56 protein-coding genes, 1 tRNA gene and 1 riboswitch (1 of these 58 cut by a window edge) are annotated in these 56,847 nt (G+C 72.1%); of the genes, 27 read left to right on the top strand and 30 right to left on the bottom strand.

What is annotated here, in order from left to right:
• The first annotated feature begins 330 nt into the window (after positions 1-330).
• Both ACFFIA_RS36975 and ACFFIA_RS36970 read left to right on the top strand, forming a co-directional pair.
• A complete protein-coding gene (locus tag ACFFIA_RS36975; protein ID WP_377260515.1) occupies positions 331-699 on the top strand; it encodes an STAS domain-containing protein in 369 nt (122 codons plus the stop codon).
• A gap of 124 nt (positions 700-823) precedes the next feature.
• On the top strand, positions 824-1,669 hold the full coding sequence (locus ACFFIA_RS36970; protein ID WP_377260513.1) for a serine/threonine-protein kinase: 846 nt from the start codon (positions 824-826) through the stop codon (positions 1,667-1,669).
• On the opposite strand, the gene surE is transcribed toward ACFFIA_RS36970, so the two are convergent.
• From surE to ACFFIA_RS36945, 5 genes are all read right to left on the bottom strand, one after another.
• A complete protein-coding gene (gene surE / locus ACFFIA_RS36965) occupies positions 1,666-2,475 on the bottom strand; it encodes a 5'/3'-nucleotidase SurE (protein ID WP_377260511.1) in 810 nt (269 codons plus the stop codon). The genes ACFFIA_RS36970 and surE overlap by 4 nt on opposite strands.
• The gene (locus tag ACFFIA_RS36960) at positions 2,472-3,401 is read right to left on the bottom strand and encodes a 1-phosphofructokinase family hexose kinase (protein ID WP_377260509.1); all 930 of its coding nucleotides are present in this window, start codon (positions 3,399-3,401) and stop codon (positions 2,472-2,474) included. Before ACFFIA_RS36960 ends, surE begins: the two co-directional genes overlap by 4 nt.
• Positions 3,398-3,904: a hypothetical protein gene (locus tag ACFFIA_RS36955; protein WP_377260508.1), complete on the bottom strand. Its 507-nt coding sequence runs from the start codon at positions 3,902-3,904 to the stop codon at positions 3,398-3,400. Before ACFFIA_RS36955 ends, ACFFIA_RS36960 begins: the two co-directional genes overlap by 4 nt.
• Positions 3,905-4,036: 132 nt before the next feature.
• Positions 4,037-5,779, bottom strand: coding sequence for a glycoside hydrolase family 3 protein (locus ACFFIA_RS36950; RefSeq protein WP_377260506.1), 1,743 nt, complete (start codon positions 5,777-5,779; stop codon positions 4,037-4,039).
• A 46-nt stretch (positions 5,780-5,825) separates the two neighbouring features.
• The gene (locus ACFFIA_RS36945) at positions 5,826-6,317 is read right to left on the bottom strand and encodes a DUF3145 domain-containing protein (protein WP_377260504.1); all 492 of its coding nucleotides are present in this window, start codon (positions 6,315-6,317) and stop codon (positions 5,826-5,828) included.
• A 255-nt stretch (positions 6,318-6,572) separates the two neighbouring features.
• On the opposite strand from ACFFIA_RS36945, the gene ACFFIA_RS36940 reads away from it, so the two are divergent.
• The 3 genes from ACFFIA_RS36940 (at position 6,573) to ACFFIA_RS36930 (ending at position 10,101) form a co-directional block, all read left to right on the top strand.
• Positions 6,573-6,899: a hypothetical protein gene (locus ACFFIA_RS36940; RefSeq protein WP_377260502.1), complete on the top strand. Its 327-nt coding sequence runs from the start codon at positions 6,573-6,575 to the stop codon at positions 6,897-6,899.
• Positions 6,900-7,016: 117 nt separating this feature from the next.
• Positions 7,017-7,907, top strand: a complete 891-nt coding sequence (locus tag ACFFIA_RS36935) for an alpha/beta fold hydrolase (protein WP_377260650.1) — start codon at positions 7,017-7,019, stop codon at positions 7,905-7,907.
• A gap of 94 nt (positions 7,908-8,001) precedes the next feature.
• Positions 8,002-10,101, top strand: a complete 2,100-nt coding sequence (locus ACFFIA_RS36930) for a HelD family protein (protein ID WP_377260500.1) — start codon at positions 8,002-8,004, stop codon at positions 10,099-10,101.
• Here ACFFIA_RS36930 and ACFFIA_RS36925 read toward each other — a convergent pair.
• Entirely contained in the window at positions 10,091-11,014 is a 924-nt protein-coding gene (locus tag ACFFIA_RS36925) for an SMP-30/gluconolactonase/LRE family protein (RefSeq protein ID WP_377260498.1), read from the bottom strand. The genes ACFFIA_RS36930 and ACFFIA_RS36925 overlap by 11 nt on opposite strands.
• A gap of 156 nt (positions 11,015-11,170) precedes the next feature.
• Between ACFFIA_RS36925 and ACFFIA_RS36920 the strand changes: the two genes are divergently transcribed.
• From ACFFIA_RS36920 to ACFFIA_RS36875, 10 genes are all read left to right on the top strand, one after another.
• Positions 11,171-12,079, top strand: coding sequence for a cation diffusion facilitator family transporter (locus ACFFIA_RS36920; RefSeq protein ID WP_377260496.1), 909 nt, complete (start codon positions 11,171-11,173; stop codon positions 12,077-12,079).
• 118 nt (positions 12,080-12,197) lie between these two features.
• A riboswitch (cyclic di-AMP (ydaO/yuaA leader) is annotated at positions 12,198-12,333 on the top strand.
• Positions 12,334-12,337: 4 nt separating this feature from the next.
• Positions 12,338-13,345 carry a coiled-coil domain-containing protein gene (locus ACFFIA_RS36915; protein WP_377260494.1) on the top strand — a complete coding sequence of 336 codons (1,008 nt, stop codon included), beginning with the start codon at positions 12,338-12,340 and terminating at the stop codon, positions 13,343-13,345.
• A 137-nt stretch (positions 13,346-13,482) separates the two neighbouring features.
• On the top strand, positions 13,483-14,592 hold the full coding sequence (locus tag ACFFIA_RS36910) for an MFS transporter (protein ID WP_377260492.1): 1,110 nt from the start codon (positions 13,483-13,485) through the stop codon (positions 14,590-14,592).
• Positions 14,593-14,604: 12 nt separating this feature from the next.
• Positions 14,605-15,570, top strand: coding sequence for a glycosyltransferase family 2 protein (locus ACFFIA_RS36905; protein ID WP_377260490.1), 966 nt, complete (start codon positions 14,605-14,607; stop codon positions 15,568-15,570).
• Positions 15,567-17,777 carry a hypothetical protein gene (locus tag ACFFIA_RS36900; protein WP_377260488.1) on the top strand — a complete coding sequence of 737 codons (2,211 nt, stop codon included), beginning with the start codon at positions 15,567-15,569 and terminating at the stop codon, positions 17,775-17,777. The genes ACFFIA_RS36905 and ACFFIA_RS36900 overlap by 4 nt, the downstream gene beginning before the upstream one ends.
• A 42-nt stretch (positions 17,778-17,819) precedes the next feature.
• The gene (locus tag ACFFIA_RS36895; RefSeq protein WP_377260486.1) at positions 17,820-20,957 is read left to right on the top strand and encodes an ATP-binding protein; all 3,138 of its coding nucleotides are present in this window, start codon (positions 17,820-17,822) and stop codon (positions 20,955-20,957) included.
• 165 nt (positions 20,958-21,122) lie between these two features.
• Positions 21,123-21,851, top strand: coding sequence for a class I SAM-dependent methyltransferase (locus ACFFIA_RS36890; protein ID WP_377260484.1), 729 nt, complete (start codon positions 21,123-21,125; stop codon positions 21,849-21,851).
• Between the two features lie 37 nt (positions 21,852-21,888).
• Positions 21,889-22,446, top strand: a complete 558-nt coding sequence (locus tag ACFFIA_RS36885) for an NADPH-dependent FMN reductase (RefSeq protein WP_377260647.1) — start codon at positions 21,889-21,891, stop codon at positions 22,444-22,446.
• Between the two features lie 137 nt (positions 22,447-22,583).
• The gene (locus ACFFIA_RS36880) at positions 22,584-23,591 is read left to right on the top strand and encodes an ATP-binding cassette domain-containing protein (protein ID WP_377260482.1); all 1,008 of its coding nucleotides are present in this window, start codon (positions 22,584-22,586) and stop codon (positions 23,589-23,591) included.
• Positions 23,588-24,445, top strand: coding sequence for an ABC transporter permease (locus tag ACFFIA_RS36875; RefSeq protein ID WP_377260480.1), 858 nt, complete (start codon positions 23,588-23,590; stop codon positions 24,443-24,445). The genes ACFFIA_RS36880 and ACFFIA_RS36875 overlap by 4 nt, the downstream gene beginning before the upstream one ends.
• A gap of 113 nt (positions 24,446-24,558) precedes the next feature.
• On the opposite strand, the gene ACFFIA_RS36870 is transcribed toward ACFFIA_RS36875, so the two are convergent.
• From ACFFIA_RS36870 to ACFFIA_RS36840, 7 genes are all read right to left on the bottom strand, one after another.
• Positions 24,559-25,986 (bottom strand): acyl-CoA carboxylase subunit beta, encoded by a 1,428-nt coding sequence (locus tag ACFFIA_RS36870; protein ID WP_377260478.1) that lies wholly within the window; start codon positions 25,984-25,986, stop codon positions 24,559-24,561.
• 14 nt (positions 25,987-26,000) lie between these two features.
• Complete coding sequence (gene fabF / locus ACFFIA_RS36865) at positions 26,001-27,224, bottom strand: beta-ketoacyl-ACP synthase II (protein WP_377260476.1); 1,224 nt, start codon at positions 27,222-27,224, stop codon at positions 26,001-26,003.
• Positions 27,225-27,226: 2 nt separating this feature from the next.
• Positions 27,227-27,466 (bottom strand): acyl carrier protein, encoded by a 240-nt coding sequence (locus ACFFIA_RS36860; protein WP_377260474.1) that lies wholly within the window; start codon positions 27,464-27,466, stop codon positions 27,227-27,229.
• A 152-nt stretch (positions 27,467-27,618) separates the two neighbouring features.
• Complete coding sequence (locus tag ACFFIA_RS36855; RefSeq protein ID WP_377260472.1) at positions 27,619-28,563, bottom strand: beta-ketoacyl-ACP synthase III; 945 nt, start codon at positions 28,561-28,563, stop codon at positions 27,619-27,621.
• A complete protein-coding gene (locus tag ACFFIA_RS36850) occupies positions 28,563-29,732 on the bottom strand; it encodes an acyltransferase domain-containing protein (protein WP_377260470.1) in 1,170 nt (389 codons plus the stop codon). Before ACFFIA_RS36850 ends, ACFFIA_RS36855 begins: the two co-directional genes overlap by 1 nt.
• Positions 29,733-29,845: 113 nt before the next feature.
• On the bottom strand, positions 29,846-31,045 hold the full coding sequence (locus ACFFIA_RS36845; protein ID WP_377260468.1) for a PucR family transcriptional regulator: 1,200 nt from the start codon (positions 31,043-31,045) through the stop codon (positions 29,846-29,848).
• A 143-nt stretch (positions 31,046-31,188) separates the two neighbouring features.
• Complete coding sequence (locus tag ACFFIA_RS36840) at positions 31,189-31,404, bottom strand: hypothetical protein (RefSeq protein ID WP_377260466.1); 216 nt, start codon at positions 31,402-31,404, stop codon at positions 31,189-31,191.
• A 50-nt stretch (positions 31,405-31,454) separates the two neighbouring features.
• Between ACFFIA_RS36840 and ACFFIA_RS36835 the strand changes: the two genes are divergently transcribed.
• Positions 31,455-31,781 carry a phosphatase PAP2 family protein gene (locus ACFFIA_RS36835; protein WP_377260464.1) on the top strand — a complete coding sequence of 109 codons (327 nt, stop codon included), beginning with the start codon at positions 31,455-31,457 and terminating at the stop codon, positions 31,779-31,781.
• 6 nt (positions 31,782-31,787) lie between these two features.
• On the opposite strand, the gene ACFFIA_RS36830 is transcribed toward ACFFIA_RS36835, so the two are convergent.
• The 4 genes from ACFFIA_RS36830 to ACFFIA_RS36815 form a co-directional block, all read right to left on the bottom strand.
• A complete protein-coding gene (locus ACFFIA_RS36830; RefSeq protein ID WP_377260462.1) occupies positions 31,788-32,285 on the bottom strand; it encodes a hypothetical protein in 498 nt (165 codons plus the stop codon).
• Positions 32,285-32,500, bottom strand: a complete 216-nt coding sequence (locus ACFFIA_RS36825) for a hypothetical protein (protein ID WP_377260460.1) — start codon at positions 32,498-32,500, stop codon at positions 32,285-32,287. The genes ACFFIA_RS36830 and ACFFIA_RS36825 overlap by 1 nt, the downstream gene beginning before the upstream one ends.
• Before the next feature lie 271 nt (positions 32,501-32,771).
• Entirely contained in the window at positions 32,772-33,419 is a 648-nt protein-coding gene (locus ACFFIA_RS36820) for a response regulator (protein WP_377260644.1), read from the bottom strand.
• Positions 33,420-33,424: 5 nt separating this feature from the next.
• A complete protein-coding gene (locus ACFFIA_RS36815) occupies positions 33,425-34,576 on the bottom strand; it encodes a sensor histidine kinase (RefSeq protein ID WP_377260458.1) in 1,152 nt (383 codons plus the stop codon).
• A gap of 345 nt (positions 34,577-34,921) precedes the next feature.
• On the opposite strand from ACFFIA_RS36815, the gene ACFFIA_RS36810 reads away from it, so the two are divergent.
• Both ACFFIA_RS36810 and ACFFIA_RS36805 read left to right on the top strand, forming a co-directional pair.
• Entirely contained in the window at positions 34,922-35,275 is a 354-nt protein-coding gene (locus tag ACFFIA_RS36810) for a hypothetical protein (RefSeq protein ID WP_377260456.1), read from the top strand.
• Between the two features lie 22 nt (positions 35,276-35,297).
• Complete coding sequence (locus tag ACFFIA_RS36805) at positions 35,298-35,933, top strand: TetR/AcrR family transcriptional regulator (RefSeq protein WP_377260454.1); 636 nt, start codon at positions 35,298-35,300, stop codon at positions 35,931-35,933.
• A gap of 82 nt (positions 35,934-36,015) precedes the next feature.
• Here ACFFIA_RS36805 and ACFFIA_RS36800 read toward each other — a convergent pair whose 3' ends face one another.
• Positions 36,016-36,666, bottom strand: a complete 651-nt coding sequence (locus ACFFIA_RS36800) for a hypothetical protein (protein WP_377260452.1) — start codon at positions 36,664-36,666, stop codon at positions 36,016-36,018.
• A 428-nt stretch (positions 36,667-37,094) separates the two neighbouring features.
• On the opposite strand from ACFFIA_RS36800, the gene ACFFIA_RS36795 reads away from it, so the two are divergent.
• Positions 37,095-37,418, top strand: coding sequence for a PIN domain-containing protein (locus ACFFIA_RS36795; RefSeq protein WP_377260450.1), 324 nt, complete (start codon positions 37,095-37,097; stop codon positions 37,416-37,418).
• Between the two features lie 89 nt (positions 37,419-37,507).
• Here the strand turns inward: ACFFIA_RS36795 and gltX are convergent, their stop codons facing one another.
• The 8 genes from gltX to ACFFIA_RS36755 all read right to left on the bottom strand — a co-directional run bounded on the left by gltX (position 37,508) and on the right by ACFFIA_RS36755 (position 45,955).
• Entirely contained in the window at positions 37,508-38,917 is a 1,410-nt protein-coding gene (gene gltX, locus ACFFIA_RS36790; protein WP_377260448.1) for a glutamate--tRNA ligase, read from the bottom strand.
• Entirely contained in the window at positions 38,914-40,173 is a 1,260-nt protein-coding gene (locus ACFFIA_RS36785) for an MFS transporter (protein ID WP_377260446.1), read from the bottom strand. The genes gltX and ACFFIA_RS36785 overlap by 4 nt, the downstream gene beginning before the upstream one ends.
• Positions 40,170-41,447 carry a GH1 family beta-glucosidase gene (locus ACFFIA_RS36780; RefSeq protein ID WP_377260444.1) on the bottom strand — a complete coding sequence of 426 codons (1,278 nt, stop codon included), beginning with the start codon at positions 41,445-41,447 and terminating at the stop codon, positions 40,170-40,172. Before ACFFIA_RS36780 ends, ACFFIA_RS36785 begins: the two co-directional genes overlap by 4 nt.
• Positions 41,448-41,482: 35 nt before the next feature.
• Positions 41,483-41,665, bottom strand: coding sequence for a hypothetical protein (locus tag ACFFIA_RS36775; protein WP_377260442.1), 183 nt, complete (start codon positions 41,663-41,665; stop codon positions 41,483-41,485).
• A complete protein-coding gene (locus ACFFIA_RS36770) occupies positions 41,662-42,066 on the bottom strand; it encodes a DNA glycosylase AlkZ-like family protein (protein WP_377260440.1) in 405 nt (134 codons plus the stop codon). Before ACFFIA_RS36770 ends, ACFFIA_RS36775 begins: the two co-directional genes overlap by 4 nt.
• A gap of 105 nt (positions 42,067-42,171) precedes the next feature.
• Entirely contained in the window at positions 42,172-42,642 is a 471-nt protein-coding gene (locus ACFFIA_RS36765) for a hypothetical protein (protein ID WP_377260438.1), read from the bottom strand.
• Positions 42,643-42,679: 37 nt separating this feature from the next.
• Entirely contained in the window at positions 42,680-45,424 is a 2,745-nt protein-coding gene (gene aceE, locus ACFFIA_RS36760; protein ID WP_377260436.1) for a pyruvate dehydrogenase (acetyl-transferring), homodimeric type, read from the bottom strand.
• Between the two features lie 126 nt (positions 45,425-45,550).
• The gene (locus ACFFIA_RS36755) at positions 45,551-45,955 is read right to left on the bottom strand and encodes a YjbQ family protein (RefSeq protein WP_377260434.1); all 405 of its coding nucleotides are present in this window, start codon (positions 45,953-45,955) and stop codon (positions 45,551-45,553) included.
• A gap of 33 nt (positions 45,956-45,988) precedes the next feature.
• Between ACFFIA_RS36755 and ACFFIA_RS36750 the strand changes: the two genes are divergently transcribed.
• From ACFFIA_RS36750 to ACFFIA_RS36715, 8 genes are all read left to right on the top strand, one after another.
• The gene (locus tag ACFFIA_RS36750; protein WP_377260432.1) at positions 45,989-47,572 is read left to right on the top strand and encodes a DUF4139 domain-containing protein; all 1,584 of its coding nucleotides are present in this window, start codon (positions 45,989-45,991) and stop codon (positions 47,570-47,572) included.
• A gap of 38 nt (positions 47,573-47,610) precedes the next feature.
• Entirely contained in the window at positions 47,611-48,270 is a 660-nt protein-coding gene (locus tag ACFFIA_RS36745) for a DUF6766 family protein (RefSeq protein ID WP_377260430.1), read from the top strand.
• A gap of 102 nt (positions 48,271-48,372) precedes the next feature.
• A complete protein-coding gene (locus ACFFIA_RS36740) occupies positions 48,373-50,721 on the top strand; it encodes a thiamine pyrophosphate-dependent enzyme (protein WP_377260641.1) in 2,349 nt (782 codons plus the stop codon).
• Between the two features lie 106 nt (positions 50,722-50,827).
• Entirely contained in the window at positions 50,828-51,262 is a 435-nt protein-coding gene (locus ACFFIA_RS36735) for a DUF3052 domain-containing protein (protein WP_377260428.1), read from the top strand.
• A gap of 74 nt (positions 51,263-51,336) precedes the next feature.
• Positions 51,337-51,801, top strand: a complete 465-nt coding sequence (locus ACFFIA_RS36730; protein WP_377260426.1) for a peroxiredoxin — start codon at positions 51,337-51,339, stop codon at positions 51,799-51,801.
• A gap of 72 nt (positions 51,802-51,873) precedes the next feature.
• Positions 51,874-51,945, top strand: a tRNA-Val gene (locus tag ACFFIA_RS36725).
• Positions 51,946-52,026: 81 nt separating this feature from the next.
• Entirely contained in the window at positions 52,027-52,302 is a 276-nt protein-coding gene (locus tag ACFFIA_RS36720) for a hypothetical protein (RefSeq protein ID WP_377260424.1), read from the top strand.
• Positions 52,303-52,468: 166 nt separating this feature from the next.
• Positions 52,469-53,014 (top strand): hypothetical protein, encoded by a 546-nt coding sequence (locus ACFFIA_RS36715; RefSeq protein ID WP_377260422.1) that lies wholly within the window; start codon positions 52,469-52,471, stop codon positions 53,012-53,014.
• Positions 53,015-53,065: 51 nt separating this feature from the next.
• Here the strand turns inward: ACFFIA_RS36715 and ACFFIA_RS36710 are convergent, their stop codons facing one another.
• The 4 genes from ACFFIA_RS36710 to ACFFIA_RS36695 form a co-directional block, all read right to left on the bottom strand.
• Positions 53,066-53,311, bottom strand: coding sequence for a hypothetical protein (locus tag ACFFIA_RS36710; RefSeq protein WP_377260420.1), 246 nt, complete (start codon positions 53,309-53,311; stop codon positions 53,066-53,068).
• Positions 53,312-53,517: 206 nt separating this feature from the next.
• Positions 53,518-54,762 (bottom strand): RNA polymerase sigma factor, encoded by a 1,245-nt coding sequence (locus tag ACFFIA_RS36705; protein WP_377260418.1) that lies wholly within the window; start codon positions 54,760-54,762, stop codon positions 53,518-53,520.
• Between the two features lie 8 nt (positions 54,763-54,770).
• The gene (locus tag ACFFIA_RS36700) at positions 54,771-55,187 is read right to left on the bottom strand and encodes a YciI family protein (RefSeq protein WP_377260639.1); all 417 of its coding nucleotides are present in this window, start codon (positions 55,185-55,187) and stop codon (positions 54,771-54,773) included.
• A gap of 535 nt (positions 55,188-55,722) precedes the next feature.
• Positions 55,723-56,847 carry the final stretch of an ATP-binding protein gene (locus ACFFIA_RS36695; protein ID WP_377260416.1) on the bottom strand. The gene runs 1,518 nt beyond the window's last position, so the window shows 1,125 of its 2,643 coding nt (coding positions 1,519-2,643); the start codon falls outside the window, past its right edge — the gene reads right to left on this strand; its stop codon occupies positions 55,723-55,725.

Raw genomic sequence — 56,847 nt, 5'->3', positions numbered from 1 at the left:
GATCAACACAATTCACTCCGCTCGCCCGGCGATTCCAGTGGCGTACCCCGGTACCCTGGTGGGTAGTTTCGTGCGTGGGGCCGTGGGTAAATATGATGTCGACTGTCCGGGTTGGGCGCTTTTGTCACCGGGAGACCGGAAACATTGCCGCCACCGGGGGCTGGCGGCAGGCGGAGCGGGGGAATACGCTCGGTCGCGGCCCGCGTACTGACGAGATGCCTGGGGGTTCCCCAGGTGAGTGGAGGTGCTCGGGGTGAGTGAGCGGAGCATGCGGAGCCTCTGGCTCGGCGGCTCGCGTGAGCGGCACCTTCGAGCCTGCGAGGAGGCGGCGTGAGCCTGTCCATCGTGACGTCGGTGTCACCCGATGGTGTAGTGGAGATTGCTCCGCGCGGAGAGATCGATGTCGACACGGCGCACGAGGTGCGTGAAGCGGTGGCGGCGGTGCTCACCAAGAGCCGGCCGGCCCGCATCGAGCTCAACATGAGGCTGGTCACCTTCATCGATTCGGTGGGCATCAGCGCGATGGTCGCCGGGTTCCAGACCGCCGAGGTGTCCGGGGTCAAGCTGCTGGTGACCGAGCCGAGCCGGTTCGTGCACCGCCAGTTGTGGGTCACCGGGCTGCTCGGCCTCTTCGGCGCGCCCGAGCCCTACTTCGCCGGTGCCGCGCCAGCGTCCGAGGTGCAGTCGCCAGGCGTCTGACCGGCGCCGTCGTCATCCCGCGCGTGACAGGCTAATCGCGCAGCGTACGAGACATCTGTCGATGTTATGCGACACGTAACTGGGCCTTGTAAATCATCCAGCCTGTACGGAATAGTCCGGTGGCGTGACGCTGCTGCGGATGGGCACCGCCATCGTCGGGCGGTACATCGTCTTGCGGCCGATCGGGCGCGGAGGTGTGTCGGTCGTCTACGCGGCAGTGGATGCGGTCTCCCCGCGCCCGCTCGCCGTCAAGGTGTTGTCGCCGGCTCTCGCCGACGACGCCCGCGCGCAAGACAACGTCCGGCGCGAGGCGTTGATCACGCAGCGGTTGCGGCATCCGAGCGTGCCGCGCATCTACGACTTCGGCGACACGCGACTGCCGGACGGGGCCGTCGCGCCGTACATGGTGATGGAGTTGCTCACCGGCGTCTCGCTCGCCGACCGGCTGGCCGAGGGCGCGCTGCCGTGGGACGAGGCCGTGCGCATCGCCGCGACCGTCGCCGACGTGCTGGCGGTGGCGCACCGCCGGGGTTTCGTACACCGCGACCTCACCGTCGACAACATCATGCTGACCCGTGACGGCGTGAAGATCATCGACTTCGGATTGGCGACCACTGTGGACCGCCCGCGCAACGACCGCCCTCGGGTGACCCGCACGACCGTGCCCCGCCGCCCCCAGGTGCCCACGCATCCGGTCACCAGCGCGGCTCAGCCCGGCGACGACGTGTACGCGCTGGGCGTGCTGCTCTACCAGATGCTGACCGGCCGCTCGCCGTATCCGGGGTCGCTGGAGTCGCCGCACGTGCGCCACCTGGCACCGACGCCGGTGCTGGCGGTCGCCGGGCTGCCCCGTGAGGTCGCCGACATGTGCCGGTCGTGCATGACCAAGCGCCCCGCCGACCGGCCGAGCAGCCGCGATGCCGCGTTCGCGCTGTGGGACCTGCTGCCGAGCCTGTCGTCGTCCAATTAGGCCGGTCCGGCGACGGGCAGGTCGACGTCCAACTCGCTGACCGCGCGTACGACGGTGACGGTGGCGTACCCCTCGGCGAGCAGTGCCAGGTCGGTGCCCTCCTCGCGCCGGGCGCCCGACTCCTCGATCGTGGTACGCACGTAGCCGTGGCCGACCTCGGCGACCGCCATCTGCACCTGGCCGAAGCGGGCCAGCCGCGCGCGGCGTACCCCCTTGATCTTGTCGCGGGGGAGGTCCGGCACGTTGAGGTTGAGGACGGCGCCCTCCGGGAGGTCGGCGAGCGCGGGCAGCAGGTCGGCGGCGATGGCCGCGGCGCTCCACCAGTGCCGCTGCTCGTCGGCGGCGAGGTGCAGCGCGGCCGCCCCGCCGCTCGCTGCCGAGGCCGAGCCGGCGGTCAGTACGTCCAGCGATACCGCCAGCGCCCGGGAGCCGTTGTCCGAGGCGGTGAACGCGGCGCCGACCGTACCCGAGTGCAGCACCGCCAGGCCCGCGTTGGCGCCCCGGTTGATGCCGGAGAAGACCAGGTCGGGGGCGGGTCCGAAGGCGCCCCTCGCGGAGATCAGCGCGATGAACGCGGGGGAGCCGGCCACGCCGTACGCCTCCACGCCGTCCAGCCCGTCGAGCGTGTGCGCGACCACGACGATGCGCCCGTCCTCCTCGACCGCGGTCATCGCGGCGCTCATGCCGCTCGCCTCCTGGCTGGGCGCGGCCACCACCACATCAGCGCCGGTGTCGGCCAGCGCCCGCGCCAGCGCGCGGAGGCCGGGCGCGTCGATACCGTCGTCGTTGGTGACCAGGACCCTCATCGCGAATCCTCCAGCTTCGTGAGCCGCACCCGGTCGACCAGGCTGCGTACGGCGTCCGCGCGCCCGCTGCCCAGCCCGTGGCGGGTCACGTTGAGCGCGCCGGCGGCGGCGCCGGTCCGCACGGCGGTGGCCGTGTCGCCGCCCTGGGCCAGTACGGCCGCAACGCCCGCGGTCATCGAGTCGCCGGCGCCGCGCGGGTCGGCCGCCTCCAGGCGGGGCGGCTCCACCTGGTACGCCTCCCCGTCCAGCAGCGCCAGCGCGCCCTTGTCGGCCCGGCTCACGAGCACCGCCTCGGCGCCGTCGTCGTGCAGGCCGTACAGCGCGGTGACCAGCTCGGCCTCGCTGTCGTCCTTGGCCCTCCCGTCGGCGATCAGCTCCTCGTGGCTGACCTTGACGAGGTAGGGGCGCCCTCTCAGCACCGCTTCCAGGTGGTCGCCGGAGAGGTCCGCCACGACCTTGACGCCGTTGCCGCCGAGGTCGACGGCGAGCCGCCGGTACGTGTCCGCGGACAGCACCGAGGGGTCGGCAGGCCCGCTCAGCACCGCCACGGGCGCCTGCATGGCGGCGGCGAGCGTGAGGCTGTAGAGCTCGTCCAGCTCGTGCCGGTTGAGCGGCTCGCCGGCCACCTCGGCGATCTCGCTGCGCGAGCCGTCCCGCCGGTCGTGCACGTATCCGCCGCTGGTCGCCTCGCGCGTGACCGCCCGCAGCTCGATGCCCTCGGCGGCGATCAGGGCCTGGAGCACCTTCCCGATCTCGCCGCCGACGGCCGCGCACATCACCACCGACGGCCCCAGCTCGGTGATCATCCGGGCCTGCCAGACGCCCTGGCCCCCGGGGTGCACGTGGATCTCCGCCGCGTCGCCGGCATGCTCGACGGTCACGGTGAGCTGCGGGGCGGGCGCGAACACCAGGACGTGGCTCGTCATGCCCCCTTGTTCCCCACCGGGGCGCTGGCTACGCCCGTGCGGCGCCGCGACGTGCGCCCCCAGGGTTTGTACGCGGAGATGGCGGTCAGCGCGGTCAGCGCCACGAAGGACACGCTGGGCGCGACCAGCAGCTGGTCCCGGGTCTCCTGGGGGAGGGCGGCGCCGAGCGCGGTCGCCTCGCGCAGCCCCGGCCACAGCGCGAAGAGCACCAGCGTGGTCAGGATCGTGGTGACCGCCAGCTTGACCACGACCCACCAGTGGCGCACCAGGCCCCACCGGGTGAGCAGCGCGCTGGCCACGCCGACCAGCCAGGAGAGCACGCTGATCGGCACCAGCAGCGTCGAGCCCACGAGCCCGATCGCCGGGTACACGACCGCCGGGTCGGCGCCGGTCCGCCCGGCGATGCTCAGGGTCAGCAGCACCATGTCGGCGCCGAGCCACCCCACCGCGGAGACCACGTGCAGCGTGAGCAGCGCCTTGCGCCAGGACGGGGTGATAGTCATGCCCCCGATGCTCGCTGGACGGCGGGCGCCGGTCGTCGGTCCGGCGGCGGTGATCGGGGTACGTCGTGGAGCGTACGCGGATCGCCGCGTGCCCCCGTGCCACCACAGTGGACACCGGGCGCCGGCCCGGGCTCAGCCGGCCCGCGCGGCGCAGGAGCTGCGGGGCAGGCCGCTCACCTCGACCGGTGACCGTCCCGCGGGCGAAGCCTTGCCGGCCAGTACCGCCGCCAGGCCCGCCATCGAGGGCTGGCTGGAAGAGTAGGTGGCGAGCAGCACCGGTGAGTCCGATCGGGCCAGCAGGTACGGCGTGTCCATCGCCACGGTGACGGTCGCGCCGGCTCGGAGGTCTGCGGGCTCGTCGCCGTACCCGATCAGATGGACGACCGTGCCGCCGCTCTCGACGACCTGGACCCCGGCGGCGCGGAGGGCATCGACCAGCCATCCGCGGGCGGTGTCGCGGCCGCTGGCGGCGGTGACCTGGATCGGGCCGCGGACCGCCCTGCCGCAGGCGCCGCGGAGCTGGGTGACCGCGGCGGAGGCGAGCCGGTCGGCCGCCTCGCGGTGCGCCGCACTGCCCACAGTGGACATGCCTGGCGCGGGCTTGCCGGCCAGCTCGAACTTCAGCGTCAGCACGCGGGTGACCGCCTCGACCAGACGCTCCTTCGTGAGGGCGCCGCCGCGCAGGCCGGAGAGGAGCCCGTCGTACGCCTGCGGCAGGCTGTCGGGCATCAGGATGAGGTCGTTGCCGGCGTTGAGCGCGCGCACCGCGGCCTCGCCGGCGGGCCAGCGCTTGGCCGGGGCCATGTTCATGCCGTCGGTGACGACCACGCCCTCGAAGCCGAGCTGGCCGCGGAGCACGTCGGTGAGCACCTTGCGGGAGAACGTGGCGGCCGTGCCCGGATCGAGCGCCCGCACGTCGAGGTGGCCGGACATGACCAGCTTGGCGCCGGCGTCGATGCCCGCGGTGAACGGGGGCAGGTCACCACGGTCGAGGCCGGCGCGGCTCTGCGTGAGCAGGGGCAGCGCGTCGTGCGAGTCGCCCGAGGTGTGGCCGTGCCCCGGGAAGTGCTTGAGCGTGGCCGCGACGCCGCCGGCCTGGAGCCCGCGTACGGCGCCGGCCACCTGTGCGGAGACCTTGGCCGGGTCGGAGCCGTACGAGCGGGAGCCGATGACGGTACTGCCCGCGTCGCCGAGCACGTCGGCGACGGGGGCGAAGTCGACGTTGACGCCGAGCGCGGCCAGTTCGGTGCCGGCCGCCCGCCAGGCCGCCTCGGTCAGGCGGGGATCGTCTGCCGCGCCCGCGCTCATCGCGCTGGGCAGCGCGGTCACGCCGCTCTTGATCCGGGTCACCACGCCGTACTCCTGGTCGGTGCCGACGAGCATCGGCGCGGAGCCGGCCCCGAGCTTGGCGTGCGCGGCCTGGAGACCGGTGGTCAGCTCGCGCACCTGCCGCGCACTGTCCACATTGGTGGTTACCTGGTTCTGCGAGGTGGGGTCGTCCGCGCTGAAGCCGACCAGGATCAGCCCGCCGAGGCGGTACCGGGCGACCATCTCCGCGGGCGTGTCCACGCCGGCGAGCCGCTGGTTGCCCGCCCTGTTGCCGGGCGTGACCTCGGTGGCCGAGGCGCCGTACGCGTACGGCATCAGCACCTGCCCCACGAGGTCTTCGTCGGAGAGCGAGGCGGCGAGGGAGGCGGCCCGCTCGGCCGGCGTGTCACCGGCGGGCTGCTGGGGCGCGGTCGTGGCGGGCGGTGCCGCCGGAGGGTCGCCACCGTGGCAGCCGGCGATGCCGGCCGCGAGCATGAGCACAATCAACAGTGCGCGGATAGGGGGACGCACGTCCGCTATCCCAGCAGTTCCTCCCGGGACGGGCAAATCGACCGCAGTGCAATCGACGGCATGAGGTGGAGCGCGAGGGAGGTCAGCCCACGCGGGTCAGCAGGGTGACGGGCGCGCCGTCGCCGGCGTAGCGGTACGGCTCCAGCTCGGCGTCCCAGGCGGTGCCGAGCGCGCGGTCGAGGGCGTGCGCGAGGGCCTCCGGCGCGCGGGCGGCCTCCATGATGCTGCGCAGCCGGTCCTCACCGAGCTGGATGTCACCGGCGGCGCCCATGGGCGCGCGGAAGAGGCCGCGGCCGGGCACGTACATGAAGCGTTCACCGTCGAGGCCCGGGCTGGGATCTTCGGTGACCTCGAAACGGATCATCGGCCACTGCCTGAGGGCAGCAGCCAGCTCCGCGCCGGTCCCCGGGCGTCCGGTCCAGCTGCACTCCGCCCGGCGGGCGCCGGACTCGACCGGCTGGGCGGTCCAGTGCAGATTGACCGGCGCGGTGAGGACGCGCGCGATCGCCCACTCGACGTGTGCACACACGGCGAGCGGGGTCGAGTGGACGTATACGACGCCACGCGTTGGCACGGTGACCTCCCGGAGAAGCGAGGTGCGTCTTCCCCTACGACCTCGATCAACGGGCGGTTGTTGTCCAACATGATGACTCGTGTGACTGATGGTGCGCCAGAGAATCGGAAAATCGACACGACATTTCCCACGCTGGTAACCGAGCGCACGTGACCCTGTGACGCAGAGCGCTGACCAGCGCGTGGGCGGTCGCCCGGAGGCATCGGGTAAAGTTCTCTGGTCTGTCTTCGTTCTGGCCTTCCAAGGAGTACCTCCGTGGCGAGCAACACCTCCAAGACCGCGCGCGCATCCGTCCGCGCCGGGCAGGGCGCGGGTGGCGCCCTGAGCGTGCTCGGCGAGTTCAAGTACCTGATCCCGCTCAACAACGGCAAGCACGCCTACGTGCGCAACCTGACCAACGGCAAGACCGCTCACCTGCGCACCGACTCCGAGGCGTTCGTCGAGGAGATCCGGACCCTGGCCGGTGCCGGCCACGCCGTCAAGATCCGTGCCGAGCTGAGCGCTCTGGCCGCGGCCTACCCGAGCGACGGCTGGGACACCACCGAGAAGCGCCTGGTCGACGCCGGCGTCTTCGAGGGCTGAGCCCGAGTTTCGACAAGAGGCCCCGCCGTGCTCGGCGGGGCCTCTTGCTATGCGCGGGGCTACTTTCCGAGGCATGATTGTTACCCGTGGGTACGACGGAGGTGCCGCCCCATGACGCTGGTCGAGCAGGCCGAGATCCGGCTCGCAGACGGCCCTCGGCTGCACACGCGCACCGCGGGGTCGCCCGACGCGCCGATCACCGTCGTGCTGCTGCACGGCTGGGTCCTCGACGGCCGCACGTGGCATCGCCAGGTGCGGCCGCTCGCTGAGATCGCCCGCGTCGTCACGTACGACGCCCGTGGGCACGGCCGCTCCGGCGGCATCGACCGCGGCGCCGCCACGCTCGCCCACCTGGGCGACGACCTCGCCGAGGTGCTGCACGCGGTCGCGCCCACCGGCCCGGTCGTGCTCGCCGGTCACTCGCTCGGTGGGATGACGATCATGGAGTACGCCCACCGCCACCCCGCCGACTTCGCCGCCCGCGTGGCCGGGCTCTTCTTCTTGGGCACCACCGCCGAGGGGCACACGCACACGGTGTACGGGCTGCCGCCGCGGGTCGCCCACCTGATCCGGATGGCGGAGATGACCAGCGCCCAGGTACTCGCCCGGATGGGTGACTGGCGGCCGCACCGGGCGTTCGCGCTGGCGCTGCGCCCGAGCCTGCGGTGGCTGCTCTTCGGGCATCCGTGCGACCCGGCGGACGTGACGCTCACGACCCGGGCGGTCGCCCGCGCCTCGCTCGGCTCGATCGGCGGTTTCCGTCCCTCGGTCGGGACCCAGGCGCGGCTGGAGACGCTGGCCGAGCTGCCGACCGTACCGACCGCGGTGCTGGTCGGGGAGCGTGACCGGCTCACCCCGCCGGTCTGCTCGCACTCCATCGCCAAGGCGCTGCCCGGCGCGGCGCTCACGATTTGTCCGGCCGCGGGCCACATGCTGATGCTGGAGCGCCCGGATGTGGTCACCGAGGCGTTGCTCGGCGTGGTCCGGGCCGCACTCGACGGGCGCTAGCGCTGGCGGGGAGGGCAGTGGGCACGGCGGGCGCGTACCCTTGTCTGGCCTCGTCACACAGGCGCCGCACCTTCTCCTGGGAGCCCCGAACACTTTGACCGACGCCGCCACCACCCTCCAGCAGGAGATCGCCGCCGAGCAGCGCCACGTCGATCGGGTCTACGCCCGGCTGGCCGAGTTGCGCCAGGCGGCCGCCCGGGCCGAGAAGGAGGGCTACAGCCTCGCCCGGGTGGGAAACTTCGGCGCGCTGGTCGAGCGGGACGCGATGGTCTTCCACGCGGCGCGGCGGCGGCACGCCCTGGACGCCGAGCACGAGGGGCTGGTCTTCGGCCGCCTCGACCTGCGTGAGGGCCAGGTGCTGCACGTGGGGCGCCTGGGCGTGCGCGCGGAAGACGCCGAGCCGCTCGTCGTCGACTGGCGGGCGCCCGCCGCGGCGGCGTTCTACCAGGCCACGGCCGCCGACCCGCGGGGCGTGGTGCGCCGTCGCATGATCCAGTCGAGCGGCGAAAAGGTCACCAACATCGAGGACGACCTGCTCGACCCGGCCGCCGCGCCGGAGGGCATGCGGGTCGTCGGTGACGGCGCGCTGCTGGCCACGCTCGCCCGGGCCACCGGCCGGGGCATGCGCGACATCGTCGCCACCATCCAGCGCGAGCAGGATCAGGCGATCCGCTCGCCCGCGTCGGGCGTCACGATCGTCTCCGGCGGCCCCGGCACCGGCAAGACGGCGGTGGCGCTGCACCGCGCGGCCTACCTGCTCTACTCCGACCGCTCCCGGTTTGCCGGCGGCGGCATCCTTGTGGTCGGCCCGTCGTCGGTGTTCGTGGAGTACATCGCCTCGGTGCTCCCCTCGCTCGGCGAAGAGGCCGCGACGCTGCACTCGCTCGGCTCGATCGTCGAGGGCACCACCGCGACCCGCACCGACCCCACCGCGGTCGCCGCCGTCAAGGGCTCGCTGCGGATGCGGCGCGTGCTCGAGCGGGCGCTCCGCGACGCGGTGCCGGGCGCCCCCACCGAGCTGCGCCTGCTCTACCGGGGCGACCTGCTCCGCCTCGACCGCCCCGAGCTGGACGCGATCCGGGCCCGCGCGCTGCCCCGTGGCGCCCGCCGCAACGAGGTGCGCCGGGCCGGCATCGACGGGCTCTTCGACGCGCTGTGGGCGCAGGCCCAGCGGCACCGCATCGGGGGCCTGCCGGCGCAGGCCGACTTCGAAGACGAGCTGGCCGAGCGTCCCGACTTCCGCGAGTTCCTGAAGGCTTGGTGGCCCCGGCTGCTGCCCCGGCACGTGCTCGCCTGGCTGGCCGATCCGGCGCGGCTCCGCTCGTACGCGCAAGGGCTCCTCAGCACCGCGGAGATCGAGCTGCTGCGCGACGCCTTCACGCCGGGCGACCCGACCGTGGCCGACGTGGCGCTCCTCGACGAGCTGGACGAGATGCTCGGCCGCCCGCCGCAGCCGGCCAAGCGCCAGCGTGACCCGTTTCAGGTGGCCGCCGGCGTGCGCGAGGTGAGCACGTACGCCGACCGGCAGCGGGCCGCCCGCGCGGCCGCGGTGCGCCGCCCCGACGACTACCGGGAGTACGCGCACGTGGTGGTCGACGAGTCGCAGGACGTCTCGCCGATGCAGTGGCGCATGCTGGGCCGGCGGGGGCGACTCGCCTCGTGGACGGTGGTCGGCGACCCCGCGCAGAGCGCCTGGACCGGTGACCCGGCCGAGCTGTCCCGCGCCCGCGACAAGGCGCTGGGCGGCCGGCGGCGGCACGACTTCACGCTCACCACCAACTACCGCAACTCGGCGGAGATCTTCGCGGTGGCGGCGAAGGTGATCCGCGAGGTGTCGCCGGGCATCGCGCTGCCGCGGGCGGTGCGCTCGACCGGCGTACCCCCGGAGGAGCTGACCGTGCCCGCGGCGGCCCTGCCAGAGGCGACCCGCGACGCGGCGCGGCGGCTGCTCGCCGACGTGGAGGGGACGGTCGGTGTGATCACACCGGTGCCCCGCCGCGACGAGGTCGCCGAGTGGGTCGCCGGCCTGCCCATCGACCGCCTCCAGGTGGTGACGAGCCTCCAGGCCAAGGGCATGGAGTACGACGGCGTGGTCCTCATCTCGCCCCAGGAGATCAGGACCGACGCCGGTGCGCGCACGCTCTACGTCGCCCTCTCCCGGGCCACGCAGCGCCTGGTGACCCTCAGCGCTTGACGGCGACCGCCGAGAAGGGGGTCTCCGGGGTCACCGTGATGCCGAAGCGGGCGTTGGGCAGGTAGAGCCGGTTGCCGTACGCCGCGACGGTGGTGGGCACGTCGAAGTCAGGGCTGGTGCGCGTGCCGGTCAGCCGGCCGCTCCGCCCCGACTTGTCGAGCGCGAAGACGGCGACCTGGTTGAGCCGGTTCTGCACCACGTACAGCGTGCGGTCGATGGTCAGCAGCCCGTCGCCGTTGGTGAGCACGTAGCCGCCGAGGTCGACCGCCTCGGTCACGCCCGTGTCCGGGGCGACCCGGAAGAGGCCGCCGGTGTTGGACTGCACCACGAGCAGGCCGCGGCCGTCCGGCGTGCGGGCGATCCCGTTGACGTTGAAGCCGGTGCCGTAGACGAGGTCGCCGGTGAGCGGGATCCGGACCGGCTCGCCGCGCAGGCTCAGCGGCACTTTGTAGAGGAACGGCTGCTGCGAGTCGGTGAAGAACGCGCCCTCCGGGGTAAGCACCACGTCGTTGACGAACGTGGGCGCGCTGGCGAACTGCCACGAGGCCAGCACGTCCCCGGTGTGCGTGTCGACGACGCGGCCGTTGCCGGCGGCACCGCCGGAGACGAAGAGGCGGCCGCGGTCGTCGACCTTCAGGCCCACGGAGGGGGTGCCGGGTCCCGTGGAGATGACCGAGCCGCGCCCGGTGGCGAGGTTGGCGCGGTAGATGTCGCCGTTGGCGAGGGAGCCGAAGTACGCGAAGGGCGCCTTGCCGATCGCGATCCCCTCCGGCTGGAAGCCGTCCGGCAGGGGGACGACCTCGGGAAAGGCGCGGTGGCTGCCGTGCGCGCTGGCGGCAGCGGGTACGGAGAGCGTGGCCGCGGTGAGGGCCGCGGCGGCGGATGAGGTGATCAGGGCTCGTCTTGTCAGCACGATGGGTACTCCCTGTGATCGGTCCACATCAGGATTCACGCACATCTTTCCCCAGCGGTTCGAAGACGACTCGCGAACCTCAGAAGTCCCACGTACGACATTGATTGCCAGTACCAAGTTTGCATACATAGCAATGTCCGCATATATTCTGGACCCATGGGTGCGGGGCACGATCACGGCGCGGATCTAGCGCGCGCGGGGGAGCGACACCGCGGTCGACTGTGGGCCGCGTTCGCCCTGATTGCCGTCTTCATGGTGATCGAGGCGGTGGCCGCCCTGGCCACCGGCTCGCTGGCGCTGCTGTCCGACGCCGGGCACATGTTCACCGACGTGCTCGGCATCGGCATGGCGCTCGCCGCCATCCACGCGGCGAGCCGGGCCGCGCGGGATCCGCAGCGGACCTTCGGGCTGTACCGGCTGGAGGTCCTCGCCGCGCTCGGCAACGCGATCCTGCTCTTTGGCGTCGCGATCTACGTCCTGATCGAGGCGGCCCGCCGCTTCGGCCATCCGCCCGAGGTGCCCGCCGGCCCGATGCTGGTGGTGGCGATCGCCGGTCTGATCGCCAACATCGTCGCGTTCGGGCTGCTGCGCGCCGGCGCCCAGGAGAGTCTCAACGTGCGCGGCGCCTACCTTGAGGTCCTCGGCGACCTGCTCGGCTCGGTCGGCGTGATCGTCGCCGCGGTCGTCATCGCGCTGACCGGCTGGGCGTACGCCGACCCGATCGTCGCGGTCGCCGTCGGCCTGTTCATCCTGCCGCGCACCTGGCGGCTGGCCCGGGCGGCGGTGCGCATCCTGGTGCAGGCCGCGCCGGAGCACCTCGACGTGACCGCCGTGCGCACGCGGCTCGCCGCCGTACCGGGGGTCTGCGACGTGCACGACCTGCACGTGTGGACGCTGACCTCGGGCATGGACGTCGCCTCCGCGCACCTCACGCTCGACCCGTCCGCGCAGCTCGGGCCGGTGCTGGTGGCCGCCCGCGAGGCGCTGCACGACGACTTCGACATCGGGCACGCGACCCTCCAGGTGGAGCCCATGGCCGGCGACTGCCGCCACGTCGGCTGGTGACACCGCCGCTGAGCAGGTCGTAAGTGATTCGTCACCATCGGTACAACACTGGGCGCATTGATGGGAAAGCCGCTATCCTCGGCTCCGGTCAATGCCCGGCGGCGCCCCCCGGCGCCGGTGTTGACTGCCGCCGAGCCGCCCACGCGGGCGGACCGGGGAACCACCGATCCACTGGGGTGAATCCGCGCGAGCGGTAGGGATACTTCCGTCCCGAACCCGTCAGCTAACTCGGTAGGCGGCTGACTGGAAGGATGGTTGATGGCTCATGCCCGCAGCCGGGTCAGTCTCGTCGCGGTGCTGTTCGCCGCGGCGTTCGCGCTGATCGGCTTACCAGCGGAGCCCGCCGCCGCCGCGCCCACCGACGACGAGGGCGGCACCGCGACCCTGCGGCAGCAGCTCGACGCGGCCAGCAAGGGCTTCATCGCGGCGCAGGACACCTTGAACAAGTCCAAGAAACGTCAGCAGGAGCTGACCACTCAGCTGGCCCAACTGGAGCGCGACCTGGTCGCCAAGAGCGAGGTGCTCGGCGAGGTGGCCAACGTGGCCTACCGCCGAGGGCGGCTCGGCCCCATCTCCGCGATGCTCAACAGCACCTCCCCGGAGGGCTTCATCGACCGGGCCGCGGCGCTCGACGCCGTGGCGGCGACCGAGGACAAGAAGCTGCGCGACCTGCTCGACACCAAGGATCAGGCGTCCAAGGCCAAGCTCGCGATCGACGGTGAGATCCGCGAGCAGCAGAAGCAGGTCGAGGTCATGGCCGCCCGCAAGAAGCAGGCCGAGAACGCGCTGAAGGCGGCCGGAGGCGGCCAGGACGCCAGCGGCCCGCCCGTCGGCAGCGGCGCCACCGCGGTGGCCGCGCGCTTCACCGGGGGCTCCGGCTGCACGATCCGCCCCGACCCGACCTCCAAGCAGGGCTGCATCACGCCGCGTACGTCCCATGCGTACAAGCAGGCCCAGGCGGCGGGCTTCGGCATCTTCGTCTCCTGCTACCGCCCCGGCTCGTCCGGTGAGCATCCGCTAGGCCAGGCCTGCGACTTCGCCGTCGACAAAGATGACATCTTCGGCGGTGCGGCATCCGGCGCGGCCCGGACGTATGGCAACAACCTCGCGAGGTTCTACGTCAACAACGCGAGCCGGCTGGGCGTGATGTACGTGATCTGGTTCCGCCAGATCTGGCTGCCCAGTAGCGGCTGGAAGTCGTACGGCGGCTGCTGCGGCCCGAGCGAGCACCACACCAACCACGTGCACCTGTCTGTCATCGACTAACCGCGTTGACGGGCTCGATCATGGGGTGGCACTGTGGCCCCATGGTCGAGCCCACACGTCACCCCGCTTGACGTAGCGCGAGCACGGCCAGGGGCGTCACCGCGCGCCTCTGCCTCCTGCGCGCCTGCACCGAGGGCGTGCTCTTCTACCCGGTCTACGCGCTGCTCTTCGCCGACTTCGGGCTCAGCACCGGGCAGATCTCGTCGCTGTTCGTGATCTGGTCGGTCGTCAGCTTCACACTGGAGATCCCCTCCGGGGCGTGGGCGGACGCGTACTCGCGCCGCCGGCTGGTCGCGATCGGCGCCCTGCTCCGGGCGGTCGCCTTCGCGCTCTGGACCTTCTTCCCCTCGTACCTCGCCTTCGCGGCCGGCTTCGTGCTGTGGGGCGCCTCCACCGCGATGACCTCCGGCAGCGTGGAGGCCCTTGTCTACGACGAGCTGGCCTCGGCCGGCGCCACCGACCGGTACGTGCACACGGTCGGGCTGGCCCAGACCACCGCGCTCGTGGCGGAGCTTGTCGCGATGGGGCTGGCCGCGCCGGCGTACGCGCTCGGCGGGTACACGCTGGTCGGCCTGGCCAGCATCGCGATCAGCCTGGCGGTCGTGCCGGTCGCGCTCTCGTTCCCCGAGGCGCCGCGGGTCGAGCGGACCGGGGGCGGCAGCTACCTGCGGACGCTCCGCGCCGGCCTCGCCGAGGTGCGCGTCAACCGGCTGGTGAGCCGGGCGGTCCTGCTCTACGCGGTGGTCACCGGAATGGGGGCGATCGATGAGTACGTGCCGATCCTGGCCCGGGACATGGGCGCGCCGACCGCGCTCGTACCGCTGCTCTTCGTGCTGCCGGTCGCCGCGATGGCGGTCGCGAGCGCGCTGGCCGACCGTTGGGCGGAGATCTCGGCGGCCCGGCTGGCGGCGGCGGTCGCGGTCGGCGGGGTGCTGCTCGCCGCCAGCGCCAACACGGGTCACCCGGCCGGCATGGTCGCGGTGGCGCTCTGCTTCGCCGCGCTGGAACTCTTCGACATCCTCACCGAGGCGCGGATCCAGGAGGCGATCGCCGGCCCGGCTCGGGCGACCGTGCTGTCGGTGGCCGGCTTCGGCCAGGAGGTGGCGGCGCTCGCCGTGTACGCCGGTTTCGGGCTCGGATCGGCCGCCCTGCCGGTGCCGGTACTGCTCGCACTGGTGGGAGTACCGCTGGTGCTTTCGGGTGGTTTGACCCGTCGATGGCTGCCGCCTGCCGGCAGTTCGTCCTGATAACGTGCGGACGTGGTCGCCTCCGAGCCGGCACTCTCCGTGGTCGTCCCGATGTACAACGAGGAGTCCGTGCTGCCGCTGCTCGTGGCCCGGCTGCGCGGGGTGCTCGACGCGCTCGGCGAGCCCTACGAGGTGGTGGCCGTCGACGACGGCAGCACCGACCGGACCTCCGTCGCACTGCTCGCCGCCCGCCGGCAGTGGCCGCAACTGCGCGTGCTGCGGCTGCGCCGCAACAGCGGACACCAGCCGGCGCTGCTCGCCGGCCTCATGCGGGCCCGCGGCCAGCACGTCGCGAGCATCGACGCCGACCTACAGGACCCGCCGGAGACCATCGTCGAGATGTTGCGGCTCGCGCGGGAGAAAAACCTCGACATCGTGTACGGGGTACGCGCCGACCGCCGCGCAGACAGTGCCTTCAAGCGGTGGACCGCGAGCGTGTACTACCGCCTGATGCGCCGCATCGCCGGAAACGACGTGCCCGCCCACGCCGGCGACTTCCGGCTGCTCAGCCGCGCCGCGGTGGAGGCGCTGCGCGAGCTGCCCGAGCGCCGGCCGGTGCTGCGGCTGGTGGTGCCGTGGCTGGGCTTCCCGAGCGGTGAGGTGAGCTACGAGCGGGAGGGGCGGGCCGCCGGGCGCACGAAGTACCCGCTCTCGCGCATGATCGCGCTCGCCGCGGACAGCGTCACCAGCTTCTCCGCCGCGCCGCTGCGCGTGGCCACCTGGCTGGGGCTGGCCGGCGTGGCGATCTGCGGGGTGCTGGTGGTGCTGGCCGTGGTCGCGTACTTCCTGGGCGCGACCGTCAGCGGCTGGCCCTCCCTCTACGTGGCGATCCTCTTCCTCGGCGCGGTGCAGCTGCTCTGCCTGGGCCTGCTCGGCGAGTACGTGGCCCGCATCTACACCGCGGTGCAGGCGCGCCCGGCGTACTACGTGGCCGAGGACACCGACGCCGCGGCCTCCATGGTGGACAGTCTCAAGTGACGGCGACGGCGAGTCGCTCGGCGGCCACGGTCGGCGGGGCGGGACGGGGCCCGCTCGTACCAGAGATGGCGCGGCGCTCGGCCCCGGCGGCGGTGGCCTTCGCGGTCGTGGCCGGCGCGCTGCTGGTGACCGGGACTCCGGTCCTGGATGTGGCGCGTTACGCCGCGTATGCGGCGCTGGCGGTCGTGCTGCCCGGCACGCTGGTCTACCGGGCGCTCCGCCGCACGCCGCACACGCTGGTCGAAGACCTCGCGGTGGGCGCGGCGGTCGGGCTGGTGCTGGAGCTGGCGGCGTGGTTCGCCTTCGTGTCGCTCGGCGCCGAGCGGTGGCTGTGGGTCTGGCCGGCGGCGGTGGTGGCGGTGTTCCTCGCGGTGCCGGGGCTGCGGCGGCACTGGGTCGTGCGCGGCTACACGCCGGTGCCGGTGGGCTGGGCGTGGGCGGTGACCGGCGTGATCGCCGGCTTCACCGTGTACCTGTGGGACTCGTTCCTGCGCCGCAACCCGATCCTGCCGACGACCGAGGGGCAGGCACAGTACATCGACCTGTCGTTCCAGATGTCGATCGCGGGCGCGGCGACCCATCAGGCGCCGCTGGACGTGCCGCAGGTGGCCGGGGAGCCGCTGCACTACCACTGGTTCGGCTTCGCGCACATGGGCGCCGCCTCGCTGGTCAGCGGCGTCGACCTGCCCACCGTCTTCCTGCGGCTCGCGGTGCCGGCGCTGTGCGCGCTCGCGGTGGTGCTGCTCGCGGTGGTGGGCTGGCGGGTCAGCCGGCGGCCGTACGTGGGCGTGGGTGCCGCGGTGCTGATGTTCACGATCGGCGAGTTCGGCTACGAAAACGGCATCCGGCAGCTTTTCGGCACGCAGGCGACGTTCATCGTGTGGGGCAGCCCGTCGATGACGTACAGCTGGGTCCTGCTCCTGCCGCTGATCGGCGTGCTCGTCTCGATCGTGCGCGGCTCGGCCACCGCCGGTACGTGGATCCTCGCGGGCCTCTTCCTGGCCGGCTCGACCGGGGCGAAGGCCAGCTCGATCCCGGTGGCGGCGGGCGCGCTCGGCGTGGCCGCGCTGGCGCTGCTGGTGAGCCGGCGGCGGATGCCGTGGGCGGTGGTCGGCGCGCTCGGCATGGCGGTGGCGGCGCAGCTCTTCGCGATGGCGATCCTGTTCGCGTTCGAGAGCCACGGCGTGACCGTGGAGCCCTTCTCGGGCCTCTCGCCGTACGCCACCTCGGCGGTCACCTGGGCGCTGGTGATCGTGGCCTTCCTGCTCAACATGCAACTGCGGCTCGCCGGCACCGTGGCCCTGCTGTGGCAGCGGCGGCTGCGGCTGCTGCCCGAGCAGTGGTTCCTGCTCGGCGGCGCGGTGGCCGGCCCGCTCTTCTACCTGGCGACGGCGCATCCGGGCAGCAGCAACCAGTACTTCGTGCGGGCCGCCTTCGCCTTCGGCGTGATCCTGTCGGCGTGGGGCTGGGCGTCGGTGGTCGGTTCGCGGATGTCGTGGCCGCTGATCGGGTTCGCGGCCGGCTTCGCGGCGCTGCTGTGCGCGGTGCAGCTGATCGGCGGCCCAGCGACCGTGACCTGGGAGCCGCGCCACGACCCGCTGCTGCCGCTGCTCTACTGGGCGCTCGCGCTCGCGCTGGTGCTCGCGCTGCTGGCGTTGCTGTGGCGCGGCCGGTTCGCGCCCTACCTGCTCACCGCCGTCCTGGTCGCGGGCGCGCCAGGGCTGGTGATGGACGCGGCGGCGGCACACCGGTACCCCAACGGCGGCGCGTACGCGGTGACCGCGCTGCCCGCCTCGCGGATCGAGGCCGCCCGCTGGGTACACGACCACAGCGACCCGGACGACGTGGTCGCCACCAACGCGCACTGCCAGCTTCCCGAGGAGCCCGGCAGGTGTGACGCCCGCTCGTTCTGGCTCAGCGCGTACACCGAGCGGTCGGTACTCGTCGAGGGCTGGTCGTTCGCGCCGCGGATGGTGGGCCTGCCGCTCGGCCCGTGGGAGCCGTTCTGGGACCCGGCCCTGCTGGCGGCCAACGACGCGGCGTTCTACGAGCCGACACCGGAAGGGCTCGAGGCGCTGCGGGCGCGCGGGGTCAGGTGGCTGGTGGTCGACCGGGACGTACGGCTGGAGTCGCCGGACCTGGCGGCCCTGGCTCCCCTGCGCTTCGAGAACGCGCGGATGGCGGTGTACGCGCTGCCCCCGCGCTGACCCGCACGTTTTGTCGGTGCGAGTGGGTACCGTCGGGGGGTCATGGGTCGGGAGATCATCGGGCGGGATCATCCCGCGGGGCTGCTGCGCGCCGAGGTCGCGCGGGCGGCCGGCAGCCACGGTGGCCTCGTGCTGGTCACGGGCGAGGCGGGCATCGGCAAGACCACGCTGGTCACCGGCACCGCCGACGAGGCCCGGGCGCGCGGCGCGCTGGTGCTCGGCGGCGCCTGCTGGGATTCCGACAGCACGCCCGGCTACTGGCCGTGGACGCAGGTGGTCCGGGCGCTGCGCCGGGGCGCCACCGGCGAGGAGTGGGCCGCCGCCGACGAGGCCGGTGGCGCCGGGCTGTCGGTGCTGCTCGGCGATCGGGCCGGCGGCGACCCGATGGAGGGCTTCGAGCTATACGACGCGGTCACCAGCGCGCTGGTCGCGGTCTCCCACCACCGCCCGGTCATGGTGGTCCTCGACGATCTGCACTGGGCCGACACCGCATCGCTGCGGCTGCTGGAGTTCGCCGCGCAGCACACCTGGTTCGAGCGGCTGCTGATCGTGGCCACCTACCGCGACGTGGAGGTGGAGGCGGCCGACCATCCGCTCCGGCCGCTGATGGCACCGCTGGTCGCCAAGGGCACGACGATCACGCTGACCGGGCTGGAGCGCGACGAGGTGGGCGCGCTGATCGCCCGCACCGTGGGGCACGAGCCCGACGCCGACCTGGTGACCGAGGTGCACCTGCGCACCGGCGGAAACCCCTTCTTCGTGGAGCAGACCGCCCGGCTGTGGCGCAGTGGCGGCGGGGCCAGCGCGATCGCCCCGGGCGTGCGTGACGCCGTCAGCCGCCGCATGTCCATGCTGCCCGAGGCGGTCGTCAAGCTGCTGACCGCCGCGGCGGTGCTCGGCCGCGAGTTCCACCGCCGAGTGGTCGCCGCCACGCTGTCCGCGCCGGTGCCCGAGGTCGACCGCCTGCTCGACCACGCCATGGTGGCGCGGCTGGTGGTCGCGCTCGGCGAGGGCCGGTTCGCGTTCGCCCACGACCTGGTCCGCGAGACCCGGTACGAAGCACTCGACGACGCCGAGCGGCAGCTACTGCACGCCACGGTGGTCCGCGTGCTCGACCGCGACCTGCTCCTCCCCGCCGACCTGGCCCGCCACGCCTGGCTGGCCGGCGACGAGCTGGAGCCCGAGCACGTGGTCGGGGTGCTGCTGCGCGCGGCCCGCGACGCCGGGAGCCGGCTGGCGTTGGAGGAGTGCCTCGGGCACAACCGCCGGGCGTACGAGCGGACCGGCACGCTGCCGCGCCGCCGCGTGACGGTCGGGCTCGACCTCGCCCGCGAGCTGCGGCACGCCGGCGAGCGCGAGGAGGCGGGGCGGATCCACGCCGAGGTGATCGCCCTCGTCCGGGAGATCGGCGACCCCGAGCTGCTGGTCCGGGCGGCGCTGACCGGCTACTGGCACGAGTTGCCCGGCGACCGGGTCGCGCTGCTGCGCGAGGCGTACCAGTCGCTGGCCGGCGCGCCGTGGGAGGGCGGCGACGACGACCTGCTCCGCGACCTGGCCGCCCGCGCTGTCGAGCTGGCCCGGGAGCGGGGCGACGAGGAGGCGCTACAGGCGGCGATCTGGGCCCGCCACGACGCGATCTGGGGCCCGGGCAGCGCCGACGAGCGGGTCGAGCTCACCGCCGAGCTGATGCGGCTGGCCCGCCGCGACGACGACATGGGCGGTGTGTACTTCGCGGCCTCGTTTCGCTGGGTCGCGCTGCTGGAGCGGGGCGACCCGGCCTACCTCGACCAGTACGAGCAGTTCGTGGCGATCGCGAGCAGCGAGGGCAAGCCACGCTCGACCTTCTCGGCGTCGATCGACCAGACCATCATCGCCACCGTCAGCGGGCGCTTCCGTGACGCGGAGGCGACGCTCGAGCGGTCGGTCATCGGCGTCAGTGAGCACCACGAGCGGCCGGCGCACTTCGCGTACATGAACGATCACCTGCGCTGGTCGCTTCACCTGCTCCAGGGGCGATATGAGGAGCTGCCCGACCAGCAGACCGTGCTCGACGAGCGCCATCCGCACGGCCCGCTGCTGGCCGCGATCGCGGCGGCGGTGACCGGCGACCACGAGGCTGCGCTGCGCCTGCTGCCGCCGGCCGCGCCGCCCATGTGCGAGGCACTCTGGCTGCGCGCGCAGGCGCAGGTGGCGATCACCGCGGGCGACTCGCGGCTGCGCGAGAAGGCCCGGGCCGCGCTCGTGCCGTTCGCCGGTCGGTGGCTCGTCTCGCTCTTCGGCTGCGACATCAGCGGCCCGGTCGACCTGTGGCTCGGCGCGCTGGACGCGGCCGACGGGCGCTGGGACGACGCGGTCCACCGGCTCACCGCCGCGGCCGACTCGGCCGACCGGCTTCGGTCCCGTCCGTGGGCGATCGAGGCCCGCAGCCGGCTGGCGGGGGCGCTGGCCGGCCGGGGCTCGGGCACCGACGCCGCGGCGGCCGACGCGCTTCGGCGGCGCGCCTTGGCCGAGGCCGCCGAGATCGGGATGCGGCTGGCTGGTGCCGGCGGTGACGCCTCACCCCGGCCGCCTGGTGCAGGAGGTGACGCCTCACCCCGGCTGGCCGGTGCCGAGGGCGACGGCGCGGCCCGAGCGGGCAACGAGTTTCGCGTCGAGGGCGTGGTGTGGGTCCTCGGTTTCGCCGGTCGCACCGTGCACATGCCCGACGCCAAGGGGCTGCGCGATCTGCACCTGCTGCTCGGGCGGCCGGGAGGTGACGTCCCCGCCGTCGAGCTGCTCAGCCCCGAGGGCGGCGCGGTCGTGGTCGCGGCCCGGCGGATGGGCGGCGACCCGGTGCTCGACGAGGAGGCCAAGGCCCGGTACAAACAGCGGCTCGTCTGGCTCGACGACGAGATCGACCACGCCGCCTCCCGAGGTGACGACCGGCGGGCCGCCACGCTCGACCACGAGCGCAAGGCGCTGATCGACGAGTTGCGGGCGGCGGCCGGGCTGGGCGGCCGTACGCGCCGGCTGGGCGACGAGGCCGAGCGGGCCCGCAAGACGGTCACCGCCCGCATCCGCGACACGCTGCGCCGCCTGGACGAGAGCCATCCGGAGCTGGCCGCCCACCTGCGCGCCACCGTCTCCACGGGCGCCATGTGCCGGTACGACCCCGAGCCCGGGGTGAGCTGGCGCCTCTGAGGCTGTCGTGCCGTGCGGTTGTGAGACCGCGGAGGGCGGGGCCGCGGGAGCGGCGGTCTGGAGCACGACGGACATCGCGGTAGCCCGAATCTGCCTCGGACAGCCCTCAAGCGGAAAGGGCCCGGTGTGGTCCGGGACGCCTGAGGAGCGCCTAGGGTGTACGGCGTGGAGGCCACCGAGATCCGCAAGCTGGCCGCGCTCGAAGACGCCCACTGGTGGTACCGCGAGCGCCGGGCGCTGCTCGACCGGGCGCTGCGCCGGCTGGCCGCGGCCGACCCAGGGCCGAGCGGTGCGGGAGCCGCCGGCCGCCGGGCGCTGGACATCGGCGCCGCCGGCGGTGGCAACACACGCGTGCTGAAGCGACGCGGCTGGGCGCCGGTCGCGCTGGAGTACAGCGCCGAGGGCGCGGAGGTGGCCGCCGAGCGAGGGCTCGACGTGATCCGGGCGGACGCCCGCGCGCTGCCGCTGCCCAACGCGAGCCTCGACCTCGTCGTCGCGTTCGACATCCTGGAGCACATCGACGAAGATCACGCGGCGGCCGGGGAGATCCACCGTACGCTGCGGCCGGGCGGCACCGCGCTGATCGCCGTGCCGTGCGACATGCGGCTGTGGTCGGCGCACGACGTGGCGGTGGGGCACGTGCGGCGCTACACGCGGGAGTCGCTCACCACGGTCGTGGAGAAGGCCGGGCTGGTCATCGACGAGATCTGGAGCTGGAACGTGCTGCTCCGCCCGATCGCCGCCTGGCGCCGCCGCCGCTCCACCGGCAGTGACCTCGACGACCTGCCGGCGGTGGTCAACCTGGGCCTGACCGCGATCATCACCGCCGAGCGGTACCTGCCGGTCAAGTCGCTGCCCGGCGTCTCGCTCATGCTCCGCGCCCACCGCCCGTAGTGACCTGCCCGCCCCGCTAGATCGGATCTAGCGGGGGATCTCGCGCCTACCGGACGTGGAGCCGCTGCACGTTGCCGTGATCATCGGGAGCACTCGGGAGGGCCGGGTAGGCGACCGCATCGCCGGTTGGTTCGTGTCCCGGGCCGAGCGGCGCGACGGCATCGCGCTGCGCGTGCTCGACCTGCTCGACTACGACCTGCCCGACCGGTACCCGAGGACACCGACGCCGCCGGTCGCCGCGTTCGCCGCCGAGATCGGGCGGGCCGAGGCGTTCGTCGTGGTCACGCCCGAGTACAACCGCAGCTTCCCGGCCTCGCTCAAGCAGGCGATCGACTTCGCGTACGACGAGTGGCGGGCCAAGCCGGTCGGCTTCGTGTCGTACGGCTACCGCTCCGACGGCGTGTACGCGGTCGAGCAACTGCGCCCCGTCTTCACCGAGCTGCACGCCGTCACCATGCGTGACAGCGTGCGGTTCGACCTGATGCACGATCAGCTCGACGAGGAGGGGGACCACGCGGTCGGCACCATGCTCGACCAGCTCACCTGGTGGGGCCTGGCCCTGCGGGAGGGGCGCGCCGCCCGCCCGTACGTGTGACGAGAACCGGTACGTGTGACGAGAACCGGTACGTGTGACGAGAACCGGTACGTGTGACGAGAACCCGTACGTGTGACGAGAACCGGTATGTGTGACGAGAAACCCCGTACGTGTGACGAGAAACGGAGAAAGACAACATGAGTGGACTGGCGATCGAGACCAGGGGACTGGTCAAGGTGTTCGGCAAGACCCGCGCGGTGGACGGCATCGACCTGGCCGTCCCCGCCGGCGCGGTGTACGGCGTGCTCGGCCCGAACGGCGCCGGCAAGACCACCGCCGTACGCATGCTCGCCACGCTGCTGCGGCCGGACGGGGGTGATGCCCGCGTCTTCGGCCACGACGTGCTGCGAGAACCGGACGAGGTACGCCGAAAGGTGAGTCTCACCGGCCAGTACGCGTCGGTCGACGAGGACCTGACCGGCGCGGAGAACCTGATACTGCTGGCCCGGCTGCTCGGGCACCACAAGCGGGCCGCGCGGCGGCGTGCGGAGCAGTTGCTGGAGGCGTTCGGGCTGACCGAGGCGGCCGGCAAGCAGGTCAAGAACTACTCCGGCGGTATGCGGCGGCGGATCGACATCGCGGCCAGCATCCTCAACACGCCCAAGCTGCTCTTCCTGGACGAGCCCACCACCGGGCTCGACCCGCGCAGCCGCAACCAGGTGTGGGACATCGTGCGGGCCGTGGTCTCGCACGGTACGACGGTGCTGCTCACCACGCAGTACCTGGACGAGGCGGACCGCCTGGCCAGCCGGATCGCGGTGATCGACATGGGCCGCGTGATCGCCGAGGGCACGCCGGGCGAGCTGAAGTCGTCGGTGGGCGCGGGGGCGGTGCACGTACGGCTGCGCGACCCGGAGCAGCGGACCGAGGCGGAGTGGCTCCTGACCCGCACGCTCGGCGGGCAGGTGGTGCGCGAGCCCGACCCGGTCGCGCTCACCGCCCGCGTCTCGGCCGACGGCGACGGCAGCAGCGACCGGCGTACAGCCGAGCAGGCCGCCGCCGCGCTCACGGCGCTCGCCGAGGCGGGCATCACCGTGGACGACTTCTCCCTCGGCCAGCCGAGTCTGGACGAGGTGTTCCTGGCCCTGACCGACCGCACCGCCCGGGAAGCGGAGACCACTGTGGACAAGGAGGCGACGGCATGACCGCCGCGACGACGACGGTTGAGTCCGGGGAGAGCAGCGGCCGCGCGTTCTCGCCGGAGACGCTCCAGGCGGTTCTGGCACCGGGGGAGGCGCCGCCGAGGCCGAGTTGGTTCTCCGCCTCGGTCACGTTCGGCTGGCGGGCGATGCTGAAGATCAAGCATGTGCCCGAGCAGCTCTTCGACGTGACGGCCTTCCCGATCATCATGACGCTGATGTTCACGTACTTGTTCGGGGGCGCGCTGGCCGGCTCGACCACCGAGTACCTTCAGTTCCTGCTCCCCGGCATCATGGTGATGAGCGTCGTGATGACCACGATGTACACCGGCGTCGCGGTCAACACCGACATCGCCAAGGGGGTCTTCGACCGGTTCCGCACGCTGCCGATCTGGCGACCCTCCGCGATGATCGGCTACCTGCTCGGCGACGCGTTGCGGTACACGCTGGCGTCCCTGGTCATCCTCGGCGTCGGCCTCGTCCTCGGCTTCCGGCCGGAGGGCGGTGTGGTCGGTGTGACCGCGGGCATGGGCGTGCTGGTCGCGTTCTCGTTCGGGTTCTCGTGGATCTGGACGATGTTCGGCCTGCTGCTGCGCAGCGAGAAGTCGGTGATGGGGATCAGCATGATGGTGCTGTTTCCGCTGACGTTCCTCAGCAACGTCTTCGTCGACCCGAGCACGATGCCGGGATGGCTGCAGGCGTTCGTCGATGTCAACCCGATCTCGCACCTGGTCGGCGCGGTGCGCACGCTGATGGAGGGCGGCTGGGACACCACCGGCATGGCCTGGGTCGTCGTCTCCGGCGTGCTCTTCACGGTGGTCTTCGGCACGCTGACGATGCGCCTCTACAACCGGCGCTGAGCCGCCTGTACGGGGCCCTCCCTCGGGAGGGCCCCGTCACGCTACAGCGGGATGTTCGACTACAGCGGGATGTTCGACTACAGCGGGATGTTCGACTACAGCGGGATGTTCGACTACAGCGGGATGTTGCCGTGCGCGCCCCGCGCCGCCGGCGCGGCGGCCAGCGCCTCGGCGATCCGCCGCCGGGTCTCTTCCGGTTTGATCACGCCGTCGACCACGCCGATCTCCAGCGCCCGGCCGACGCCGCCGGCGACCCGGGTCTGCTCCTCGACGAGCCGCACGCGCAGTGCCTCGCGTTCCTCGATCGGGGCGGCGGCGAGCTTCTTGCGGTGCAGGATGTTGACCGCCGCCGAGGCGCCCATGACCGCGAGTTCCGCGTTGGGCCAGGCGAAGACCGCGGTCGCCCCGAGCGAGCGGGAGTTCATCGCGATGTAGGCGCCGCCGTACGCCTTGCGGGTCACCAGCGTCACCCGTGGCACGACCGCCTCGGCGAACGCGTGCAGCAGCTTCGCGCCGCGCCGCACCACGCCGTCCCACTCCTGGCCCAGACCCGGCAGGTAGCCGGGCACGTCGACCAGCACGATCAGCGGTACGCCGAGCGCGTCGCACATCCGCACGAAGCGGGCCGCCTTCTCGGCGCTGGCCGAGTCGAGGCAGCCGCCCAGGCGCAGCGGGTTGTTGGCGATGACCCCGACCGTACGGCCGGCGAAGCGGCCCAGCGTGGTTACGATGTTGGGCGCCCAGCGGGCGTGCAGCTCGACCGATTCGCCGTCGAGCAGCGCCCTCACCACCGGCTTGACGTCGTACGCCCGGTTTGCCTCGGGCGGCATCGCGGCGGCCATGTCGTGCCCGCCGTCGGTGCCGACCGGGACGTCGGCGGGGGAGAGGCGACCCTGGTGGCCGAGCAGGTGGGCCAGCTTGCGCGCCTCGGCCAGCGCCGACGCGTCGTCCTTGGTGGTCACGTGCACCACGCCCGAGCGGCGCCCGTGCGGCTCGGGGCCGCCGAGGCGCTCCATGTCGACCTGCTCGCCGGTGACCGAGCGGACCACCTCCGGGCCGGTCACGAAGATCCGGCCGGCGCCGGCCATAACCACGATGTCGGTCAGCGCCGGCCCGTACGCCGCGCCGCCCGCCGCCGGGCCGAGCACCACCGAGATCTGCGGTACGCGCCCCGAGGCCCGCACCATCGCCGCGAAGACCTGACCGACCGCGTCGAGGGCGAGCACGCCCTCGGCCAGCCGGGCGCCACCGGAGTGCCAGAGCCCGAGCACCGGAACGCGCTCGCGTACCGCCGCGTCGATCGCGTCGGCGATGTGGCGGCAGCCCTCGCCGCCCATCGCGCCTCCCATCCTGGTGCCGTCGGTGGCGTACGCGACCGCGGGCGTGCCGTCGATCTCGCCCCGGGCCCACAGGACGCCGGAGTCGTCACGCGGGATCATCAGCCGCAACGACCCGGTGTCGAAGAGGGCGCGCAGCCGTACCTCCGGGTCGCGGTGGTCGACCGCGGCCGCGTCGGCGGTGACAGGCGTGGTGGTGGTCACGGCGGCTCCTCTGGTCAGGGACGCGCGAAGAGCAGCGCGACGTTGTGACCGCCGAAGCCGAACGAGTTGTTCAGCGCGACGGGGATGTCGAGGTGCCGGGCCTTGTGCGCGGCAACGTCGAGCAGTCCGTCTTCGGGGTCTTCGAGGTTGATCGTGGGCGGGATGACCCCGTCACGGATGGCCAGGATCGTGGCGATGGTCTCCACCGCGCCGGCCGCGCCGAGCAGGTGACCGGTCATCGACTTGGTCGAGGTGAGCACCAGGTGGTCGCCGAGCGCGGCCCGCAGGCCGGCGACCTCGACCATGTCACCGGTCGGCGTGGACGTGGCGTGCGCGTTGACGTGCACGATGTCCTTGCCGCTCAGATCGGCGTCGGCGAGCGCCTTGCGGACGGCCCGGATGAAGCCGGCCCCCTGCGGGTCGGGCTGCACGATGTCGAACCCGTCCGAGGTGACGCCGGCGCCGGCCAGGCGCGCGTACACCTTGGCGCCGCGGGCCTTGGCGTGGTCGGCCCGCTCCAGGACGATGACGCCGGCTCCCTCGCCCAGGACGAAGCCGTCGCGCCCCTTGTCCCACGGGCGGGAGGCCCGCTCGGGATCGTCGTTGCGCACCGACATGGCCCGCATGGAGGCGAAGCCGGCGATCGGCAGCGGGTGCACGACCGCCTCGGTGCCGCCGGCCACGACCACGTCGGCGCGGCCCGAACGGATGATGTCGAGGCCGAGCGAGATCGCCTCGGCGCCGGTGGCGCAGGCGCTGGCGACCGAGTGCACGCCGGCCTTGGCGCCCAGTTCGAGGCCGACCCAGGCGGCCGGGCCGTTGGGCATCAGCATCGGCACGGTGTGCGGCGAGACCTTGCGGGGCCCGGAGGTCTCCAGGATGTCGTCCTGGGCCAGCAGCGTCATCGCGCCGCCGATGCCGCTGCCGACGCTGACCCCGAGCCGCTCGGTGTCGAGCCCAGCGTCGGCGAGGCCGGAGTCGGCCCACGCCTCGTGCGCGGCGATCAGGGCGACCGCCTCGGAACGGTCGAGCCGGCGCATCTTGACCCGCTCGATCTTCTCGGACGGCTCGACCGCGAGCTGCGCGGCGATCCGTACCGGGAGGGACTGCGCCCACTCCTGGGTGAGCGGACCCACCCCGGAGCGGCCGGCAAGCATTGCGTCCCAGGTGGACGCGACGTCCCCGCCCAACGGGGTGGTCGCGCCGAGCCCGGTGACGACGACGTCGGTGGAAGGCATGATCAGGCGTTGCTCTCGATGTAGGAGACAGCGTCACCGACAGTCTTGAGGTTCTGCACCTCGTTGTCTGGGATTTTGACGCCAAACTTCTCCTCGGCCGCGACTACGACCTCGACCATCGAGAGCGAGTCCACGTCGAGATCGTCGGTGAACGACTTCTCCTCGGCCACGTCGTCCGGGTTTACACCGGCGACCTCTTCGAGGATCTCGGCGAGGCCGGCGATGATCTCGTCACGGGTCATGGGGATTGTTTCCTCTCCTGCAATGGGATCGTCTGGTAGTTGTTGCCCGCGCGCCGCGAGGGCGGCTCGCGCGCCTTTGCTGCCGCCTGTGGACCTCAGTCGCTTTGGTCGCTTCGCTCCCGCTGCTCGGTGTCCGCGGACGGCGGCAAAGCTCACGGACAGCGGATCACCTGTCCGGCGTATGTGAGGCCGCCGCCGAAGCCGAACAGCAGCACCGGGGCGCCGGAAGGCACCTCGCGCCGCTCGATCATCTTCGACAGGGCCAGCGGCACGCTGGCCGCGGAGGTGTTGCCCGACTCGACGATGTCCTTCGCGATCACCGCGTTGGGGACGCCGAGTCGCTTGACGATACCGTCGATGATTCGGGCGTTCGCCTGGTGCGGCACGAAGGCCGCGAGCTCTTCCGGCTCGATGCCCGCCCGCTCGCACGCCTGCCGGGCGAGCGGGGCCAGCATCGTGGTGGCCCAGCGGAAGACCGTCTGACCCTCCTGCTGGATGTACGGCTGCCAGCCCTCGATCCTGAGCACGTCGCCCTTCTCCGGCGCCGAGCCCCACACGACCGGCCCGATGCCCGGCGGCTCGCCCTCGGACGACGCGGTGACTACCGCCGCGCCAGCCGCGTCACCGAAGAGCACGCAGGTGGAACGGTCGCTCCAGTCGGTGATGTCGGAGAGCTTCTCCGAGCCGATCACGATGACGTTGCTGGCGGCGCCGGCCCGGATGGCGTGGTCGGCGGTGCCCAGCGCGTACGAGAAGCCGGAGCAGGCGGTGTTGACGTCCATCGCGGCGGGCGCGGCGATGCCCAGCTTGTTGGCGACCCGGCTGGCCACGTTGGGGCAGCGGTCGATCGAGGAGCAGGTGGCCACGACCACCATGTCGATGTCGGCCGCGGTGAGGCCGGAGGCGGCAAGTGCCTTGCCGGCGGCGGCGCTGGCCATGTCGGCGACGGTCTCGCTCTCCGCGATCCGGCGGGTCGCGATGCCGACGCGGTCGCGGATCCACTCGTCGTTGGTGTCCACGATCGCGGCGAGGTCGTCGTTGGTGACGAGGCGGGACGGCTGGTAGTGACCCATCGACAGGATGCGCGAACCGGCCATTAGAGATGTCCTCCGATGCGGGCGAGGGGCTGGCCCGGGGCGACCGGGTCATCGTGGTGCGCGAGCCACTCGGTCAGGACACCGGCGTCGTGCGCGGCGACCTCGACCGGCCCCTGGCGGGTGGCGACATGGCCGATCACCTGGCCGGAGGCGATGTCGTCGCCCTCGGCCAGGCCGGCTGCGGGCTCGAAGGTGCCGGCGCTCGCCGAGACCACGACCCGAAACTGGGGGGTCGGCTCGTGGTCGGGCGCGACGCCGTGGCGGGCGATCAGGTCGCGGGCCGCGGCCAGGTCGGCGGGAGTGTTGAGGGAGACCATCTCGGGTACGCCGGTGGCGGCCAGCTCTCGCTTGATCAGCCCGGTCAGCGTGCCGGCGGGGGCCAGCTCGATCACGGCGGTGACGCCGAGGTCGGCGAGCGTACGCATGCACAGGTCCCACCGCACCGGGGCGGTGACCTGGCGGACCAGCCGCTGGAGCAGCTCGCGACCGTGGTTGACGGCGGAACCGTCCAGGTTGGACAGCACGATCTTGCTCGGGTCGGCGGGCGTGATCCCGGCCGCAACGGCGGCGAGCGCCCGCTCGGCGGGCGCCATGAACGGTGTGTGGAACGCGCCGGCCACCTGAAGCGTGCGGACCCGCGCGCCGGCGGGGCGCTCGGCGGCCAGCTTTTCCAGCTTGTCGATCGCGCCGGCCGCGACGATCTGGCCGGCGCCGTTGCGGTTGGCGGGGTAGAGCCCGTACTGCTCGATCGCGGCCACCACCTCTTCGGGCTCGCCGCCGAGCAGCGCGGCCATGCTGGTGGGCTCGAGAGCGCAGGCGGCGGCCATCTCACGGCCGCGCACGCCGGCGAAGGTGATCGCCGCCTCCGGCGAGAGCACCCCGCCCAGCGCGGCCGCGCCCACCTCGCCGACGCTGTGGCCGGCGACGACGGAGACGTCGTACATGGGGAGGTGCTCGGCGGCCAGGAGCGCGGCGGCGACCAGGAGCGGCTGCGTGCGCGCGGTGTCCCTGATCTCGTCGGCGCCGGCCTCGGTGCCCAGGTGCACCAGGTCGACCCCGGCCAGGGCCGACCACCACCGCAGGCGCGCCTCGGTGCCGGGCAGCTCCAGCCATGGGGCGAGGAATCCGGGCTTCTGGGAGCCCTGTCCGGGCGAGAGTACGGCGAGCACGACTAAGACTTTCCTTGATACTCACGGGTCAGGTGGTTGCTGGCATACACCAAACCACACTACGGACTTTGTGGAGACCCTACAAAGATCGCAGATTACGCCCTAAGGAGCGTTCAGGCTGTGGTCTGCGTCATAGGCGCAGGCGGATCGAGCCGTCCGATCGTGAGCGCCACCCGCAGGGCAAACCCGTCCCGCGGGGTCAGCGGCGACAGGCCGGTGACGTCGGCGACCCGGCGGAGCCGGTAACGCACCGTGTTCGGGTGGACGAAGAGTGCCCGGGCCGCGCCCTCCAAAACCCCGCCGGCGGCGAAGAACGCGTCGAGGGTGTCCAGCAGCTCGCCGCCGACCCGCAGCAGGCTGCCGTACACATCCTGCCGGAGGCGGCGACGGGCCTCGACGTCACCGGCGAGCGCGCGCTCCGGGAGCAGGTCGCTGGCGGCCACCGGGCGCGGGGCGGCGGGCCATCCGGGCGCCGCGCGGAAGCCGGCCAGCGCCGCCCGCGCCGACTCGGTCGCCTCGTCGAGCGTGGTCACGGCCGGACCCACCACGACCGGACCCGCGCCGAAGCCGGCCAGCAGCTTCGCGGTCGCGTCGAGGGGGTCGGTGGCGCCGCCCAGCACGAGCACGAGCCGGTCGCCGTGGACGCCACCGATGATCTCCACGCCGATCCGCCGCGCCGCCCGGTAGACCGTGTGCAGCACCGCGGCCGCCTCGCCGCCCGGGGAGCGCCCCACCGCGACCGCCACCGGCGGGGCGTCCGCCCAGCCCAGCGCGGCCGCCCGGCTGGCCAGTACGTCCGAGGAGTCGCCACGCAGCAGCGCGTCGACCAGCAGGGCCTGGAGCCGCGCGTCCCAGGTGCCACGCGACTCGGCGGCCCGCGCGTAGACCCGGGCGGCCGAGAAGGCCACCTCCCGGGAGAAGCGCAGCACCGCCTCGCGCAGGGCGGCCTCCTCGCCGGAGGCGGCCAGGTGCCCCACCTGCTCCTCGGCCACGTCGATGGTGACCTTGACCAGCGCCACCGTCTGCTGGAGTGAGATCGAGCGGGCCAGCGCGGTCGGCGCCGCCTCGAAGATCTCGTCGGCGAGATCCTGCGTGGGCCGCCGGCCGTCCCGCCGCAGCCACTCCACCAGGGAACGCACGCCCGCCTGGGCCACCAGCATGACCCAAGCCCGCTGGTCGGCCGGGAGCTCGCGGAACCAGGGGAGGGTCTCGTCCATGCGGGCCACGCTCGCGGTCGCGAGGGCGCCGGCGGACCGCTCGATCCGCCGCACGGTCTCGCTCAGCGCGGCGCCGTCGTCACTTCCCGGTGGCACCGAACCATTTTCAACTGGAGAGCGCGGCGCCTGCACGCCAGGTCCTCACTCGGCCGTGGTTCATTGATCCAGACTGTCATGCCGGCGTCCGTGCCACTATGGCCAAGATGATCGCCCGCCCTCCGCCGGTCGTGCCGCTCGTGTCACTGGCCGCGTTTCTCGCGCTGATGGCGGTCGTGCTCGGCGACTGGGCCCCGATCGAACGGCTGGACATCGCGCTGAGCGAAGACCTGCGGCGGTACGGCACCGACCACCCCGGCCTGATCGACGTACTGCGCGTGGCCACCGACGTCGCGGCGACCCTCCCCTTCGTGGCGGCCGGCGTCATCGCCACCGTGGCCCTGCTGCTGCGCCGGCACCGCCCGGAGGGGTACCTCGTCGCCTGGGTCACCGCGCTCGTGCCGGTGCTGTGGGGCCTCATGCACTGGACGCTGCACCGCCCCCGCCCACCGTACGGCTTCGTCTTCGTCGGCAGCAACGGCTTCCCCAGCGGCCACACCTCGCAGGCCGCGTCGGCCGCGCTGGTGGCGGTGCTGCTGCTCTGGCCACACCTGGCGCGCTGGGCCGGGCGGCACTGGTGGCGGGCGCGGCGGCGTTCGCGCTCTTCGTGGCCGCGAGCCGCGTGCTGCTGCTCGCCCACTGGCCGACCGACGTTCTGGGCGGCTGGCTGCTGGCCCTGACGGTGGTGCCGCTCACCGCCCGCGCGGTGACCGCCCGCACCTATCGGCACAGCTAGGGCCGGTCAGGAGACGTCGGCGAGCTCCTGCGACGTGCGTTCGCTGGCGCGCAGTGCCTCCGTCGTGACACCGGGGAGATCGTTGCTCAGGCTCAACACGCGCTCGAGCTCGTCTCGATTTGCCCTCGCCGCCGCCAGGGGGAGCGCCTTTGGCGAGACACGCGGCACGACCCACTCGGAGGTCAGGATCAGCACTCCTCGACGGGCCATGCCCAGGAAGGCGGCGCGCCCGGCCTTGTGAGCAACCCACTCGGCCATCAAGACAGTCGGGTCGTCAAGCAGCTCTTCGACCTCGTCTCGCTCCAACGGAAGGTAGATCCAGAGCTGATGCTCCTGGCCATGACCATGCACCATCCAGCCGAGGATGGGCACATCGTCAATCTCCAATATCAGGAGCGAGGGGACCCCGTTGTATTCGTCGAGCACGACGCTGTCGGTGCGACCGACCGACGCGACGTGGGCATAGTGCCCGGGAGTGGGCCCATGCGTGACACGAACGGCCATCACGGCGCTCCCTCCTGAAAGCACAGCTCAAACGCGGCCTGGGTCTCATCGTCCCACGGAACGGGGCCGTCTGGCACATAGACCGACACGTGGCCGGGGTTTCGCGCCGTCGGCGACGACACCACGGCGAAGCCGGCCGCGCGAAGCTGGCCCGCGGTGGTGTGCCGCACCCGATCCCGCACGTCCGGAAATCGGCCGGTGACGATCCGCGTCACCTGGTCGACCGTGCAGGGACCCACGGTCAAGCTCTGGGCGCTCTCGCGGTCGGGACGAGGACCCGTCCTGAAGGTCTGCTTGGCTCCCTCGCGCCCATATTGGGCAAGCACGACGTCATCCGATATGTCACGCGCGCTCGATCTTGGTCGTCGTGGCAGCGCCACACGCCATCCGTCCTTTCGCCGTGCCGATCACTGCCGAGCTTCGGTTCGGGTCCGATGTTGGCGCGCGCTGCCGTTGGGGGACATTGGCCGATCATTCGGTCTATTCCTAGATCGACAAGTTGAGGTCCTGGGCGAGGATCGCGGCCTGTACGCGACTTCGCAGCCCCAGCTTGGTCAGGATCCGGCTGACGTGGGTCTTCGTGGTCGACCCGGCCATCGCCAGGCGCTCGGCGATCTCCTGGTTGGACAGGCCGAGCCCGAGGCAGGCGAGTACGTCTCGCTCGCGCGGGGTGAGGGCGGCCACCGCTTCGCGCAGGGCGGCGGGCGCGCCGGGCGCGGTGGCGGCGAACGCGCTGATCAGCCGGCGGGTCACGCCCGGCGCGATGATGCCGTCCCCGCGGGCGACGGTGCGGACCGCGGCCACCAGGCCCTCGGCGTCGGTGTCCTTGAGCAGGAAGCCGGCCGCGCCGGCCCGGAGGGCGCCGAAGACGTACTCGTCCAGGTCGAACGTGGTCAGCACCAGCACGTCGGCCAGCCCTTCGGCGACGATCTCGCGCGTGGCGGAGATGCCGTCCAGGCGTGGCATGCGTACGTCCACGATCGCCACGTCGGGGCGGAGGTCGCGGCAGAGCGCCAGCGCCTCCTCGCCGTCGGCGGCCAGGCCCACGACCTCCACGTCGGGCGCGCCGTTCAGGATCATCGTCAAGCCCGCGCGGACCGCGTCCTGGTCGTCCGCGACGACCGTCCTGATCATCGCGGTCACGCGGCGGCCTCCGCGGTGGGGAGTTCGGCGTACACACGCCACCGGCCGTCCTCGTGACCGGCGTCGAAGCGGCCGTGCAGCAGCGCCGCCCGCTCGCGCATGCCGATCAGGCCGGCGCCCGCCCCGGGTACCGGGGATCCGCTGTTGATGGGGTTTTCCACGGTGAGCGTGATCGCGGCGGTGCGGTACTCGACCGCCACGTTCGCCCGCCCCGTGCCGTGCTTCAGCGCGTTGGTGAGCGACTCCTGCACGATCCGGTACGCCGCCAGGTCGACCCCCACTGGCAGCGGCCGGGGCTCGCCGGTGGTCGCCACGCTCACCGTCAGGCCGGCACCGCGCGCCTGGGCGATGAGCTGGTCCAGCTCGGCGAGGCGGGCGCGGGTGGGCTCGTCCTCGGTGGCGCCCTCGCGGAGCAGGTCGATCATCTGGCGCATCTCGGCGAGCCCTTGCACGCTGTTCTCCCGGATCACCTTGAGCGCCTGCTCGACCGCCGCCGGGTCGCGATCGTGCACGGACAGGGCTGCGGTGGCGTGGATGGCCGCCGCGCTCATGTGGTTGGCGATCACGTCGTGCAGCTCGCGGGCCATGCGCGTGCGCTCGGCGGTGACGGCCTGGCGGCGGTCCAGCTCGACGAGGCGGGCGGTCTGCTCGGCGCGGGCCCGCTCGGCGGCGGCCTGGTCGCGGTACTGCCGCACGCTGATCGCCGTCACCACCGGGAGAATAAGGATCAAAACCGCGGGTACGGCCAGTTGCAGCCCTCGCCACGAGCCGGCGAGGATCGGGCCCGCCACGGCCGCGGCCGCGCTCAGCACGATGCCGATGCGCAGCAGCACGCGCCACATGCGCGCCGAGCCGTACAGGCAGGCGTCGTAGAGGACCTGCGAGTACACCAGCAGCGTGCCGAGTGAGCTGCCCAGCGCGACGTCGGTGGCGACGGCGACCGTGCCGAGCGCGAGGCAGGTGCGGGTGGCGACGCGGCGCAGGGCCAGCGCCACGCAGGCGACCACGAGCGACGGTACGTAGAGCGCTGTGGGCACGTCGATCGGCCACGGCTGGACGGTGTGCGCGATGCCCAGCGCGAGCATGACGAGCCCGCCGGCCAGCGAGAGGCCCGCCAGGGTCAGGTCACGCCGCATTGCCCGGGACACGTTCCGATCACATCACAGGTGGGGCCGCGCGACGTCCGACCGCGTGACGAGCCGTGGTGCGCGGGCGTCCGTCAAAGGATGTACGCGGATTCCCGCTCGGCGGGCGAGGGCGAGCCGCCGAGGTCCGGCGAGGCTGGGATGCGTGGCCCGCTGGCGGGCGGTATCGCCTTTGTCGGTGATTCGAGCCGGACCGAACAGCTCAGCCGGGCTGACCGGGCGCTCGTCGTCTGGATGATCGCTTTCCCACTGTGGGCCACGTTATTTCCGGCTCGGGCCAAGGAGTGATGTAGTAGGCAGCGGGGGTGCCTGGTACAGGCGGTGATCCGCCGGTGAGGAGATCGATATATGGCGCACGGGGAGGCCGAGCACGGCAGCGCCGAGAGCGAGCAGCACTACCTGCTGGGCGAGCACGGGTTGCCCGGCAGGCAACTGCGGTGGGTCTGCGGGGCCGGGCCGCAGCCGGTGGAGGAGTCGGTGCCGTCCGGCGCCTCCGGGGCGGTGTCGGCCGAGGCTGACGCGCAGCCCGTTCCGCTGGTGGAGCCACCGGCGGACGAAGGGCGCACGGTCGTGCCCGAGCGGCACGGCCCGGCGGTCTGCCGGTCCAGCCGGTCGGGGTGGGCGGGGGCCCACCGGCACGGTGCCGTACGCCCCCGGGCCCGCGCGACACGGCGGGAGCGCCCGCCGGGCCGGTGGTGCTGAGCGCCCTCTCTAGGCTGTACGAGTGCGGGCAAAACAGCAGATTCTGGACGAAGCGCTAGCCCTGGCCGACGAGCGCGGCCTGGCGGCGGTCTCGATGCGTGCCGTCGCGCGACGGCTGGGGCTGACCTCGATGGCGCTGTACCCGTACGTCGGCACCAAGGACGACCTGCTCGACGGGCTGGTCGACCGCCTGCTCGCCGAGCTGCTGCCCGCCGGTGCCGTGCCGGACGGCCGCCAGCCGGGCGACTGGCGCGAGCGGCTGCGCGCCGTGGCGCGTGCCGCACGGGCGCTGGCGAGCGCTCACCCGGGCGCGTACCCGCTGCTCATGGACCGCCCCTCGGCCACGCCGGACGCCCTGCGCGTGGTCGACCTGATCTACGCCGCATTGCTCGACGCGGGTGTGCCCGAGCCGGAGATACCTCGCCTGGAGCGCATGCTCTCCACGTTCGTGCTGGGGTATGCCACGTCGGAGGTCAACGGGCGGTTTGCCGCCAGGCACCACGGCGCCGAGGCGGCCGCCGACCAGCGGGAGCTGCCGGCCCACCAGCGGCTTTCCCGGTGGCTGGGCGGCGACGTCGACTGGGACGCCGAGTTCGAGGCCGACCTGCGCGACCTCATCCACCTGATCGAGTCCATCGCGGACCGTCCGCGATCCTAGACAGAATCCGGGCTACCGCGACGTCCGCCGTGGTCAAGACCGCCGCTCCCGCGGCCTCGCCCTCCGCGGTCCACGACCTCGGCTAGCGCGTGCGGCGGCGGACCAGCAGCGAGATGCCCGCCAGCCCCAGCGTGATGACCAGCACCACGGCGCCGTTGAGCAGCAGCACCTCGCGCAGGTCGCCGAGCAGCTTGTCGAGGTCGCGGCCTGGGTTGAGCGTGTCTTCGTCGAAGACGCGCTCGCCGCCACCGATGCCGCCGTGCAGCGTCTCCGGCTTTTCCGGCAGCGGCACGCCGGTCGCCCGCAGCGTCTCGGACATCGTCAGCCGCCCGTAGAACCACGCGTTGGTCGTCTTGCGCTTGTCGGGCTGCTTGGCCGGGCGGAAGGCGCGCGGCCCGCCGGCGGCCAGCGGGTAGAGGTCGTAGGTCTGCTTGGCCTGCTCGCCGACGTGCACGACCACCGTGTACTTCGGGCCGAGGTTGCCCGCCTTGGGCGAACTGGTCTGGCCCTTGGCATCGGCCAGCCAGCTCACCTGGCTCAGCACGGCCGCGAAGAGCTCCGGCGCGGGCTTGGACCGCACCGTGATCGGCTCGGCCAGATCGTCACCGGCGATCGTGATGGTGTCGGGCTTCGGCGGCGCGGCGAGGACCGGCGAGGGAGCGAGCAGGGGCGCGGCGATGGCGACGAGGACCGCTCCGCTCATGAACCACCGGCGGCTCACCCCTGCGACCATGACCGACCTCCCCGCCCCGATGGATGGCCTCGCCCGTGGTGCCGGCCGACGATCCGCTTTAACCAAAGACTCCGCCAAGTCCTGTGTGGTTGCATGCGCTGACCAGGTTTTTGGAACTATCTGCGATCATCGCTTGGCTGACGACAGGCCCATTCATTCGGCGGCCGAATCGTAACCGTCCGCACGCGAGCGTGGGGGGCCGGGGTTCAGGGCACGACGTTGTGGTCATGTCTCCTCCTCGAGGTTTCTCTCCACCCCTCGGTCGGAGCCGCCCGCCGCTTCTTGACACCGATCCAGCGGTGCGCCAGAGAGAGGCCATGTGCGTCCTATGTGGTCGACGCTGAGTTGGCGGGTCATCACCAACAGCGAAGTCGGCGTACCGTGAGCCGCTATCCCCGCAAGGCGCCTCAGACCCTCGGGCGATCTTCATGGTGTCCCACCTTCACCAGGAGGAGAAGGGCACGGATGTAAACGTCGCCACACACCTGCTCGTCGACATCCTCGAGGAGCGCGTTGACGGCGTGGTCGTGATCTCCAACGACAGTGACCTCCGGCTGCCGGTGCTGACCGCGCGCGCACGCGTGCCCGTGGGTCACGTCAATCCACGCTCGGGATTGTTCGCCGGCGATCTGGCGGGCACGAAAGACGAAGGCGTCGGCAACCATTGGTGGCGCAAGCTGACGGCGGTGGACTATTTGCGCCATCAACTGTCCGATCCGGCCGGCGGCTACGCCAAACCGGCGGGCTGGTGAGGTGGCGAAGCCGCCACCTCACCGCTAGACTTCTCCGTATTACTCACCCGGTCCCTTGTGGGCCGGGTCTTTTAATGCCTGCGGTCCCGTCAGGGGAGGCGGACGCGGGCGGCCTCGATGCGGGCCAGCGTGCGCTCCTTGCCGAGCACCACCAGCGACTCAAACAGCGGCAGCCCCACGCCCTGGCCGGTGACCGCGACCCGCACCGGGGCCTGTGCCTTGCCGAGCTTGAGACCGCGCTCGGCGCCGACCGCCTCCAGCGCCGCCTTCAGCGACTCGGCGTCCCACGAGGGGAGGGCGGCGAAGGCGGCGGCAGCGGCGCCGAGCAGGTCGCCGGCGCCCTCCTTCATCGCCTTCGCCCACGAGGCCTCGTCGATCTCCGGAGACGGTACGAAGAGGAAGTCGACGTTGGGGACGATCTCGCTCAGCACGGTGATCCGGGTCTGGGCGAGCGGCGCCACCGCGGCGAAGGCGGCCGGGTCGAAGTCTTCCGGGCGCCAGGGGGGCGGCGGGATCGTCTCGGTGCCGGTGAGCCACGGCTGGCAGGCCTCGACGAAGCCGCGCTCGTCGAGGGCGCGGATGTACTCGCCGTTGAAGGCGCGCAGCTTCTTCTCGTCGAAGAACGCCGGCGACGGGTTTACCTCCTCGAGCCGGAACTCCTCCTCGATCACCGACCAGGGCACGATCTCCCGGTTGCCGCTCGGCGCCCAGCCGAGCAGCATCAGGTAGTTGCGCATGGTGTCGGCGAGGTAGCCCTCGTCGCGGTACGCCTCCAGCGCCACCTTGTCGCGCCGCTTGGAGAGCTTCTGCCGCTTCTCGTTGACGACGACCGGCAGGTGTGCCCAGACCGGCGGCTTCACGCCCAGCGCGTCCCACAGCAGCTGCTGCTTCGGCGTGTTGGGCAGGTGCTCCTCGGCGCGGATCACGTGCGTGATGCCCTGTGTCATGTCGTCGACGACGTTGGCCAGCAGGAAGACGGGCGAGCCGTCGCCGCGGGCGATCACGAAGTCTTCCAGCAGCTTGTTTTCCCAGGTCGGTTCGCCGCGGATGAGGTCGACCACGACGGTGAGGCCGTCGTCGGGGGTGCGGAAGCGCAGCGCCCGGCCGGGGCCCGCGGTCAGGCCGCGGTCGCGGCAGAAGCCGTCGTATCCCTGGTACTGCGAGCCGGTGCGGGCCTGCACGTCCTCGCGGGTGCAGTCGCAGTAGTACGCACGGCCGGCGGCGAACAGCTTGTCGGCGGCGGCGCGGTGCTCACCGGCATTGGCCGACTGGAAGTACGGACCCTCGTAGGTGCCGCGCGTGATGCCGATCCAGTCGAGCGCGTTGAGGATGCCCTCGGTCCACTCGGGGCGGTTGCGGGCGGCGTCGGTGTCCTCGATCCGCAGGACGAAGGCGCCGCCTTGCTGCTTCGCGTAGAGCCAGCTCTGCAACGCCGAGCGGGCACCGCCGACGTGGAACATACCGGTCGGAGAAGGGGCGAAGCGCGTGCGTACGGTCACGCCACCGAGCGTATCCGTACGACGAATACGCTGCCGAGGAGGGTGACGACGGCGGTCAGCGCGTACAGCGTGGGGTAACCGCCGAGGTGTACCACGATCGGGGCACTCATCGCCGGGCCGAGCACCTGCGGGGCCGAGTTGGCGATGTTGATAACGCCCAGGTCCTTGCCCCGGTCGGTGGCGCGAGGGAGCACCTGCGTGATCAGCGCGGCGTCGACGGCCAGGTAGACGCCGTATCCGGCACCGAGCAGCACCGCCGCCACGACCGCCGTCGCCCAGAGCGGCCAGACGGCCAGCAGGACCGCCGCCACCGCCATGATCACGCCGGACCAGATCACGAAGACCTTGCGGCGCCCGGAACGGTCGGAGAGCCGTCCCGCCACCACCGCCGTGGCCATCATGCCCGCCGTGTAGATCAGGATGAGGACGAGCAGGCCACCCTCGGGATCGTGGTACCCCACCCCATCCTGGAGGAAGTAGAGCAGGTAGAGCGTGCCGAGCGCGTTGCCGACCTGGACGAGGAAGCGCGTGCCCCAGGCCCAGGCGAAGTCCGGATGGCGGCGCGGGCTGATCCACAGCCCGGCGAGGAGCGGGGCTCTCGGCCGGTGCGTACGCGGCAGCGGGTCGTCCGGCGTGAGCAGGGCGAAGGGCAGCGCCAGGATCAGCACGGCCACCGCGACCGCGTAGTACCCCGCCTTGTTCTCGGTGAAGATCGCGGTGACCAGTACGGCGCCGACGACCAGGCCGAGCGACTGCGGGATGCCGACCCAGCCGGAGACGCCACCGCGCTGCGCCACCGGTACCCGGTCGGGAATCGCGGCGGTGAGCGTGGCCAATGCGGCGTTGAAGCACACCTGCGCGGCGATCCAGCACACCGCGACGCCGACGATCGTGCGCTGCTGGCCCAGGATCGCCAGCGACACCGCGCCGAGGATCGCGCTGGAGAACGTCCACACGTGGCGCCGCCCGTAGTCGCGGCCGCCGAGACGCGGGCTGGTGCGGTCGGAGAGCGCACCGGCCAACGGGTTGGCGATGACCGCCGCGAGCGCGCCGAGCGCTGTCACCCAGCCGAACATCGCCTCCTTGTTGGCCGGGTCGATCAGCTCCACCTGGTTGGGCAGCAGCACCTGGATCGGTGTGAAGAACGCCATCCACACGCCGAGGTTGGCGCTGAACAGAAGCGCGATCCAGCTTCGCCGCACCGGTACGGTCGGCTCGGCGAGCGCGGCGGGCAGCGGTGCGATCCCGGCGGTCATCGGGAGGCTCTGATGAGATCCCGGTACCAGGCGTACGACGTCTTCGGCGTGCGCAGCTGCGTGTCGTAGTCGACGTGCACAAGCCCGAACCGCTTGGTGTACCCCTCGGCCCACTCGAAGTTGTCCAGAAGGGACCAGACGAAGAAGCCGCGTACGTCCACACCAGACTCGATGGCCGTCCGAACCGCTGCGATATGCCCGTCCAGATAGGACACACGCTCGGGGTCGTCGATCCCGTCGTACGCGCAGCCGCTCTCGGTCACGTGGATCGGCGGGAGCGCGTCGCCGTACTCCTCCTTGAGCCACACGAGCAACTCGCGCAGGCCGTCCGGGACGACCGGCCAGCCGAACGCCGTGGTGGGGTAACCGGAGAGCGGCTCGAACTCGAACGGCAATGGGCTGTCTGGAGTGGACGGTGCACGTACCCCGGTGGGGTTGTAGTAGTTGACGCCCAGCGCGTCGAGCGGTGTGGCGATCGTGTCGAGGTCGCCGTCGTGTACCACCGTCGGGTCGAGGCCCAGCTCCGGATAGCCGCGCCCGAGCAGTGGGTCGGTGAAGAGCCGGTTGTGCAGGGCGTGATAGGCGGCCGCAGCCTCCGCGTCGCCATCACTCACAGGCCAGACGGGGGAGTAGTTGTTGGTGATCGCTACCGCGCCGGAGCTGTGCGACCGCAGCCGCGCCACCGCCAGCCCGTGGCCGAGCAACTGGTGGTGCGCCACGGGGAGCGCGCCGAAGAGGAGAGTCTGGCCGGGCGCGTGCTCGCCGGTGGCGTATCCGAGGGTCATGTGGATGAACGGCTCGTTGAGCGTGATCCAGAGTCGCACGCGGTCGCCGAGTGCCTGGGCGACCAGCTCGGCGTAGTCGGCGAAGCGGAAGGCCGTGTCTCGGCTCAGCCAGCCGCCCTTCTCCTCCAGCGCCTGCGGGAGATCCCAGTGGAAGAGCGTGACCACCGGGTCGATCCCCTTGGCCAACAACGCGTCCACGAGCCGGTCGTAGAACGCGACGCCGGCCGGGTTGGTCGGGCCGGTGCCGTCGGGCTGGACACGCGGCCACGCCACCGAGAAGCGGTAGGCGTCGACGCCGAGCCCGGCCATGAGGTCGACGTCCTCCTGGTACCGGTGGAAGTGGTCGCACGCGATGTCGCCGGTGGCGCCGTCGGCGATCCGCCCCGGCTCGTGGGCGAACGTGTCCCAAATGGACCTGCCTCGCCCGCCCTCGGTGACGCCGCCCTCGATCTGGTAGGCCGCCGTCGACACACCCCAGGTAAAGGCCACTCCCGACCTCCTAGAACGCGAAAGATCCTCGCACTCTAGTCGGCGACATCGATCCCGGGGAACCCCTTCGCCAGGGCCGAACGGACGGTCCTGCTCGACGGTCCGAACGGGGTCACCGTGCCGTCCTCCCACACGCCCTCGATCCGGCCGTCGACCACGAGCGCGGGCGAGATCCACCCCTGCGGGCGGGACACCTTGGCCTTGTGCGGGCCGGTCACGACCCGATCGAGCTGGCGCAGGCTCCCCACCGTGTACGGGTCGAAGGCGGGCAGCAGGTGCACCGAGGCGGGGCGCTTCCGGGCCACCTCGCCGACCAGCGCCGCCGGCATCGAGCCGCGACCCAGGTGGGCAGGTCGTCGGCGGGCAGCAGGTGCAGCGTGCCGCGGGCCGCCCAGGTCTTGACCAGCCGCCGCTTGCCCCACAGCTCCCCGTCGACGCTCTCGGCGGTGGCGCCGCCGGCGACCCGCAGGTCGAGCGCGGTCACCGCGGATGCGGCGAGCTGGGCGTGCACGCCACCGAGCCGCCGGGCCACCGCCGCCGTGTCCTCACCCCGCGTGGAGCCGAGGAACTGCCGCTCGATCCGCCAGCGAAGTATCTGATCCCACGTCGGCTTTGTCATGATCCCCCGCATCGCGGTCGGGGTCGCCCGCTGCGGGCGAGCCCGAGAGGGCGCGACGGGCCTGGGCGCCGGCAGCGGCCGCCGCGGCGGAACCACTATAAGTGGTCACCAGTGTGCCCGGAACACCTCGCGATCCACGGCGGCCCGCCAGCCGGGGTCGCCGGCGTCGGTACGCAGGGCGGTGAGCGCGGCGATGGCGCCGTCGACAAGGTCGGCCCAGTCGTACGGGGCGCCCGCCGCGCCCTTCTGCATCAGGAACGCGAGGCCCGCGGAGTTGCTGATCGCCCAGCCGCCTCGCCGAGGCGCCCGCCGGCCGGCGTCGCCGCCCTGATCGCTGACCAGCCGCACGTGGAAGGGGTAGCCGACCTCGCCGCCCGGCTTGGTCACCGCGATGTGCGCGCTGGCCGGCTCGGCGCCGAAGATGTCGCGCAGGAACGTGGGCGCCGGCGCCTCGACGACCACCTCGACGCCGTCGCCGTACTCCCCGGGGTCGCCGGTGGCGGCGACCCCGCGGAGGAGTTCGACCACGACCGACGGGTCCCGCCGGTCGAAGACCACCCATTCCATGCGGCTCACCCCGTCAAGGATGGCCGCATGGAACAAGACCGGTGGGTCAGCTGTCGCCGCCGGTCTCGCCGACCGGGGCCGCGTTGACGTCGTCGATCGCGTACTTCTTGGCCGCCTCGGCCGGTACCGACGCCGGGATCTCGCCGCGCGCGGCGAGCTGGCGCAGCGTGGCCACCGCGACCGACTCGGCGTCGACGTGGAAGTGCCGGCGCAGCGCGTGCCGCGTGTCGGAGAGGCCGAAGCCGTCGGTGCCGAGCGAGGTGTAGTCGCTCGGTACCCATCGGGAAATCAGGTCAGGCACGGCCCGCATCCAGTCGCTGACCGCCACGACCGGGCCGGACGCCTCGGCCAGCTTCGCCTTGATGTACGGCGTCTTCGGTGGCGTGCCCGGGTGCATCAGGTTGTGCTCCTCGGCCTGTACGGCGTCGCGCCGCAGCTCGGTCCAGGAGGTCACCGACCACACGTCGGCCGCCACGCCCCAGTCCTGGGCGAGCAGCTGCTGGGCCTTGAGCGCCCACTGCATGCCCGTGCCCGAGGCGAGGATCTGCGCGCGCGGACCCTCCACAGAGGGCGCTGGAGAGTAGCGGTAGATGCCCCGCTTGACGCCCTCGACGTCGAGCCCTTCCGGCTCGGCGGGCTGGACGATCGGCTCGTTGTAGACGGTCAGGTAGTAGAAGATCGGCTCCGCCTGCTCGCCGTACATGCGGTGCAGGCCGTCTTCCACGATGTGCGCGATCTCGAACGCGAACGCCGGGTCATAGGCCACCACCGCCGGGTTGGTTGCCGCGATCAGGTGCGAGTGGCCGTCTTCGTGCTGGAGGCCCTCACCGTTGAGCGTGGTGCGACCCGCCGTGGCGCCGAGCACGAAGCCGCGCGCCATCTGGTCGGCGGCCGCCCAGAAGCCGTCGCCGGTACGCTGGAAGCCGAACATCGAGTAGAAGATGTACAGCGGGATCATCGGCTCGCCGTGCGTGGCGTACGAGGTGCCGGCGGCCGTGAACGACGCGACCGAGCCCGCCTCGTTGATGCCCTCGTGCAGGATCTGCCCCGCGGTCGCCTCCTTGTACGACAGGAACAGCTCCCGGTCGACGGAGGTGTACTTCTGCCCGTGCGGCGAGTAGATCTTCTGCGTCGGGAAGAGGGAGTCCATGCCGAACGTGCGCGCCTCGTCCGGGATGATCGGCACCCACCGCCTGCCGAACCCCTTGTCCTTCATCAGGTCCTTGAGCAGGCGGACGAAGGCCATCGTGGTGGCGACCTTCTGCTTGCCCGAGCCGCGCTTGACGTCGGCGAAGCGCTCCGTGCCCGGGATCTGCAGCGGGATCGTGGTGGTGCGCCGGGACGGCAGGTAGCCACCGAGGTGCTCGCGCCGCTCGCGGAGGTACTGCATCTCATCCGACTTCTCACCCGGGTGGTAGTACGGCGGCAGGTAGGGGTTGGACTCCAGCGCCGAGTCGGGGATGTCGAGATAGAGGCGGTCGCGGAACGACTTGAGGTCGTCGAGCGTCAGCTTCTTCATCTGGTGGGTGGCGTTGCGCCCCTCGAAGTGCGAGCCGAGCGTCCAGCCCTTGATCGTCTTGGCGAGGATCACGGTGGGCTGGCCGGTGTGCTCGACCGCCGCCTTGTACGCCCCGTAGAGCTTGCGGTAGTCGTGGCCGCCGCGCTTGAGGTTCCAGATCTCCTCGTCGCTCATGTGCTCGACCATCTTGCGGGTGCGGGGGTCGCGCCCGAAGAAGTGCTCGCGGACGAAGGCGCCGGACTCGGCCTTGTAGGTCTGGTAGTCGCCGTCGGGCGTGGTGTTCATGAGGTTGACCAGCGCGCCGTCGGTGTCGGCGGCGAGCAGCGGGTCCCACTCGCGGCCCCAGATGACCTTGATCACGTTCCAGCCGGCACCCCGGAAGAACGCCTCCAGCTCCTGGATGATCTTGCCGTTGCCGCGCACCGGCCCGTCGAGGCGCTGAAGGTTGCAGTTGATCACGAAGGTGAGGTTGTCGAGCTCTTCGCGGGCGGCCAGCCCGATAGCGCCGAGCGACTCGACCTCGTCCATCTCACCGTCGCCGAGGAACGCCCATACGTGCTGGTCGGACGTGTCCTTGATGCCCCGGTGGTGCAGGTACCGGTTGAACCGGGCCTGGTAGATCGCGTTGAGCGGGCCGAGCCCCATCGAGACCGTGGGGAACTCCCAGAAGTCCGGCATCAGCCGCGGATGCGGGTAGCTGGGCAGGCCACCGCCCGGACCGGCGTGCGACAGCTCCTGGCGGAACCCGTCGAGCCGCTCCTCTCCCAGCCGTCCCTCCAGGAACGCCCGCGCGTACATGCCCGGGGAGGCGTGGCCCTGGAAGAAGATGTGGTCGCCGCCACCGGGGTGGTTTTTGCCGCGGAAGAAGTGGTTCATGCCCACCTCGTAGAGCGAGGCGGCGCTGGCGTACGTCGAGATGTGGCCGCCGACGCCGATCTCCGGGCGCTGGGCGCGGTGCACGAGCATCGCGGCGTTCCACCGGATGTAGGCCCGGATGCGGCGCTCGACGAACTCGTCACCGGGGAACCAGGGCTCCTGCTCCGGCGGGATGGTGTTGATGTAGTCGGTCGTGGTCAGGGGCGGGACCCCGACCTGGCGCTCCCGGGCGCGTTCGAGCAGGCTCAGCATGACGTAACGGGCGCGTTTGGCGCCGCGCTCGTCTATGACCGCGTCGAGCGACTCGATCCACTCGCGGGTCTCCTCGGGATCGATGTCGAGAAGCTGGCTCGGCAGGCCATCGCTGATCACCGGGCGCTTGCGTTCGGTAGCCACCAGCGCTCCCTCTGCTTTGTGTGATGGGTCTCTGTAGCCTTCCATCCTGCCTTGTGCACGGGCCTCCGTCACGCCTGGTGGACGTCTAGGCGACGCTCGACACATGTACCAGGGGGTAACAAAGCGTCAAGCTGGGAGGAAGGAAAACCTCACCTCCCGGGTGGGGTTGTCGCCATTGGTGTCGACCAGGCAGATCGACTGCCAGGTGCCGAGCGCGATCCGCCCGCCGACGACCGGCAGCGAGGCGTAGGGGGCGACGAAAGCGGGTACCACATGGTCCCGTCCGTGCCCCTTCGCGCCGTGCCGGTGCCGCCAGCGGTCGTCGGTCGGGAGCACCGAGTCGAGGGCGGTCAGCAGGTCGTCGTCCGAGCCGGCCCCGGTCTCGATGATCGCGATGCCCGCCGTGGCGTGCGGTACGAAGACGTGCAGCAGGCCGTCTCCCTCGCCGTTCACGAATTCGGCGGCCTCGCTCGTGATGTCGCGGACGGTCGCCCGGCCGCCGGTCCTCACCGTGATCACCTCTGTGCGCATCGCGCCAGTATGTTTGACGCCGTGGAACCTCTGGTGCTCGATGCCCCAATCGTTGCGGTCACGGTCTATCCGGACCGGGCCCGGGTGACCCGCCGTGGCAAGCTCCAGCTGCCCGCCGGGCAAAGTACGGTCCACATCGGACCACTACCGCTGGGGCTGCATCGCGACTCGGTCCGGGTCGGCGGCCACGGACCGGCCACCGTGCTCGGCGTCGACGTGGTCGTCCGCCACCAGGCCCGCGCGACCGACGCGGCGGTCGCCGAGGTCGAGGAGGCCCGCCGCGCGGTCGCCGACGAGCTGGCCGAGCTGGCCGACGCCGAGGCGGTGGAGGCGCAGCGCGCGGAGTTCCTCACCACGCTCGCCCAGCGGGCCGGCTCGACGTACGCCCGCACGGTCGCCGCCGGCGAGTCCGACCCGGCGGCCGTCGCGACCTTCGCCGACTCGATCGCCGACCAGCTCGCCGCCGGCAAGGCCCGCCAGCGCGACCTCGCGCGTCGCGCCACCGAGGCCCGCGACCGCAAGGCCGCGCTCGACCGGCGGCTGGCCCAGCTCTCCGGCAAGCGGGCGCCCGACCAGCTCGCCGCCGCGGTCGCGCTCCAGGTCTCCGCCGCCGAGGGGGTCGAGCTGGAGCTGTCCTACGTGGTGGACGGCGCCGGCTGGGAGTCCACTTACGACGTTCGCCTCTCCGACGACCGGCTGGCGGTCACCTGGTTCGGGCTGGTGACCCAGCGCACCGGCGAAGACTGGCCGGAGTGCGAGCTGCTGCTCTCCACCGCCCGCCCGGCGACCACCACGACCGTGCCCGAGCTCGACCCGTGGTACCTCGACCGGATCCGCCCGCTCCCGGTCGCCCGCGCGGTGGCCGCCTCGCGGAGCCGGGAGATGCGCGTCGGCGCACCGCTGCCGCCGGCCGCGGCGATGGCGGCCGGATACGCGGGCGAGGCCGCCGACGCCGAGCTGTCCCTGATCGAGGAGAGCGCCGGCGTCGTCGAGCAGGGCATCGCCGCGGCCACGTACCGGCCGGAGCACGCGGTCGCCGTGCCCGCCGACGGCACCGCCCACCGGGCCACCGTGGCCGTGCTCGACCTGAGCGCCGAGCTCGACTACGTGACCGCGCCGGCCCATTCGCCCGACGCCCATCTGCGGGCCACCGCGACCAACAGCTCGGCGCACACGCTGCTGCCCGGCCGCGCCTCGGTCTTCCACGACGCCGACTTCGTGGGCACCACCGTGCTGGAGACCTGGGCGCCGGGCGAGGAGGTGGAGCTGGCGCTGGGGCTCGACGACCGGATCCGCGTGGAGCGCAAGCTGACCCGGCGTACGGCCACCAAGGCGGCGCTCGGCTCGACCCGGCGGCGCGAGGTCGAATACCGCACCACGGTCGCCAACCACACGCCCCGGCCGGCCAAGGTGACCGTGCTCGACCAGATCCCGGTCTCCCGCGACGAGGGGATCACGGTGCGCGCGTTCAAGGTCGACCCCAACCCGGTCGACCGCACCGACCTTGGCGTACTCAGCTGGAAGCTGGAACTCGCGCCGGGCGAGACGAAGGAGGTCCACATGGGCCTGCGGGTCGAGCTCGCCCGGGGGGTGGAGATGTCCGGCTGGCGCGAATAGCAGGCGTGGGATAGACCGGCGGTGGGAAGTAAACAGCCATGCGCCGATGGATCTGGTTCAACGCGCTCTCGTTTGTGATGTTCGGCGCGTTCCTCCTGTTCATCGTGTTGCAGAGCGTGTTCGGATGGCAGGTGCGCAACGAGGAGCTGGTCCAGTACGGGCAGGCCGCCGAGAGCTACTGGCAATACCTCGGCAGCGGGCACTTCGTCGAGGCCGTGTTCGAAAACTGGGAGTCCGAGTTCCTTCAGATGGGCTCGTACGTGCTGCTCACCGCGTACCTCGTGCAGCGTGGCTCGCCCGAGTCCAAGCCGCTCGACCAGCACGACCGGGCCGATGACTACCGGGAGAACGCGGGGTCGAACTCGCCCGGACCGGTGAAGCGGGGCGGGCTGGCGCTGCTGTTCTACCGCAACAGCCTCTCCATCGTCCTGCTCGGGCTCTTCGCGATGTCGTTCGTCGTCCACCTGCTCGGCGGCACCGCTGAGTACAACGAGCGGCAGGCGCTGGAGAGTGGGGAACCGCCGATCAGCCCGCTGCGGTTCCTCGGGAGAAGCGACTTCTGGTTCCAGTCGATGCAAAACTGGCAGAGCGAGTTTCTCGCCGTCGGCGCGCTGATCGTGCTCGGCGTCGTGCTGCGGCAGCACGGCTCGCCGCAGTCCAAGCCGGTCGTCCGGTCACACGTGCACACCGGCCAGTAGCCGCTGGAGCTGGCGCGCCCAGGACGCGATCCGTGACCTGCGGCCCGGCCGCCGGGACGGATCGGCGTACGTTCCGGGTGGCCGGGGTTGGCCCAATCGGTAATGCTGTGCACCGTGACCACCCCTCAGGATCTGGACGAGCGTTTCCGGGAGGCGGTAGGCGGCCTGGCCGAGGCTTCCGGCCAGCAGGAGCCGGACGCGCCGGTGCGCGACGGCACCGGTCTCACCGGGAGCGCCGCGCTCGACCTGTTCGACGCCCAACTCACCAGCCGCCACCTGGACCTGGCGGCACGCTGGCTGCGCAGCTTCGGCGAGGGGTTCTACACGATCGGCTCCTCGGGGCACGAGGGCAACGCCGCCGTCGCCGCCGCGGTCCGGATCAGCGACCCCGCGCTGCTGCACTACCGCTCGGGCGCCTTCTACTGCGCGCGGGTCGCCCAGTACGCACGGACCCGCGAGGCGGCCCAGGACGAGGAGAACGGTGACGACGCGGTCACCGCGGCCGCGCGGGACGTTCTGCGCGGCATGGTCGCGTCGAGCCTCGAGCCGATCGCCGGCGGGCGGCACAAGGTTTTCGGCAACGCCGACCTCAACGTCGTACCGACCACGTCGACCGTCGCCTCCCACCTGCCCCGGGCGGTGGGCGTCGGGTTCGCGATCGAACGGCTGCGGCGGCTCGGCCCGGCGACCCGCCCGCTGCGCGCCGCGCGGCCCCAGCTCGACGCCGAGTCGCCGTGGCCGGCGGACGCGATCGCGGTGTGCTCGTTCGGCGACGCCTCGATCAACCACGCGAGCGCGGTGGCCGCGTTCAACACGGCCGGCTGGTGCGACCACGCCGGGCTGCGCCTGCCCGTCCTGTTCGTCTGCGAAGACAACGGCCTGGGGATCAGCGTGCGCTCGCCCTCCGGCTGGGTCGAGGCCGCGCTGCGGTCGCGGCCGGGCGTCCGGTACTTCGCGGCCGACGGCTGCGACGTCGCCGCCACCTTCGACGCCGCCAGCGAGGCGGCCGCCTGGGTACGCCGGCACCGGCGCCCCGCCGTCCTCCACCTGACCACCGTGCGGCTGATGGGGCACGCCGGGGCCGACGCGGAGACGGCGTACCGGACGTCCGCCGACATCGCCGCCGACGTGGCCCGCGACCCGCTGGTGACCACCGCCGGGCTGCTCGTGGCGGCCGGCCTGGCCCGCCCGGAGGAGCTGGTCGGCCGGTACGACGAGGTGGGCTGGCAGGTGCGCAAGGTGGCCGAGGAGGTGCTCGGCGAGCCGAAGCTGGAGGGACCGGCCGACATCGCCTCCCCGCTGGCCCCCCGCCGGCCGGTACGGGTCGCCCGCGCGATCTCCGAGGCCGCCTCGCGGGCCGAGGGGCCCTCCGCCGCCGCGCGGGACAACGGCTTCGCCGGGCGGCTGCCGGAGGACGCCGGTCCGCTCACGCTCGCCCAGACGATCAACGCGGCGCTCGCCGACGGCATGGTCGCCAACCCGGGCGTGGTCGTCTTCGGCGAGGACGTGGCGGTCAAGGGCGGCGTGTACGGGGTCACCAAGGGGCTGCGCGACCGCTTCGGCGCATCCCGGGTCTTCGACACGCTGCTCGACGAGACCTCGATCCTCGGCCTCGGCCTGGGCGCGGGGCTGAGTGGCATGCTCCCGGTGCCGGAGATCCAGTACCTCGCCTACCTGCACAGCGCCGAAGACCAGATCCGTGGCGAGGCGGCCACGATGCAGTACTTCTCCCGCGGCGCCTACCGCAATCCCATGGTCGTGCGGGTCGCCGGGCTCGCCTACCAGGAGGGCTTCGGCGGGCACTTCCACAACGACAACTCGGTGGCCGTACTCCGTGACATCCCCGGCCTGGTGGTCGCGGTGCCGGCGCGGGCCGACGACGCCGCGCCCATGCTCCGCACCTGCCTCGCCAGCGCGGCGGTCGACGGCAGCGTGTGCGTCTTCCTGGAGCCGATCGCCCTCTACCACACGCGCGACCTGTACACGGAAGGTGACGGGGAGTGGCTGGCCCCGTACGTGCGACCCGACGCCTGGTCCGCCGCCCACGTGCCGATCGGGCGGGCCCGGGTCTACGGCGTCGGCTCGGCCGAAGACCTGACGATCATCACGTTCGGCAACGGCGTGCGCATGTCGCTGCGCGCGGCCGCCCGGCTGGCCACCGAGGGCCTGGGCTCGCGCGTCATCGATCTGCGCTGGCTGGCCCCGCTGCCGGTCGCCGACATCATCCGCGAGTCGGCCGCCACCGGACGAGTACTCATCGTCGACGAAACACGCCGTTCCGGCGGAGTCGGTGAGGGCGTACTCGCCGCGTTGGTGGACGGCGGCTACGTGGGCGCGGCGCGGCGAATCGCGTCAGTTGACTCGTTCATCCCGCTAGGTCCGGCTGCCCGTCACGTCCTCGTGACGGAAGATGCCATCACCCAGGGTGCCCGAGGGCTCTTGGCACGGTAAATTGCCTTCCACTCGGTGCGCCACTTGCGCACGGCGACGCAACTGTGTGGACTACGCGCTATCGGCGGTTCCCGCCGGGAGTGTTGAGATGAGGAGGCACGCGACAGTGAGCGCGACCGCTGGTCAGGCCGCCGACGGCGTACGCAGCCTGGCGGACCGGTTCGGCATCGAACCGGGGATGGTGGTCATGGAGATGGGGTACGACGAGGACGTCGACCAGGATCTCCGCGACGCCCTGATTGACCGCTGCGGGGAGCTGGTCGACGAGGACACGGACGAGGTCGTGGACGCGGTGCTGGTCTGGTACCGCGACGGCGACGGTGATTTGTTCGAGCTGCTCGTCGAGACGCTGACCCCGCTGGCGGACAACGGCGTGGTGTGGTTGCTGACGCCCAAGGCTGGCCGGCCCGGGCATGTCGAGCCGAGCGAGATCAGCGAAGTGGCACCGACGGCGGGGCTCCAGCAGACTTCCACGGTCAATGCCGGTAAGGACTGGAGTGCCGCACGGCTCGTGACACCACGGGCCGCCCGCAAGAAGTAGACCGCCGCGCACCACCACCGGCGGCGTGCCCGACCGCCGCCCAGGTGCAGTGCGCCCTGGAGAAGGGTCATCCGATGCCGCTCGCGGTGGGCGTGGAGGCGCCCGACTTCCTGCTGCGCGACCAAAACAACCAGGAGATGCGCCTCTCCGACTTCCGGGGCGGCAAGAACGTGCTGCTGGTGTTCTATCCGCTCGCGTTCACCGGCACCTGCAAGGGTGAACTCTGCGAGGTCGCGGAAAACCTGAGCGTCTACGCCAACGCCGATGTCCAGGTCCTCACGATCAGTGTCGACTCGGTCTACAGCCACAAGGTGTGGGCCGACCGTGAGGGGTACGACTTCCCGCTCCTGGCCGACTTCTGGCCGCACGGCGCGGTCGCACAGGCGTACGGCGTGTTCAACGACGAGCGCGGCTACGCCAACCGGGGCACGTTCGTGATCGACAAGGCGGGCATCGTGCGCTTCGCCGAGATGAACATGCCCGGCGAGGCACGCGACCAGGCCGGATGGCGCAAGGCACTGGCCGAGGCGCAGGCCTGAGCCGCCACTTGAGGTGAGCCCGCGGCGCCCGGCAAGGTAAGCTAAGCCGCCGCTGGCTGACACCTGGCCCGGGGGCGCGTAGCTCAGCGGAAGAGCACTCGGCTTACAACCGAGGGGTCGCAGGTTCGAACCCTGCCGCGCCCACCCATTTCAAAGCAAAGATGGCACGATCTCAGAGGCAGTGCGTGGTGCCGCGCGTGGTGCGAGTGCTTTACCATCCGCGCCATGGCGACTCGAACGGTGGGCGGCGGGCGCAGCCGCGGCATGATCGAGGAACTGCCCAGCGGCTCACTGAGAGTGAAGGTGTACGCGGGCACCGACCCGGTGACGAAGAGGCGGCACTACCTCACCGAGACAGTCCCGGCCGGCCCGCAGGCGCAGAAGCTGGCCGAGAAGGCCAGGACCCGGCTGGTCAGCCAGGTCGACGAGCTCATGGATCAGCACCTGGCGCCAGGGCCGGACTCCACGTCCGAGCCGTCGCGGAGCCAGCCGGCACAGTGAGCTGGTCCGCTCCGTTGCGCCCGGGCGGGATCCAGCTGCGGACGGGGTCCCTGCGCGGTCGCGGCACGACACGACGAGAACCCACCGCTGGACTGGGCCGTATAGGTGGCGAGGCGGCAATTGCCCTGGGGAGGACGGCGTGAAGGTACCGCGAAGGACTAGGCCGTTGCTGGCCGTCGGCGGGGCGTTGCTGGCCCTGCTCATCGCCGCATGCACCACAGACGAAGACCCAACGCCCGCGCCGACCACCGCGGCGCCAAGCGCCAGCCCCACACCCAGCGTGGCGCCGAGTGTCACAGCCGCTGAGCAGCAGGCCATCGGCGCGTACAACGGCTACATCCAGACCTACGCATTGGCATCGCAAGTTGCCGACCCGGACGACCCGAATCTGCTTCGTTACCTCGCGAATCCGCTGCTGAGCCTGACCCAGCACAACATCCGCAAGCTCAAGAACATCGGCGCGGTGCAGATCGGCTCGCAGAAGGCCACGGTGCTCGACAGCACGGTCGACCTGGCGGCCAAGCCACCGAAGGTCACCATCCGCTCCTGCCTGGACTACAGCGCCCTGAAGCTGGTCTACAAGTCCAACCAGTCCCCGGTGCCCAACAGCGAGATCAAGGAGAAAGAGCTCGCGGCCGTCGCGACCGTGACGCTGCACACGACCGGACAGTGGCTGGTCACCGAAAGCAAGCAGGGGAGCCACACATGCTGACGCTGCGCGGCGCCCAGGCCAGCTAATCCCAGGCGACCGTCCCGGCCCGCCTCAGTGCGGGCCGTTGTGACCGGTGAAGTCGGGGCGCATCGCCCGTCCCGGCGTGCTGTGCGGATCGGGCTCGCCCCGGTCCTGGTCGACCTCCCGGCGCACCTCCTCCTCGCCCTGCGCGATGCCCGCGTCGTTGCCGGACTCGTCGTCGACCTGCCCGTCGCCGGGTGAGGTGGCTACCGCGCGCGTCAGGTCGCGCAGCGGCAGCTTCTCGTCGTCCCGCCAGACGCCGTCGGTGTCACTCATACCTCCCGGGCTACCCGCCAGCCCGCCGCACAAACTGCCGCGGCGTACGCCATCCCCCTCAGCCAGCCCAACGCGCCCTCGGTCGTGGTCACGGCAAAGGAATTTCCCCGTGGCGCGCGTCTCATGCCCCCGCGGTCATCTCTTGTCGAAGATGGGCTGGCCGCCAGGACCCGGGACGGTGTCCGGTGTGGACGGACCGGTGGTGGTCAGTCGTCCTCGGTGAGGCGGGCGGCGCGGCCGTTCAGGTACCGCTGCTGCGGCAGGCTGGTGGTCCGGCCCGCCGCCGCCTCGTACGACGCGCGCGCCCCGGGGCGGTCGCCGGCCATCTCCAGCAGGTGCGCGCGCACCGCGTGCAGGCGGTGGTCGCGGGCCATCCGCTCGTCCGCCTCCAGCACGGCGAGCAGGTCGAGCCCGGGGCCTGGGCCACGCACCATCGCCACCGCCACGGCGTGGTTGAGCGCGACGACCGGGTTTCCCGACATGCCCAGCAGCACCTCGTAGAGGGCGAGGATCTGTGGCCAGTCGGTGGCCTCCGCGGTCGGGGCCTCGTCGTGGACCGCGGCGATCGCCGCCTGGATCTGGTACGGCCCGGGGGCGCCCCGCGGCAGCGCGTCGCTGAGCAGTGCCACGCCCTCGGCGATGTACGCCGCGTTCCACCGGCTCCGGTCCTGCTCGGCCATCGGCACCAGCTCGCCGTCCGCCCCGGTACGCGCCGGGCGCCGCGCGTCGGTCAGCAGCATCAGCGCGAGCAGCCCGGTCGCCTCGGTGTCGTCCGGCAGCAGCCGGTGCACTAGGCGGGCCAGCCGGATCGCCTCGGCGGAGAGCTCCGAACGGTGGAGGGCCGGGCCGGACGTGGTGGCGTACCCCTCGTTGAAGATCAGGTAGAGCACGTGCAGGACCGAGGCGAGGCGGGCGGCGCGCTCCTCGGACCTCGGCATCCCGAAGGGGATGCCGCTCTGCTGGATGCTCTGCTTCGCCCGGGTGATCCGCCGGGTCATCGTCCCCTCCGGCACCAGGAACGCGCGCGCGATCTCCGCGGTCGTGAGACCACCGACCGCCCGCAGCGTGAGCGCGATCTGGCCGGCCGGCGTCAGCGCGGGATGGCAGCACATGAACAGCAGGATCAGCGTGTCGTCGGAGTCGGACGCGGGCCGGTCGGCGGCGGGCGCCAGCCACTGCTCGGGCAGCTTCCACTGGGCCACCGTGTCCTCGCGGCGCTGGCGGGCCTGCTCGCTGCGGAGCAGGTCGGTCAGGCGCCGCGCGGCGACGGTGATCAGCCACGCCCGCGGGCTCTCCGGGACCCCCTCCTTGGGCCACTGCAACGCGGCCGCCAGCAGCGCCTCCTGCACCGCGTCCTCGGCGGTGTCGAAGTGCCCGTACCGCCGTACCACCGCGCCGAGGACCTGCGGCGCGAGCGTGCGCAGCAGGTCCTCGACCTCGGTGTCCAGCACGGTGACGCTCAGAGCACCAGGTCGTCGAAGCCGTCCACGATGGGGCGGACGTCGACGTACCACTCGTTGGTGAGCTGTGCGTGCTCCGGATGCGGCGTGTGCGCCAGCCGGGCCGCGATCTCGGTGGCCCGGTCGAAGCTCTCGCAGTCGACGATCGTGTAGCCGGCCAGGACCTCCTGCGTCTCCGCGTACGGCCCGTCGGTGACCACCGGCACGCCGTCGCGCAGCGACACGCGCCGCGCGTGCACCGGCGCGGTCAGCCCGCGCCCGTCCACGAACTCGCCGCTCTCGACCAACTCGCCGTTCCACTTGGCCATGAACTCGTGCAGCGCGCCGATCTCCTCCTGGCTCCACGCCGGGCTGTCGCCGACCGCCTTGCCGGAGAGCATGTCGAAGTCGCGCTGGGACCCCATAAGCATGATCATGTACTTCACCGCTAGCTCCTCTCCACCGGCGCCCCTCGTGGCGCCTTCATCGGAGACGTCGGAGCCGGCGCCCGCCACCGGACATCGCTACCCGCAGGTTACGAGATCCACGTACACGAACGCGGCCGGTCCATCAGGTAGGACCGGCCGCGCGGGAGTCGCTGACGGCGACTAGTCAGGGTGCAAGTAGGTCTGGATCAGCTCCATCGCAAAGTGCAATTGCGTCGGATTTGCGATGGCGAGCGCGACCGCGAGTGCGGCGACGCCGAGTGTAGGGACTGCCGCGAGCGACAAGCAAATTGCGATAAAGGGGTAGCTCGGCTGCCTCCGAATGACCGTGCTCCTCCAGACAGGGGGCGACGTTGCCCCACGAACCAATGTGGCGGTGCTCGACGCACCGTCCATGGTGGACAAATGTAATGCCGGAAGCGTACCTGCGCAACGCCTTTGGTGCGGTAACGGACCGTGAAGTCGTGTCTACGTGGAGTGCCTTGCGCTGCGGTGCGGTGCGACGGCGGCGACAGTCGCTAGTCCTTTACCGAGGGCATTCGTTGAGGAGCTCGGCGATTGCTTTCGCGGCCTTCGCGACGCCAATTCGCTGATAGATTTCCTGCGCCTGCCGGAGCAATTCCGGCGCGACGTCCCCGCCATTCAGGCGCAGCGCGCATCTGCCGGCGCCGCTGAGTGCGTCGGCCTCGGCGTGCGGGTTGTGCACGCGTAGCGCGAGGGCGAGTGCGTGCCGGAAGCGTTCCAGCGCCTGCTCCGGCCGGTCCTGGGCGAGCAGCAGCTCACCAATGTTGGCCAGCACCTCCGACTGGCCCAGTGCGTCGGAGCACTGCCGGAACAGGTCGAGCGCCCGCACGTGGGACTCCGCCGCCGCCTGGTGGTCACCGGTCAGCCGCTCCAGGACACCGAGGTGGTTGAGCACATCGGCCTGCCCTTGGAGGTAGCCCAGCTCGCGGTAGAGGCCGAGCGCGTCGGTCAGCAGCTGGCGCGCCAGCGGGTACCGGCCGCAGTCGCGGTGCACGAGGGCCAGGTAGTTGAGGGCGTGCCCCTCGCCCCGGCCGTACCCCAGTTCGCGGTGGATGGTGAGCGCGAGCGTGAGCGCGTCGCGGCTGGCGTCGTGGTCGCCGGTGTAGCAGCGCGCGGCGCCGAGGTAACCCAGCGCTTTCCCCTCGCCGAGCCGGTCGCCCAGCTCGCGATAGATGGCCAGAGCGCGCTCCTGCATGTCGATGGCGGGCGGATAGCCGACGGTGAGGTGCTGGAGGCCGGCGATCTGGTGCAGCGTCTCCGCCGCGCCCTGCCGGTCGCCCAGCTCCTCGCTGATCCGCAGCGCCCGCTCCGAAATGCGTACGGCCTCGGCGTACGCTCCGACGGCCATCAGCGAGGTGCCCATCTCGTGGAGTGCGCGTGCCTGGCCGAGTGGCAGGTCCAGGTCCTCATAGATGTCCAGCGCTGCCTGGAGGTCCACCGCAGCCTCCCGGTGGTCGCCGGAACGCCACCGCAATCCACCGAGCTCCGTGCGGGCGTCGGCGGCGCCGTGCCGGTGGCCGATCCGCTCGTACAGCTCGAGGGCCTGCCGGAGCGTGCGCTCGGCGGCGGGGTACTGGCCAACTTGCCGGCGCAGGACGCCGAGTTCGCGAAGGGCGTCCGCCTGCCG

The organism is Phytohabitans kaempferiae (genome assembly GCF_042433955.1).
Classification (GTDB): domain Bacteria; phylum Actinomycetota; class Actinomycetes; order Mycobacteriales; family Micromonosporaceae; genus Phytohabitans; species Phytohabitans kaempferiae.
Note: the sequence above shows the minus strand (reverse complement) of the source record. Positions and strands in the feature narration are given on the sequence as shown.

Excerpts from the sequence above, each read along its gene's own strand:
- ACFFIA_RS36955 (WP_377260508.1), bottom strand. The coding sequence starts at position 3,904 with ATGACTATCACCCCGTCCTGGCGCAAGGCGCTGCTCACGCTGCACGTG.
- ACFFIA_RS36820 (WP_377260644.1), bottom strand. The coding sequence starts at position 33,419 with ATGATCAGGACGGTCGTCGCGGACGACCAGGACGCGGTCCGCGCGGGC.
- ACFFIA_RS36710 (WP_377260420.1), bottom strand. The coding sequence starts at position 53,311 with ATGAGTGACACCGACGGCGTCTGGCGGGACGACGAGAAGCTGCCGCTG.
- ACFFIA_RS36855 (WP_377260472.1), bottom strand. The coding sequence starts at position 28,563 with ATGGCCGGTTCGCGCATCCTGTCGATGGGTCACTACCAGCCGTCCCGC.
- ACFFIA_RS36795 (WP_377260450.1), top strand. The coding sequence starts at position 37,095 with ATGGTGTCCCACCTTCACCAGGAGGAGAAGGGCACGGATGTAAACGTC.
- ACFFIA_RS36730 (WP_377260426.1), top strand. The coding sequence starts at position 51,337 with ATGCCGCTCGCGGTGGGCGTGGAGGCGCCCGACTTCCTGCTGCGCGAC.
- ACFFIA_RS36920 (WP_377260496.1), top strand. The coding sequence starts at position 11,171 with ATGGGTGCGGGGCACGATCACGGCGCGGATCTAGCGCGCGCGGGGGAG.
- ACFFIA_RS36740 (WP_377260641.1), top strand. The coding sequence starts at position 48,373 with ATGCTGTGCACCGTGACCACCCCTCAGGATCTGGACGAGCGTTTCCGG.
- ACFFIA_RS36785 (WP_377260446.1), bottom strand. The coding sequence starts at position 40,173 with ATGACCGCCGGGATCGCACCGCTGCCCGCCGCGCTCGCCGAGCCGACC.
- ACFFIA_RS36830 (WP_377260462.1), bottom strand. The coding sequence starts at position 32,285 with ATGGCCGTTCGTGTCACGCATGGGCCCACTCCCGGGCACTATGCCCAC.
- ACFFIA_RS36720 (WP_377260424.1), top strand. The coding sequence starts at position 52,027 with ATGGCGACTCGAACGGTGGGCGGCGGGCGCAGCCGCGGCATGATCGAG.
- ACFFIA_RS36860 (WP_377260474.1), bottom strand. The coding sequence starts at position 27,466 with ATGACCCGTGACGAGATCATCGCCGGCCTCGCCGAGATCCTCGAAGAG.
- fabF (WP_377260476.1), bottom strand. The coding sequence starts at position 27,224 with ATGCCTTCCACCGACGTCGTCGTCACCGGGCTCGGCGCGACCACCCCG.
- ACFFIA_RS36700 (WP_377260639.1), bottom strand. The coding sequence starts at position 55,187 with ATGATCATGCTTATGGGGTCCCAGCGCGACTTCGACATGCTCTCCGGC.
- ACFFIA_RS36880 (WP_377260482.1), top strand. The coding sequence starts at position 22,584 with ATGAGTGGACTGGCGATCGAGACCAGGGGACTGGTCAAGGTGTTCGGC.
- surE (WP_377260511.1), bottom strand. The coding sequence starts at position 2,475 with ATGAGGGTCCTGGTCACCAACGACGACGGTATCGACGCGCCCGGCCTC.
- ACFFIA_RS36960 (WP_377260509.1), bottom strand. The coding sequence starts at position 3,401 with ATGACGAGCCACGTCCTGGTGTTCGCGCCCGCCCCGCAGCTCACCGTG.
- ACFFIA_RS36915 (WP_377260494.1), top strand. The coding sequence starts at position 12,338 with ATGGCTCATGCCCGCAGCCGGGTCAGTCTCGTCGCGGTGCTGTTCGCC.
- ACFFIA_RS36755 (WP_377260434.1), bottom strand. The coding sequence starts at position 45,955 with ATGCGCACAGAGGTGATCACGGTGAGGACCGGCGGCCGGGCGACCGTC.
- ACFFIA_RS36895 (WP_377260486.1), top strand. The coding sequence starts at position 17,820 with ATGGGTCGGGAGATCATCGGGCGGGATCATCCCGCGGGGCTGCTGCGC.
- ACFFIA_RS36745 (WP_377260430.1), top strand. The coding sequence starts at position 47,611 with ATGCGCCGATGGATCTGGTTCAACGCGCTCTCGTTTGTGATGTTCGGC.
- ACFFIA_RS36810 (WP_377260456.1), top strand. The coding sequence starts at position 34,922 with ATGGCGCACGGGGAGGCCGAGCACGGCAGCGCCGAGAGCGAGCAGCAC.
- ACFFIA_RS36875 (WP_377260480.1), top strand. The coding sequence starts at position 23,588 with ATGACCGCCGCGACGACGACGGTTGAGTCCGGGGAGAGCAGCGGCCGC.
- ACFFIA_RS36800 (WP_377260452.1), bottom strand. The coding sequence starts at position 36,666 with ATGGTCGCAGGGGTGAGCCGCCGGTGGTTCATGAGCGGAGCGGTCCTC.
- ACFFIA_RS36770 (WP_377260440.1), bottom strand. The coding sequence starts at position 42,066 with ATGACAAAGCCGACGTGGGATCAGATACTTCGCTGGCGGATCGAGCGG.